Source organism: Bradyrhizobium sp. ERR14, assembly GCF_014198235.1.
Classification (GTDB): domain Bacteria; phylum Pseudomonadota; class Alphaproteobacteria; order Rhizobiales; family Xanthobacteraceae; genus Bradyrhizobium.
Genome location: NZ_JACIHD010000019.1, coordinates 54,723 through 108,652, shown reverse-complemented (window position 1 = coordinate 108,652; position 53,930 = coordinate 54,723). Strand labels below are relative to the sequence as shown.

The following is a 53,930-nucleotide window of genomic DNA, read 5'->3' as shown; positions in this document are numbered from 1 at the left end:
ATCGCAGCTTCATCTCCAATCTCGAGGCGACGCCGCAATCGGCCGAGATCGTCCGCGCGGTCCTGAGCCTCGCGCACGCGCTGCATATCCCGGTCATTGCCGAGGGGGTGGAGACGGAAGCGCAGCGTGCCTTCCTGGCGGGGGAGGCCTGCGAGGAGATGCAGGGCTATCTGGTCGGCCGACCCGCCCTGATCGAGCGCTATCTCGACCTGGTCGGCATGACCGTGGAGAGCCGGCTCTACGCCTAGCCTTCCGGTCCAAGGCGCGGTTCATTTGGAACTTTGGCCCGGACATATATTTCCTAACAACGAGCCGAGGTCAGGCGCGCGGTCGGCGCAGCAAATCTTTTGCACAATCGCCATCGGCCTGACGCAAATCGGGGCAATAAGCCTTGTGAGTGCGAGGGAGGGTCTCATGGAGAACGTACGTCGCTACCGGGCGCTGGCGTCCCTCTGTCGTCAGCAGGCGGCCTACCGGCCGCTTCAGAACTGGGAACTCCTCGGCCAGGCCGAACATTTCGAATATCTCGCTGAGGTCGAGCTCAAGGCGCATTTCGATGCGTGCAATGTGCAACACGACGAGGGCGCTGCCGCGCCCGCGACGTGGGAGACCCCGGTCGCGGCGTGACGGCGCCGGGCCGGCCCGGCTCAATGCGACATCAGCGTCGGGACCGTCATGGCCTGCAGCATGGCGCGGGTGACGCCGCCGAGAACGCGCTCCTGCAACCGCGAATGGCCGTAGCCGCCCATCACCAGGAGATCGAGCCCCTCATCGGCCGCCAGTGACAGGATGGTCGGCTGGATGTCGGCGCGCGTCGCTGACAGGCCGACCGTGCGGGTCGACAGTCCGCGCCGGCCGAGGTGTCTTGCCAGACCGTTCGCTGAAGCTTCGTCGGAGACCGCGGCGGCCTCGTTGATGGTGATGATCACGATCGCATCGGCGCGCGCCAGGAACGGCGCCGCGTCGTGCACGGCGCGGGCCGCGAGGCGGCTGCCGTCCCAGCAGATGCCGATCCGGTTCGCCTTGAAAGGTCCATGGAAGGTGTAGGGCAGGAACAGCACCGGGCTGCCCGCCTGGAACAGGATCTCGCCCGGCACGTCGTTGTCGAACGAGCTTTGCGCCGGATCTGGCTGCAGCACGACGCTGAGGTCGTGCAGTCGTGCCATCTCACCGAGCGAGCCGGCTGCATCCACCGGGATCGCGCCGAGCGCGCGGCAGCCGTAGGAGATGCCGGCGTTCGCCGCTTCGATGCCAAACACCGCGAGCGCGGCCTCGGCCCGCTCGACTGCGCGCTCGCGCTCCAGTTCGAACACGGCCGCCACCGCGGCGCCGCCTTCCATTACGTAAGCCGCACTGGTTGCCACATAGCCGATCGCAACTGCGTCGAGATGGGCGTTGAACTGCGCCGCGAGCGAAATCGAGCCGTCGATCGCGGAACGCATGGGACGTTCGGTGGGAATGTGAACGAGAATGTCTTTGTACATGGCGCGCCTCCGATGAACATCAGCCGGTGGCCGCAGTTTTTCACCGCCGGAAGGGCCCGCGTTGAGCTGCATCAAATGCGCAGGGGAGGGCTTGCGCTGGGGCGCGCGCATTGTTTGCCAAGATTTAATCGGATGGACGGGACGTCGTAAGGTGACGATGGCCATGTTGGAGGCAAGGCGACACCTTATCCAACATGGACATTTCGACATGAACGATCGCGTCAATTCCGACACCACGACGTCCCGCAGGATCTTGAGGCCGCGCCGGCTTGCGCTGCTCGGCACCGTGGCCGCGCTCGGCGTGGCCGTGCTGGCGGCTGCTCCCGGCTCTTCGCCGTTCGGTCCGAGCTCCTTCATTACCCCGGCCCAGGCCGCCGAATCCGCTGCGACGCCGCCGGGCTTTGGTGACCTGGTCAGCAAGGTCAAACCCGCCGTCATCTCGGTACGGGTCAAGATCGACCAGGACAACGACAAGAGCGCGATGCTGCAGCAGAACCGGATGGATCAGGACGAGGACACCCCGTTCGACCAGTTCTCGCGGCAGTTCGGCTTCCGCGGCCCGGGCGGCATGAACGGCATGCCGCGCCAGCGCCATCAGATGATCACGGGCGAAGGCTCCGGCTTCTTCATCTCCGCCGACGGCTATGCCGTGACCAACAACCACGTCGTCGACCATGCTGAGTCGGTGCAGGTGACCATGGATGACGGCACGAGCTACACCGCCAAGGTCGTCGGCACCGATCCGAAGACCGATCTCGCGCTGATCAAGGTCGACGGCAAGAAGGACTTCCCGTTCGTCAAATTCTCCGACCAGAAGCCGCGCATCGGCGACTGGGTGGTCGCGGTCGGCAATCCCTTCGGCCTCGGCGGCACCGTGACTGCCGGCATCGTCTCCGCCAGCGGCCGCGACATCGGCAACGGCCCCTATGACGACTTCATCCAGATCGATGCGCCCATCAACAAGGGCAATTCCGGCGGCCCGGCCTTCGACATGAGCGGCAACGTGATCGGCGTGAACACTGCGATCTTCTCGCCCTCCGGCGGCTCGGTCGGCATCGGCTTCGACATTCCGGCCTCGACCGCAAAGCTCGTCGTCGCGCAGCTGAAGGACAAGGGCGCGGTGACCCGTGGCTGGCTCGGCGTGCAAGTGCAGCCGGTTACCGCCGAGATTGCCGACAGCCTCGGCCTGAAGGAGGCGCGCGGTGCGATCGTCGACAATCCCCAGGATGGCAGCCCGGCGGCGAAGGCCGGCATCGAGGCGGGCGATGTCATCACCGCCGTCAACGGCACCGCGATCAAGGATTCCCGCGACCTCGCCCGCACGATCGCGACCCTTGCGCCTGGCAGCTCAGTGAAGCTCGACGTCTTCCACAAAGGCGACAGCAAGACGGTGACGCTCGCGCTCGGCGAACTGCCGAACGAAAGGCAGGCCAAGGCCGATGTTGGCAAGGACCAGCCGGGCCCCGGCACGCCGCGCCTCGGTCTTGCTTTGGCTCCGGCCGGTGACGTCCAGGGCGCTGGCCAGAAGGGCGTTGTCGTCACCGAAGTCGATCCGCAAGGGCCTGCGGCGCAGCGCGGCATCCAGACCGGCGACGTCATCCTCAATGTCGGCGGCAAGGCCGTCGCCAATGTCGGCGATGTCCGCTCCGAGCTGGCGCAGGCCAAATCGTCCGGCAAGCGCAGCGTGCTGTTGCAGGTCAAAGGCGCGCAGGCGACCCGCTTCGTCGCGGTCCCACTCGCCTGAGGCGAACCTCGATCGGCATAGATCAAGAAAGGCGGCCCTCGTGGCCGCCTTTTTCGTTCGCCTTCAGGACAGCCGGGATGCGATCGATAACATTCTCGTTAACGGCAGCGACGATGACGCGGTTCGTCCGAAAAAGCCGTGTTCGCTCATCAAAGTTCCGAACCGTGCAGGTCGCCGGCGGCAACGATGCCACCGGGACGCAAGCGTGGAACTTCGAACTTGCCGCCGGCTTCTGGAACTGGCCGCTGGTTCGCATTTGATCGGTGCCGACATGGATCGATTGAAGCTCTCGCTGAGGAGTGCGCTGCTCGTGGCGCCATTCGTGCTGTGGGGCGGAGACGCTCTCGGGCGGGACGACGGCCGCTACGCGGATTCACCCCTGAAGCCCTGGTTCGACAGTTTGCGCAGCCACCTTGGTCCGTGCTGCTCGGATGCGGATGGCTTTGCCGTCGCCGATCCCGACTGGGAGTCGCATAACGGGCATTATCGCGTGCGTCTCGACGGCGAGTGGATCGAGGTGCCGGACGAAGCCGTCATCACCGAGCCGAACCGGGCCGGCCGCACCATGGTGTGGCCGGTGAAGACCGCGTTCGGGGTTTCGATCCGCTGCTTCATGCCGGGCAGCATGATCTGACGCGGGTCAGGGTCAGCGCTTGCTGGATTTGCGCTTCGACGATTTCTTGCTTGTCTTCTTCGTCGTCCTCTTCTTGGACGTCTTCTTGGAAGTCTTCTTGGCAGCCTTCTTCGGGACCTTCTTGCCCTTCTTGCGTGCCTTCGACAGTCCGATCGCGATCGCCTGCTTGCGACTCTTCACGCGTCCGCCACGGCCTTTGCGACCGCTCTTTGCCGTGCCCTTCTTGTAGCGGCGCATCTCGCTCTCGACATCACTGCCGGAGCTGCGCGAGTAGCGGCGTTTCTTTGCCTTGCGTGCCATGCATGTTCTCCCTTGGCCGGGGAGAACCATTCGACACGGGCATGGTTCCCGAAGGACGCGGACAGCGTTCCAGGCGCAGCCTAGAAGGAATTCGCCAGCTCGATCTCGGCTTCCAGCACCTGGATGCGACGTGCGGCCTCGCTGAAGGACAGATCGCGCGCATATTGCGCGGGCTGATACGCTTCTTCACTCAGCCGTTTCAGCCTGAGCCCCTGCGACCGTGTCATCTGCTCGGCGAGGAAAACCCTGGCGTCGTATTTGCCTTGAACCTGCATGTCGCTTCTCCGCTCTGAAATCGTGACTTGACTATATGTTCTTATTTTGTTCTAACAAGCTATGGACAACAGAATTAATGAAATTCGACGTCAAATCAGCGCCTTGAGGGTTGAGATGGCCGGCGTCGAGGCCTCCGTGCGCGATCTCATCAACGGCGACCGCGATTGCGTCCAGCAGGCCTTGGCGCAGATGGATTTGCGCCGGAAGGTCAATTTGCTGATCGGCGAATGGAAGGCTGCCGGCGGTGGCGATGTCCTGCCTGACGTTCGCGACCGGGTGCGCCTTCGTCTCGTGAAGACAGTCATTAGTCCCGAGCGCGCGAGCACGCGGCGCTGAAACCTTTTGGGGGCGTCGTGGAGGAAGACCCGGACACTTACCGGATCTTGAGGTTGCGCGCCGAGATTCTCGAATTGGGTTCTGCCATCCGGCAATTGCAGCGTGCCGGTCTCGATGATGCTGCGGCCCAACTTCTGATCGGACGCAAGCGGGCGCAGCTCGAACAACTCGTGAAGACGAATGCTGCGAACCGCGCGCTCAACTCTGAAACGCGTCGCCCGTAATGAGCTGACGCGGGCGCTCGACGCTGTTGGCTCAAGAAACGAGAAAAAAGCCCCGCGTCGCGGCGGGGCTTTTGATGTCGTGTCGGCCTGAGCTCACTTGGTATTGCTTATGCCCTTGCTGCTCTGGTTCGTCATGGTGCCGCCCTGGTCCGAGCCGGGCCCGGAGCCGCCCTGGCCGGAAGGATCCGCGCCCTTCGAGGCCTTGGTGTTGGCGCCGGTGGTCTGCGAGGACGACATCGATGATCCGTGTTTCGCCTTGTGCGACTTGGCCTGTGCGGCGAGCGGCGCGGCGGCGAGGCCGGTGGCCAACATTGCGGTGAGAACGAGCTTGGCCGTTGTCATGCGGGGAACTCCCTGAGTTAAATTGACGCAGGCAGCCAACCTCCATTTGCCGAAGGAGTTCCCGACAAACGCATCTGCCGCGCGCACGCGCGCTTCAAGATTGCTTGTCCTCAGCGAGGATGAACACGACGCCGGTGAGTGTCGCGCCGATCGCGAACGTCGTCACCAATGTGAGGGCGAAGACGATTACGGCCTGGCTTCCGCCGTGATCGAGCAGCCTGGCGACGGCGGGATTGGACAGGATCAGCGCGAGGCTGAAGGCGAGGCCGAGGGCTGCGCCCATCATCGCATGCGTCATCAGCTTGATGAGGCCGGTGGGAGAGATCAGGTCCGACGACTTTTTTGCGCGCATGGGAACTGCATCCCGAACTGACATGCAAACGCGGACGATATTCACCGGTTCCAAACGCATGAAGGAATTGTCATCACCGGCTTCATCCGACGTTCATGCCGGGCCTGCGAGGATAAGCGTCGGCAAAACGGGAACATTCGATATGGGTAAGGTAGTCTTTCTTTACCGCTCGCTGGCCTATCGCAACGCGGCTGCGGACATGCTGCGCAAGGCCCGCAAACTGCCGCGCGGCGCGGAGCGAAGTGCGGCCCGCCGCTACGCGAGGGCGCTACGCGATCTCGCTCAGACGGAAGCCTGGCTCGAAGGCCGCCTTGCCGAGGAAGCGCGGCCGGCGCGGCAAACCAGGATGGCGGCGTCGGGCTAAAGCATGATCCGGAAAAGTGCGCAGCGGTTTTCCGAAAAGATCATGCTCGAATGACGACCTAAAGCGCGATGACGATTCATCCTGATCGCATCGCGCTTCAGCCCGAGGCGCGTTGCAATTCGGCGGAGCCGGGGGCGTCGAATTTTCCGGGTGCGGTCGTCGCCGTCTTGCGTGTCAGCGGCACCTCGAGGCGGCACAACAGTCCTTCGGCTCGCCAATCGAATTGCGCCTGTCCACCGAGCTGGGACTCGACGCTCGCAAGCAGGCTCCGCGTGCCGAAGCCGCGAGATTTCGGGGTCATGACGAGCGGACCGCCGGACTCTTCCCACCTCAGCGTCAGCAGCTGGTCCTCGACCTGCCAGCCGATCATGAGCCGTCCCGACCTGGTCGAGAGTGCGCCATACTTGGCCGAGTTGGTGAAGAGCTCGTGCAACGCGAGCGCCAGCGTCTGAGCCGTCGCCGGCACCAACTGGACCTCCGGACCCGCCAATACGATCTGGCCGCCGAGCGAATAGGGCGCAAGCTCCTCGTCGATCAGCTTGGATAGCTCCGCGCCCTGCCAGCTCGATAGCGACAGGATGGTGTGCACGCGCGCCAGCGCATTGATGCGCCCCTCGACGGCATTGACATAGGCCTTGACCTCGTCGGCACGGGTGAGGCGCACGATGGACTGCGCCAGCGCCAGCGCATTCTTGGCGCGATGATCGACTTCCCGCGCCAGCAGATTCTGCCGTTCCTCGGCTCGCTTGCGTTCGGTGATGTCCACGGTGACACCGCTCACGCGCACGACACGACCGCTGTCGTCGACCGTCGCGGCCGCCGTGCCGACGCACCAGCGCACCTCGCCGTCGGGCCGTACAATGCGAAACTCGGTCTCATAGGCCCGCGTGCCCTTGTTGAACTCGGCGATCGCCTTGCGCAACTGATCGACGTCGTCGGGATGCAACAGCGCCTGAACGTTGGCCGGATTGACCTCGAAGCTCTCCGGGCCGACGCCAAAGATGCGATATTGCCCCTCGTCCCACATCCAGTCGCCGCTGATCCAGTCCCAATCCCAGGAGCCCATCTTGCCGGCGGCGATGGCCATGCTGCGCCGCTGCTCGCTCTCGCGCAACTTCGCGGTGGAGTTCTCCAGTTCCGCGGTGCGCGCGCGGACGCGGTCCTCGAGCTCCTGGTTCAGCCGTTCCAGCTCGCGGGTCTTGCGGTACAGCTCGGCAAACACCTTGATCTTGGCGCGCAGCACCTCCGGCACGACCGGGACCGGCACGTAGTCGACCGCGCCCATCTCGTAGCCGCGCAACCGGTCGATGTCGCTGACCTGGATGGCGGAGATGAAGATCATCGCGGTCTTCTGGAAGCGCGGATGCTCGCGGATCATCGCGGCGAGCTCGAAGCCGTCGAGCTCGGGCATGCAGACGTCGACCAGGATCACCGCGATCTCGGTCTTGAGCAGCACCTCCAGCGCCTCGCGTCCGGACGAAGCGATCACGAGGTTCTCGCCGAGTTCCTTCAGGATCACCTCATAGGCGAGCAGCTTGGCCGGCTGGTCGTCGACGAGCAGGATGTTGACCTTTTCGTGGTCCATTCGCGGGCCCAACTCAGCGGTGCAGCCACATGCGGATCGCAAGCAGCAATTGATCGGTGTTGACGGGTTTGGCGAGGTAATCGGACGCGCCGGCTTCGAGGCACTTTTCCCGGTCACCCTTCATCGCCTTGGCGGTCAGCGCGATGATCGGAAGGCGGGCGAAGGCCGGGTTTTCGCGAATGACGCCGATGGTCTGGTAGCCATCCATCTGCGGCATCATGATGTCCATCAGAACGATGGCGATCTCCGGATTGGATTCGACCAGGGTGACGGCTTCACTGCCGGTCGTGGCGGTCAGCACCTTCATGCCGCGCCGTTCCAGCACGCTCGACAGCGCGAAGATGTTGCGGGCGTCGTCGTCGACGAGAAGCGCGGTCTTGCCGATCAAATCCTCGTCGGAACTGTTCAGCTTCTCCAGCATGCGCTGCTTCTCGACCGGAAGCTCCGTGATCACGCGGTGCAGGAACAGCGCGGTCTCGTCGAGCAGGCGTTCGGGCGATTCCACGCCCTTGACCACGATGCTGCGCGCCATGGTGTGGAGTTCCGCATCCTCCTCCGCCGAAAGCTCGCGGCCGGTGAAGACGACGACCGGAACGTTGGACAGCGCCTCGTCGTTGCGGATCTGGTCCAGCACCTCGAAGCCGCTCATGTCGGGCAGCCGGAGGTCGAGCACCACGCAGTCGCAGGGCGCCTCGCGCAGCGTCGACAGCGCGCCGGCGCCGGTGTCGGTGGTCACGATCTCGATGTCGTCGTGGTGCAGCAGCTCGCGGATCGAAAGCTGCTCGGCCTCGTTGTCCTCGACGATCAGGAGCCGCTTACGCCTGGGACGCGCATATTCCTTGATCTGCGTCAGCGCGGCCGAGACGCCTTCGGTCGTCGTCGGCTTGTTGACGAAGGAGAACGCGCCACGGGCCAGCGCATGCTGGCGGTCCTCGTCGAGCGTGATGATCTGCACGGGGATGTGGCGCGTCAGAGGATTGTGCTTGAGCTGGCTCAGCACGGTCCAGCCGAGCATGTCAGGCAGGAACACGTCGAGCGAGACTGCTCTCGGCTGGTACTGCTTGGCAAGCTCCAGCGCCTCGGCGCCGCGGCCGGCGACCAGGACCTTGAATCCCTTGTCGCGCGCGAGGTCGACCAGCACACGTGCATAATGCGGGTCGTCCTCGACGATCAGGAGGATGCTGTCGCCAGGCTCGAGGTTGAGCCGGTCGTCGGGAAGCTGCTCGATGACGCGCTGCTGCTCCGGCGCGGCCGGCTGCAGCGCCGGCGGCTGGTTGTATTGCTGCGGCGCGGGTGCGGCGCGCGGCGCGAGCGTCGGGCCGGAATATTTGAGCGGCAGATACAGCGTGAACGACGAGCCCTTGCCTGGCGAGCTGCGCAGATGAATCTCGCCGCCGAGCAGGCTTGCCAGTTCGCGACTGATCGCAAGCCCAAGGCCGGTGCCGCCATATTTCCGGCTGGTGCCGGCGTCGGCCTGCTGGAACGCCTCGAAGATCAGCTTCTGCTTCTCCAGGGGAATGCCGATGCCGGTGTCGGACACTTCGAACGCGATCACCGCCGGCGCGGAGTTCAGTACCGGATGATCCGTTCCCCAGCCGCCGACCGCGGCGGCGACATTGAGGCGCACCTCGCCTTCGGCGGTGAACTTGAAGGCGTTGGAGAGCAGGTTCTTCAGCACCTGTTGCAGGCGTTTGGAGTCGGTGACGATGCTGCGTGGGAGGGCCGGATCGACGTCGATCTTGAATGACAGATTGCGGTTGTCCGCCTCATGCCGGAACGGCCGTCCGACGGTCTCCAGCAGGTTCGCGGTCAGGATTTCCTCGGCGTCGACCGTCACCGTGCCGGATTCGATCTTGGACAGATCCAGAATGTCGCTGATCAGATTGAGCAGGTCGGTGCCGGCGCCGTGGATGGTGCGGGCGAATTCGACCTGCTTGGCCGAGAGGTTGCCGTCCGGATTGTCGGTGAGCTGCTGTCCCAGGATCAGGATCGAGTTCAGCGGCGTGCGCAGCTCGTGGCTCATATTGGCGAGGAATTCGGACTTGTACTTCGAGGTCAGCGCGAGCTCGGTCGCCTTTTCCTCGAGGGCGCGGCGGGCCTGCTCGATCTCCTGATTCTTGCGCTCGACCTCGACGTTGCGCTCGGCGAGCTGCTGTGCCTTCTGTTCGAGCTGGTCGTTGGTCTGCTGCAATTCGCGCTGCTGGGTCTGGAGTTCGCCGGCAAGCTGCTGTGACTGCTTGAGCAGGCCTTCGGTCTGCATGGTCGCTTCGATCGAATTGAGCACGATGCCGATGGAGTCGGTGAGCTGCTCCAGGAAAGTCATCTGCGAGGTCGTGAAGGAGACGAGCGAGGCGAGCTCGATCACGGCCTTGACCTGGCCCTCGAACAGCACCGGTAGCACGACGAGGTTCTTCGGCGCGACCCGGAACAGCGCCGAGTTGATCGGCACCGCGTCGGACGGAATGTCGGCGACCACGCGCGGCCGCTTGTCGAGCGCGCACTGGCCGATCAAGCCGTCGCCGAACTGCAGCACGCGCTGATACGGGTAGATGCCGTCACTGGCATAGGAGGCCAGCAGCAGGAGCTGCGGATTGTCCTCGCTCTCGACCTGGTAGATCACGCCGGTATGGGCGTTCACCAGCGGCGACAGCTCGGTGAGCAGCAGCCGGCCTACCGTGGTGAGGTCGCGCTGGCCTTGCAGCATGTTGGTGAATTTGGCGAGGTTGGTCTTCAGCCAGTCCTGCTCCGTGTTCACGTCCGTCGTGAGACGGAGGTTCGTGATCATCGTGTTGATGTTGTCTTTCAGCTCGGCGAGCTCGCCGCGGGCGTCGACCTGGATCGACCGCGTCAGATCGCCTTTGGTCACGGCGGTCGCGACTTCCGCGATCGCGCGCACCTGCGAGGTGAGGTTGGCCGCGAGCAGGTTGACGTTACCAGTGAGGTCCTTCCAGGTGCCGGCGGCGCGGGGCACGTCGGCCTGGCCGCCGAGCCGGCCTTCGACGCCGACCTCGCGTGCCACTGACGTCACCTGGTCGGCGAAGGTCGCGAGCGTCTCGGTCATGTTGTTGATGGTATCGGCGAGAGCGGCGACTTCGCCCTTGGATTTCACAGTGAGGTTCTGCTTGAGGTCGCCGTTGGCGACCGCGGTCACAACCTTGACGATGCCGCGGACCTGCTCGGTCAGGTTCGCCGCCATGAAGTTGACGGTGTCGGTGAGATCCTTCCAGGTGCCGGCGACGCCGGGCACCTGGGCCTGGCCGCCGAGCTCGCCCTCGGTGCCGACCTCGCGCGCCACGCGCGTGACTTCGCCGGCGAAGGCGTTGAGCTGGTCCACCATGGTGTTGATGGTGTTCTTCAGCTCGAGGATTTCGCCCTTCACGTCGACGGTGATCTTGCGGGACAAGTCACCGCGCGCGACCGCCGTGGTCACTTCGGCGATGTTGCGGACCTGGGTGGTGAGGTTCGCCGCCAGCAGGTTGACGTTGTCGGTGAGATCCTTCCAGGTGCCGCCGACGCCGGGCACGACGGCCTGACCGCCGAGCCGGCCTTCGGTGCCGACCTCGCGCGCCACGCGCGTCACTTCGGCGGCGAAGGAGCGCAGCTGCTCGACCATGGTGTTCAAGGTGTCCTTGAGCAGCAGGATCTCGCCGCGCACGTCCACCGTGATCTTCTTCGACAGGTCGCCGCCGGCGATCGCGGTCGCGACCTCCGCGATGTTGCGGACCTGGGCCGTGAGGTTCGAGGCCATGAAGTTGACGTTGTCGGTGAGGTCCTTCCAGGTGCCGGCGACGCCGGGCACTTCGGCCTGGCCGCCGAGCTTGCCTTCGGTGCCGACCTCGCGCGCCACGCGCGTGACTTCGCCGGCAAAGCCGTTGAGCTGGTCCACCATGGTGTTGATGGTGTTCTTCAGCTCGAGGATTTCGCCCTTCACGTCGACGGTGATCTTGCGCGACAGGTCGCCGCGCGCCACGGCGGTGGTCACTTCGGCGATGTTGCGGACCTGGGCGGTGAGGTTGCCGGCCATTGAGTTCACGGAGTCGGTCAAGTCCTTCCAGGTGCCGGCGACGCCCGGCACGTTGGCCTGGCCGCCGAGGCGGCCTTCGGTGCCGACCTCGCGCGCCACGCGCGTCACCTCGCCCGCGAAGCGGTTGAGCTGGTCGACCATCGTGTTCAGCGTGTCCTTGAGCTGCAGGATCTCGCCGCGCACGTCCACGGTGATCTTGCGCGACAGGTCGCCGCCGGCGATCGCGGTCGCGACCTCGGCGATGTTGCGGACCTGGGCGGTGAGGTTGCCCGCCATCGAGTTCACGGAGTCGGTCAAGTCCTTCCAGGTGCCGGCAACGCCGGGCACGCCGGCCTGGCCGCCGAGCTTGCCGTCGGTGCCGACCTCGCGGGCGACGCGCGTGACTTCGCCGGCGAAGGCGTTGAGCTGGTCGACCATGGTGTTGAGCGTTTCCTTCAGCTGAAGGATTTCGCCCGACACGTTCACCGTGATCTTCTTCGACAGATCGCCCTTGGCGACCGCGGTCGCGACCTCGGCGATGTTGCGGACCTGGCCGGTGAGGTTCGAGGCCATCGAGTTGACGCTGTCGGTGAGGTCCTTCCAGGTGCCGCCGACGCCGCGCACGACGGCCTGGCCGCCGAGCTTGCCTTCGGTGCCGACCTCGCGCGCGACGCGCGTGACCTCGCCGGCGAAGGCGTTGAGCTGGTCCACCATGGTGTTGATGGTGTCCTTCAGCTCCAGGATCTCACCGCGCACGTCCACCGTGATCTTCTTCGACAGGTCGCCGCCGGCGACCGCGGTGGTCACCTCGGCGATGTTGCGGACCTGGGCGGTCAGGTTCGACGCCATCGAGTTGACGCTTTCGGTGAGGTCCTTCCAGGTGCCGGCGACGCCGAGCACGTTGGCTTGGCCGCCGAGCCGGCCCTCGGTGCCGACCTCGCGTGCAACGCGCGTCACTTCGCCGGCAAAGGCGTTGAGCTGGTCGACCATGGTGTTGAGCGTCTCCTTCAGCTGAAGGATTTCGCCCGAGACGTTCACCGTGATCTTCTTCGAGAGGTCGCCGCTCGCGATGGCGGTGGCGACGTCGGCGATGTTGCGGACCTGCGCCGTCAGGTTCGAGGCCATGAAGTTGACGTTGTCGGTGAGGTCCTTCCAGGTGCCGGCGACGCCAGGCACCTGCGCCTGGCCGCCGAGCTTGCCTTCGGTGCCGACCTCGCGCGCCACGCGCGTCACTTCCGAGGCGAACGAGTTGAGCTGGTCCACCATGGTATTGATGGTGTCCTTCAGCTCCAGGATCTCGCCGCGCACGTCCACCGTGATCTTGCGCGACAGGTCGCCGCGCGCCACGGCGGTGGTGACGTTGGCGATGTTGCGGACCTGCGCGGTCAGGTTGCCGCACATCGCGTTGACGGAGTCGGTCAGGTCCTTCCAGGTGCCGGCGACGCCGGGCACGATCGCCTGGCCGCCGAGCTTGCCGTCGGTGCCGACCTCGCGCGCCACGCGCGTCACTTCGGAGGCGAAGGAGCGGAGCTGGTCCACCATCGTGTTGATGGCTTCCTTGAGCTGAAGGATCTCGCCGCGGACGTCGACCGTGATCTTCTTGGAGAGGTCGCCGTTGGCGACCGCGATCGTCACCTCGGCGATGTTGCGAACCTGGTTGGTCAGGTTGTTCGCCATCGAGTTGACGCTCTCGGTAAGGTCCTTCCAGACGCCGGTCACCTCAGGCACCTGGGCCTGGCCGCCGAGCTTGCCTTCGGTGCCGACCTCGCGCGCCACGCGCGTCACCTCGGAGGTGAACACGCCGAGCTGCTTGATCATGGTGTTTACGATGGTCGCCGACTGCAGGAATTCGCCCCGGAGCGGACGGCCATCGACGTCGAGCTTGACGGTCTGAAGCAGGTCGCCTTGCGCCACCGCGGCGACCGCACGCGTCACCTCGCGGGTCGGCCACAGCAGGTCGTCGATCAGCGTGTTGACGGAGCCTTCCATGTCGGCCCAGGAGCCGGAGGCGAGGCCGAATTTCACGCGCTGGCGCGTCTTGCCTTCGCGGCCGACCACCTGGCCGACCAGCTCGAGCTGCTGCGCCATGCGCTGGTTGGCGGCGATGATTTCATTAAAAGTGTCGGCGATCTTGCCGTCGATGCCGAGATAGTCGCCGCTCATCCGGACGGAGAAATCGCCGCTGCGCATGGCCTGCAGGGCGAGCAGCAATTCGGCCCGGGAATCCGGATCCGATACACCGTTGGGTTTTGGCTTTGGGACGCGACGACCGGACCGTGATGCAGATCCGGGATCGAGGTCGCTCATACTGATTCCCCCGCAGGTGTCGGCCGAATCCACGGCAAGACGCAATTGTCAAAATAGAGCGTCAGCCAAATTCGAAATCAAGCGCCAACGTGTGACGCGAGGTATGGAACCTGTCTTGCTCAGCCCGACGGCAATAACCGCAATCCGCTGAATTGGTTCCATTGGGGTTCAAAAAAGAAACGGCATCGGCGACCCGCCCCATTGTCGGTCCCCGGAAGGCCCCTTCGGAACGGAGCGCCGAGCCTCGCGGTTAGCCCCAAAACAGGGAGAAGGGATATGACAGCAGGACTTGCTGCGATCGTCGTCATGCTGTTTGCCGGGTCAGCCTTGGCGCAGGGCGGAGCGCCCAGCGGCCGCGGGGCGGTGACCGGCGATCCCGCCGCGAGCTCCGCCAGCCCGAAGGCGGATTCACCGACCACGGGGGCAGCGACCCGGTCGAACCCGAGCAGAAGCGGCACCTCATCTTCGGGCGGCAAGGATGACAATGGCGATGCGGGTCGGGACAAGATGCCGGAGAGCGATCGCACCGTGCGGCCGCAGAGCCAGCAACATCATCCGAACTCCAAGTAAGAACTCCAAGTAACGAGGCTACTTGTCCGCCATGGTGCGCTCGGCGTTCTTGACCTGCGCGCGCAGCATCGGGAGCTGCTCGCGCGCAAACGTTGCGAGCGCCGCATTGTCGGGCGCCTTCAGGTAGCTTTCGAGCAGCTTGATGGCCGATTCGTATTCCGGAATCTGCGAGGCATAGAAGCTTCGGACGTAAGTCGGTCCGTCCGAGGTTTCGGGCTCGATCAGGCTGGCGCCGACGGACGTCGTCTTGCCGACGCGCGGCTCCGCGCCGATCGCCTCCTGGATCTGCTTCAGCGCCTTGTCGCGCTTGGCAGCTTCCTCGGCACGCAAGGCGGCGAGGTTCTTGACCTCGGCGTTGCCCTTCAGATCGGTGCTCTCCAGGAGGCCCTGCTGGAAGCGGCTGAAATCATAGAGGCCGCTGATGACGTCGGTCGCGCTCGGAGGGCGGTCGCCAGACTTTCGTTCACCAGTGCTGTCGGCAAGCGCGGCGGTGCTGATGAATGCCAGGACGATCGCGACAGGAACTCGCATCGATATCAAACAGCGAATCGCGTGCGAAGTTCCCTGAACATTACGATCCGGAAAGCGGGTTGCGACGCGAGAGTTCCGTCCCCACGTCTTCAACATGAAACAGTCTGACATCTTCAGGGATAATGCCGACAACTGTCTTCAGCTCGCTGAGCGCGCCGAGGGACAACCCGCTCATAAGCGCTTTTCGCGCATGGCGGACGCCTGGACGGCGCTTGCTCACGAGCAGGATTGGCTTGATGGCGAAATTCCGCCCGTCGTGGTCCGTTTCCCTCAAAAGCAGGATGCGTGAGGGCCCTCTCTTCGTGAATCCGCGTGTGAGACCGCTCACGGAACACAAGTGACCAATCGAGGATGATCCGGGAATAGTCGATCGCGTTGGTTTTCGCTTCCAGAAGGAGGTTTTGTGATGGCTCCACGTCTTGCTCTTCTTTCACTCATTCTCGCCTTTGGTGTCTCGGTTGCGTTCGCGACGGTGACGACGGTGCGCCAGGTTCATCTGGAGAAGGCATCGGCTCCAATCCACGCGGCGCACAGCTAGCGCCGCGCCGGAACATTCGACGCCGTAGTGCGTAACCGCTTCGACACATCAGGAGAGGCGAAGCACATCATGGCCCATTCCGACCACGGCATCGTCAAGGACAAGCGGGCGGAGGAGCAGCCGCGCGACAAGCAGCGCGCGCAGTCCGTGCACAAGGCGGATCCGCAAAAGGCGGGTTCGAAAGGCTCACCGTCGCGAGAGGCGACGCGCGATCCCAAGCTGAACGACAACAGCAAGACCCCGGGCTCAGGCATGACGCCGGACGATTCCGGCGACGCGCCGAGCGGCTAAAGCATGATCCGGAGAAGCGCGCAGCGGTCTTCCGGAAAGGATTATGCCTAAACAACAATCTAAAGCGCGATGACGATTCATCCTCATCGCGTCGCGCTTTAGACGCAACGGATTAGCGTGAGGAACAAATCCTCGCGCGAGGCGTCGACAGGTTGCTTCCGGTTGTCATGCCCCCGGTGCGCCGGAAGCAATCTCCAAGGACGGCCCTGGCACCCACCGTGCCGGGGTCGTTCGCTTATGGACGGTTCTTGCGAGTCAGCCCCCGGTGCCGTTCTCGGGATCTTCCTGCGTATGTCCGTCGGGTCCGCGCCCGAACACGCCAAAGCTGCTCGACTTCACACCCGCACCTGCGTCGACGCCGACGGCGGCCAGTCCGAACTTGAGCAGTTCGCGGACCGCTGCCGCTCGGGTCGGCATGCGATGCTTGAACCGGAAATCGTCAACGGCGGCCAACTCGTCCGGCGAGAGCATGACCTGAAGGCGCTCGGCGCGAAGGTCGTTCATGGTCGATCACGCAATTGAGTAGGTTGAGTAGGTTACTCAACAAACTAACTTGGCGGGAGTTCCACAAGAGTCGAAAAAGACGCCAAATGAGTAGGAAAATATAGCAAAATCAATAGGTTATTATTGAAACGACTTTGGCGGTGGCGCATTCTCTTGGAAAGGGAGAGAAGCCATGACGGACGAAGTCAGGTTGCCCCGAAAGCTTTCCGAAGAGCCGGAAGCTCCCAAGCCGGTGCGTCCCAGCCACCAGAAGGTCATCGAACAAGTCGAGCGCTGGGCCAACAGCCCGGGGCTGCAGCCACCGAGGACGGAAGATGCGAAGACGATCTGAGCCACATACATTCGAGCAGCGTCTCGGGGCGCAGAAGCTGCGGCTGGAGCACGAACTGTCGGGCTTGGCGGACGGCCGCCAGCGTGACGTTATTCTGGCGCGCATCGATCAGCTTCAGACGGCCGCCGAAATGTATGGTTTTCTGAAGCTACGGGAAGAGGCCGCGGCCCCTCGCTGATGGCCCCATGGGTTCGGTCTGCGTGGTGCGCGAGGTGATGCGAAGCTTTCGTCGCAGCCACCACGCCGACACCGACACGGCCGCCCATACCAGGATGGCGGCCACGAATGCGCCGATCACGGTTGTCGAAACCACGACGTAAAAGACTGCAGCAAATGCCGCCAGGCCGATGCTTCCCAGGCCGGCACCGGCGGCATCGAGCGCCGCGGCCTGCTGCCCGCGTCTGTCTCCGCTGAGGCCGGCCTTTTCCTTGGCGCGGCGCTCATGGCTTTCGATCAGCGTTGCGCTGGCGCAGAAGATGGCGGGGAGCGCGAGGAAGAGGCCGCCGACGGAGACGCCGAAACCTGTGGTCACGGCCCCCGCGAGGACGGTCGCCAGTCCGCCGAGCAGAAAGCGGATACCATACTCGTACCACCGCGTCTGTTTGAGCGCCGATGTAGACAGTTTGACCAGCATCAGGCAGCACCTCCGAAACCCGCGAGCAGAGTGAAGGCGACGACGAGCCATGCGGCAAAAGCGAGGGTGGTGGCTGGCAGAGCGGAGAAGTGAAACCTCATCAGGAGATGGCAGACGACGAGGCTGTAGCAGCCGAGTGCGATGGCACCATAGATCATCGTCCAGCTTTCGGCGGCGACATATCGCGGGCCGTGCTGGACGACGGCTATGCTGAGGGTGGCCAGCGCGACCGACGGCGCCGCGCCGAGCAGGCCGGCAAAGCTCTTCGGTCGCAGCATGTCGCCCAGGATCGCGAAGGCAGAGACGATCAGGCCGCCGGCGATGAAGCGCAGGAGATATTCGGTCATGACCGGACCCGCGAGGCTTTAGGCCGCCGTTTCGCCAGCGTGAACGGCCTGAACAGTCGCTCGACGGCGACGCCAAGCGTAAAGCCCGCCACCACATCGCTGGCCCAATGCGCAAGCACCACGACGCGCGTCAACGATAGCACCACGGCAAGGGCGCGGACCGCCCGACGCCGGGCAGGCGGCAACAGGCCGGCCGCCGAGGCGAGCGCGCCCATATGCACGGCGTGACCGGAGGGAAATGCGTCGCGGGATCGCCCCGAGAAGGGGACGCCGCGCCAATGGCCGGTGACGGTCAGCCGGTCCGGCCTGGTCTGATCGAACACGGACTTCAGAACATGCGGCAGTATGGCCGTCGCCAGCGAGACCATCAGAACGTGATCTGCAACGGGACGCTGCTGCGGGTGCCGCAGCCGGGTGTAGAGCCATCCCGCAGCGGCCAGCGCGATGAGCACATGCTCGTCGGCCCCCCAGGTCAATATCTGGGTGGTATGCTCGAGCCCCGAGTTGGTGTTGTGTGCGATCTCGTTCGCGATCGCCGTATCGATCCGGGTGGGTTTGACTGTTACGAGCGCCATCGGTGAGCCGGCGATATTTCCTCCATGACAGATTTGTAAAAGCTTGGAGACAAAGATGGTTCCTGAGCTCCAGCGAGCGTCCCAGCTCTGCTAAGGCTGCCCCGATCCACCCGCCGCCCCGTAAATCTGGCCGGTCGCATAGCTGGCGTCGGCGGCGGCAAGCTGCACGTAGATCGAGGCGAGCTCGACCGGCTGGCCGGGGCGGCCGAGCGGCGTCATGCCGCCGAATTTTTCGAGCTTCTCCATCGTGGCGCCGCCGGAGACCTGAAGCGGCGTCCAGATCGGCCCGGGCGCCACGCCGTTGACGCGGATGCCCTTCGACGCCAGCTGCTTGGCCAGTGCCTTCACATAGTTCATCGTCGCTGCCTTGGTCTGCGCATAATCGTAGAGATCGGGCGAGGGATCGTAAGCCTGCTCGGAGGTCGTGCCGATGATGCAGGATCCGGGCTTGAGATGCGGCAGCGCCGCCTTGATGATCCAGAATGGCGCGTAGATGTTGGTCTTCATGGTTGCGTCGAAGTCCTCCGAGGAGACGTCGAGGATGGAGGCGCGCGCCTGCTGCCGGGCGGCATTGTTGACGATGATGTCGAGACCGCCAAGACCTTGCACGGTCTGCTCGACCAGCCTTTTGCAGAAGGCTTCCTCCTGGAGATCGCCGGGGATCGCCAGCCCGGTGCGACCTTCCTTCTTGATCAGCGCGATCACCTCCTGCGCATCCTGCTCTTCCGCCGCCAGGTAATTGATGGCGACGTCGGCTCCTTCACGCGCATAGGCAATGGCGGCGGCGCGGCCCATGCCGGAATCGCCGCCGGTGATCAGCGCCTTGCGGCCGGCGAGCCGACCGGAGCCCTTGTAGCTGGTCTCGCCATGGTCCGGCCGCGGCTCCATCTTGCCGGCGAGGCCCGGCCAGGGCTGCGACTGCTTTTTGAACGGCGGCTTCGGAAAGCGGCCGACGGGATCGATCAGCGGCTGCTCGGCCATGTGCGGATCTCCTTTCGCGGTCGAAGACGCCAGCGTGCCGCGGCGAGCGACATGCTCGCGGCGCGAACGACGTGCCGGCTGGATATTGGGGGCCTGTCCTGCTGGGCCACGATGCTCTCCGCGACGTCCGTGATCGCAACGCGCGGGAGACAGGCATCGTTGCCGGGACGCAGAGGACGCCGGCCAAGCCGGCGCCCGCGTTCGAGGTTTACTTCGTCTGGCCGACGCTTGGCGCCTTGCCGAGCTCCTTGGCCATGTCGAGATGGTGCTTGAGCGCCGGCAGAGTCTTGCCGGCCCAATCCTTCAGCGCGGAATTGTCGCCGCCCTTGGCGTAGCGCTCGAACAGCGACACGGCATCCTCATGGGCGCTCACCTGATAGGAGTTGTAGTCCGAGCTGAAGTCCTTGCCATTCGCACTCTTGAGCTTGTCGAGCTTGCTCTGGTGCGAGCTGTCGAGCGCCGTCGGCAGGGTCGCCTGCACCTTGCCGTCACCGACGAGGCCCTTGAGCTCGGTGCTGGTCTTGGTGTGGTCGGTCACCATCTGTTGCGCGAAGCTCTTCTCCTGCGCGTTGCCCTTTTGCGTGGCAAGCTTGCTCGACTCGATCTCGAACATGTCGCTGATGGCGACCTGCTTGACGAAGTCGGCAGTCGTTGGCGCGACGCCGAGCGCCGAATTGACGCCGGTCTTCTCGCCCAGCGACTGGGCGATCGCGGGCCCGGCGACAAGCACGCAGGCAAGGGCGATGATGGCACGCTTCATGGTTCGGTCCCTCCGAGTGGGGCGCGCGGCCTCTTGCCGCGCGGTGTTGCGCCGATCAACACGTCGCATGCGCCGAGGTTCCTAACGACTAATCCGTCGGATTCCGCCCGGTGCGCGGATTGATCGGATCGGTCGGTTTGCGTCGAAGCCGCTCGGGCAGAAACGGCTCGGCGGGGGCGGCCGTGGCGTCGGCACGCACATCGGCATGGTGCTGCGCGCGCTCGTGCGGAGTCTTGTTGTCGTTGAAATGGTATTTCACGTCGACGCCGTCGACGGGATCGTTGACGCCGTGCTGGATGTCGCGAAAGTCGCTCATGGTTGACCTCATTGCTTTCCGGGCAGGATCGTTTCGAGCACCTGCCGCGCTGCTCCCTTGATCATCCCGCTTTCGTTCGGATCACCCTTCAAGAGGGCGAGCGAGAAGTTCTTGGCCTGCTGAAGCGTGATATGCGGCGGCAGCGGCGGCACTTCGGGATCGGTCTTCACCTCCAGCACGACGGGCATCTCGCTTCCCAGCGCCTGCTCCCAGGCCGAGCCGAGCAGCTGTGGGCTGTCGACGAAGATGCCGCGCAGGCCGATGAGCTCGGCGAAGCGTGAATAGGAGACGTCGGGAATGCGCTGCGAGGCTTCGAATTTGGGATCGCCATTGATGATGCGCTGCTCCCAGGTCACCTGGTTGAGATCCTCGTTGTTGAAGACGCAGACGATGAAGCGCGGGTCGCGCCACGAGCGCCAGTATTTCGCGGCGGTGATCAATTCGGCCATGTTGTTCATCTGCATCGCGCCGTCGCCGACGAGGGCGATCACCGGACGGTCCGGATGGGCGTACTTCGCGGCGAGCGCATAGGGCACTGCGGCGCCCATCGAGGCGAGGCCGCCGGAGAGCGAGGCGATCATGCCACGCCGCATCTTCAGGTCGCGGGCGAACCAGTTGGCGCAGGAGCCGGAATCGCTGGTGATGATCGCGCGGTCGGGCAGGCGCGGAGACAATTCCCAGGCGACGAGCTGCGGATTGACCGGCGCTGCCGGCTGATGTGCCCGGCCATCCAGCGTTTTCCACCATGTCGTGACGTCGTCTTCGATACCCTGGCGCCAGGCGCCGTCGCTCTTGGGTTTCAGCCGCGGCAACAGAGCGCGCAGCGTCTCGGCGGCGTCGCCCACGAGGCCTACCTCCATGGGAAAGCGGATCGACATCATGCCGGCGTCGATGTCGATCTGCACGCCCCGCGCCGCGCCTTCCTTCGGCAGGAACTCGGCGTAGGGGAAGGCGGAGCCGACCATCAGCAGCGTGTCGCATTCCATCATCATGTTGTAGCTGGGCTCGGTGCCGAGCAGGCCGATCGAGCCGGTGACCCACGGCAGGTCGTCGGGCAGCGCTGCCTTGCCGAGCAGCGCCTTGGCGCAGCCGGCCGAGAGCCGGTCAGCGACGGCGATCACCTCGTCGGTGGCGCCAAGCGCGCCGGCGCCGACGAGCATCGCGACCTTCTTGCCGGCATTCAGAACTTCCGCGGCGCGATCGAGATCGGCCTCACGCGGCATGATGCTGGGCGCGCTGTAACCAATGCCGGAATGCAGCGTGCCGTGTGCACGTGGGGGGCTCTCGAAGGCTTCTTCCTGCAGGTCGTTGGGCAGGATGATCACGGTCGGGGTCCGCCGCGCCAGCGCGATCCGCACCGCTCGGTCGATCAGGTGTCGCACTTGCGCAGGCGAGGATGCCTGCATGACGTAGGCGCCGGCGACGTCCTTGAACATCGAGAGAAGGTCGAGCTCCTGCTGATAGTGTCCGCCGAGAGCGTTGCGGGCCTGCTGGCCGACAATCGCCAGCACCGGCTGGTGATCGAGCAGCGCATCGTAGAGCCCGGTGATGAGATGCGAGGCACCTGGGCCCGAGGTCGCGATGCAGACGCCGAGTTGCCCAGAGAATTTTGCGTAGGCGCTGGCCATGAATGCCGCCATCTCCTCGTGCCGCGCCTGCACGAAGCCGATCTCTTCTTCCTTGCCTTGGGCCCGGCTCATCGCGCCGAACACGCCGTTGATGCCGTCGCCGGGATAGCCGAAGATGTGTCGCACGCCCCATTGATGCAGACGCTGGACGATGAAGTCGGAGACGGTCTGGGACATCGCGCGTGGCTCTCGGTTGTGCGTGAAGTTCAGAGAACGGCTCCTTCCCTGCGATGTTCCTGGCCCGCTTCCGGGAACATCTGCGCCGGAACGATCGCTTGCTCATCCGGTTGATTCATATTGGCTGAGTGGAGGATTAAGATGCTGAATCAAGGCGAGCTGGGCCGCAGCGAGATGGGACGGCTGATCGGCAGCGACAAGGTCGAGGGAACGTCGGTCTACGGCGCCGACCGCAACCGGATCGGTTCGATCGAACGCGTGATGATCGACAAGGTCAGCGGCAGGGTGTCTTACGCCGTGCTCGGCTTCGGCGGATTCCTGGGCCTCGGCAACGACCACTATCCGTTGCCCTGGCAGTCGCTGAAATACGACACGGAGCTTGGCGGGTATGTCACCGGCATCACCACCAAGGAACTGGAAGGGGCCCCGAAATATGGCGAACGAAGCGATTGGAACTGGGGTGATGACGCAGCTGTGCGCGGCATCAACTCCTATTACGGTGTTCCCTTCGCTTGACGTTCCCGGAAAGGGAGATCGATGAGCAAGGAACGGCCCAACGACGATCCCCGGCAGCAGAACGACTGGGGTTCGCACCGGCAGACGGACAAGCCCTGGAAGGGCAATCCGGAGAAGGAGCAGGGATCCGACGAGGAGAAGCCCGATCTCGAGAAATGGCACGAGACGAAGACGCACTGAGACAGGCGGCTTCCCGTGAGACGTCAGAGACGAGCGCGGCACGCAACTGTGCCGCGCTTCCTTTTTGAGCAGGCATTCACGAATGGCGGCGGGCCTCTCGCGATGCGGAACCATGCTTCGGTGCTGCGGTTAGGCTCGCGGCGGGCGAGGCGGCTCGTTGCCACCTGCCGCCGGTTGAGTCCCGAGAAAGGTGTTGGCCGTGGATGCTCAAACCCGGGAGCGTGGGCCGTCCGCGGAGCAGCCGCAGAGGGCGAAGGAAGCTCCGAGAACGCCTCCCGATCATACGAGCGAGACCAGTCAGCCGGCGAAGGCGCCGTCGCTGCGAGACCGGCTTCGTCAGCATTGGCTGCTGGCAACCGCCGGCGCCTTCGTGCTGATCGCCGCGCTCATTAGCGGTCTGCTCTATTGGCTCGAGGCGCGCCACTATGAATCCACCGACGATGCCTTCGTCGCCGCGCGTAGCTTTTCGGTGGCCTCGAAGGTCGGCGGCTACGTGACCGACATCCCGGTGACGGACAACCAGCACGTCAGTGCGGGCGATCTCCTCGCCAGGATCGACGAGCGCGACTACCGTATCGCCATCGATCAGGCCAATGCGCAGGTTGCCAGCGCCAAGGCCAACGTCGCCAACGTCGAGGCGCAGATCGATTCGCAGCAGGAGCAGATCAAGCAGGCCCAGGCACAGGCGCAGGCTCAGTTGCAGTTCTCGCAAGAGGAGTTCAAGCGCGCCGAGGATCTCGTCGAGAAGGGGGCCGGCACCGTGCAGCGCCAGCAGCAGACCCGTTCCGACCTTCAGGCGCAGCAGGCCAACACCGAGCGCGCCAAGACCGCGGTGACGGCGGCGCAACTCGGCATCAAGACGCTGCAAGCCCAGCTCGAAGGCGCCAAGGCGCAGCTTGAGCAGTCGCAGGCGCAGCTCGATCAAGCCAAGCTGAACTTGCAGTACACCAACGTCGTCGCTGCGCAATCGGGCCGTGTCGTCAAGCTCTCGGGCGCCAAGGGCACCTTCGTCACGGCGGGGCAGAGCCTGATGATGTTCGTGCCCGACGAGGTCTGGATCGTCGCCAACTACAAGGAGACGCAGCTGAACGACATGCGTCCGGGCCAGCCGGTCGAGATCCGCATCGATGCCTATCCCGGCCGCAAGCTCACCGGCCACGTCGATTCCGTGCAGCCCGGCTCCGGCACCGCGTTCAGCCTGCTGCCGGCGGAGAACGCGACCGGCAACTACGTCAAGGTGGTGCAGCGCGTGCCGGTGAAGATCGCGGTCGACAACTGGCCGGCCGATCTGCCGGTCGGTCCCGGCATGTCGGTCGTGCCCTGGACCAGGGTGCGATGACGGACGCTGCACAAGGCGGCGCATCCGCAGGCGGCTGGTCGCCGGAGCGCTCCGCGGCCGGCGGGCACAATCCCTATTTGATCGCCTTCGTGGTCTCGATCGCGACCTTCATGGAGGTGCTCGACACCACCATCGCCAATGTCGCGCTGCGCCACATCGCCGGTGGGCTCGCGGTCGGCATCGACGAGAGCACCTACGTCATCACCAGCTATCTCGTCGCCAACGCGATTGTGCTGTCGATCTCGGGCTGGCTGTCGACGGTGATCGGCCGCAAGCGCTTCTACATGATATGCGTCGCGATCTTCTCGATCGCATCGCTGCTGTGCGGCTTCGCCTGGAATCTGCAATCGCTGGTGCTGTTCCGCATCCTGCAGGGGCTCGGCGGCGGCGGCATGGCCACCAGCGAGCAGGCGATCCTTGCCGACTCCTTCCCGCCGCACAAGCGCGGCCAGGCTTTCGCCATCTACGGCGTCGCCGTCGTGGTCGCGCCGGTGATCGGTCCGACGCTCGGCGGCTGGATCACCGATACCTACAGCTGGCACTGGGTGTTCCTGATCAACGTGCCGATGGGGCTGCTCTCGCTGTTCCTGGTCGGTACGCTGGTCAAGGAGCCGTCGGGCGCGGAGGAGGAGAGGGAGAAGCTGCTGAGCAAGGGCCTGCGCGTCGACTATGTCGGCTTCCTGCTGGTCGCGATCGGGCTCGGCTCGCTCGAATTCGTCCTCGACGAGGGTCAGCGCAACGACTGGTTCGGGTCGAACATGATCGTCGTCTTCGCGGTGCTGGCCGCGGTCTCGCTTGTCGCGCTGATCCCGTGGGAGCTGACGCGGGAAGATCCGATCGTCGATCTTCGCTTGCTCGGCCGGCGCCAGTTCGCCGCCTGCTTCCTGGTCATGCTCGGCACGGGCGCGGTGCTGATCTCGACCACCCAGCTGCTGCCGCAACTGCTCCAGACCGAGCTGAACTACACGGCGATGCTGGCCGGCCTCGCGCTGTCGCCCGGCGGCATCGCGACCCTGGTGCTGATGCCGGTGGTCGGCCGCCTCGTCAGCACGGTGCAGCCGAAATATCTGATCATGTTCGGCGCTGCCATCGTCGCGTTCTCGATGTGGCATCTCACCGGGCTCACCGGCGACATCACCTATGGCTATGCGGCGCTGTCGCGCATCTTCCTCGCGCTGGGCCTGCCCTTCCTGTTCCTGCCGGTGACGACAGCGTCATATGACGGCGTTCCGCCTGACAAGACCAACCAGGCCTCTGCGCTGATCAACGTCGCCCGCAACATCGGCGGATCCATGGGCGTCGCTCTGGCGCAGACGGTTCTGGCGCAGCGCCAGCAATTCCACCAGAGCCGACTGATCGAGCACGCCGCGCCATCAGACCTCGGCTATCAGCAGACCATCGACGCGATGACGCGCTACTTCCAGGCGCAAGGGTCGAATGCGAGCGATGCCGCGTCACAGGCGCTCGCCTGGGTCGGCCGCACCTTGCAGCAGCAGGTTGATCTGCTCGCCTATATCGACGTGTTCTGGACGCTGGCGATCATTGCGGTGCTGATGATCCCCACGGCGGCGGTGCTGCGGCCGATCAAGCTGGGCGCGCCGGCGCGGGGACATTGAGAGTATGCACTGTGGCTTGGTCTTACCGCGATTGACGCTGTCTCCCCGTCACCCTGAGGTGGCCGCTTCTTCAGCGGCCCTCGAAGGGCGAGGGCCCGGCTCGCAGCTGGGCCGTACATCCTTCGAGGCTCACCTAGCGGCGCGCCTGCGCCGCTAGGATCGCACCTCAGGATGACGGGACTTGCAACCAGACTTGGTGTCTCGACTCACCTCCTCGGCTCCTTTGGCCCACTCCCTCGGAGAGAAATGGTGACCGCGGCGCAAAAGTCCGGCTAGACTGAACCCAACCTGAGCAAATTCCGGGAGGCGAATTAAGTGAAGACCGCGATCACCGAGCTGTTCGGCATCGAGCACCCCATCATCCAGGGCGGCATGCATTTCGTCGGCTTTGCCGAACTGGCCGCTGCCGTCTCCAATGCCGGCGGGCTCGGCATCATCACCGGCCTGACGCAGAAGACACCGGAATTGCTCGCAAAGGAGATCGCGCGCTGCCGCGACATGACCGACAAGCCGTTCGGCGTGAACCTCACCTTCCTGCCGACCTTCGCGGCGCCGCCCTATCCGGAATACATCGCGGCCATCGTCGAGGGCGGCATCAAGGCGGTGGAGACGGCGGGCCGCAGCCCCGAACAATACATGCCGGCGCTGAAGGCGGCGGGCATCAAGGTCATCCACAAATGCACCTCGGTGCGTCACTCACTCAAGGCCGAGCGGATCGGCTGCGACGCTGTCAGCGTCGACGGCTTCGAGTGCGGCGGTCATCCCGGCGAGGATGACATTCCCAACATGATCCTGCTGCCGCGCGCGGCGGAGGAATTGAAGATCCCGTTCGTCGCCTCCGGCGGCATGGCCGACGGGCGCAGCCTCGTCGCGGCATTGTCGCTGGGTGCCGCCGGCATGAACATGGGCACGCGCTTCATCGCCACCAAGGAAGCGCCCGTGCATCAGAACGTGAAGAATGCGCTGGTCGCGGCGACCGAGCTCGACACCCGCCTGATCATGCGGAGCCTGCGCAACACCGAACGCGTGCTGAGGAACGCCAATGTCGATCGCCTCATCGAGATCGAGCGCGAGAAGGGCGACAAGCTGAAGATCGATGACATCCACGACCAGGTCGCGGGCGTCTATCCCAGGATCATGCTGGAAGGCCAGATGGACGCCGGCGCCTGGAGCTGCGGCATGGTCGCAGGGTTGATCCATGACATCCCCTCCTGCAAGGAACTCGTCGATCGCATCATGAGCGAGGCGGAACAGATCATCCGCAGCCGCCTGATGGGGTTCCTGGATGGGACGGGGGCGACGCGAAAGGTCGCCTGACACCGCCAAACTTCTTAACCACGGCGGCAAATGGACGCTGGAATCGCGCGCGAGGCCTCCTAAATAAGGATAAAATACCTTCAAAATCAATTTCAGGAGGCGTCCGTGGTCCTGAAAAGCGTTTCTTTTGCAGTTGCCGTTGCCCTCGTGATCGCATGGGGCGGCTTCGCGCGCGCTGACGACTACAAGCCAGACGAATATCTCGGCCTCGACCTTTCGAAGGCAGTTCTGTCGCCGAAGCGGCTCGGGCCCGAGACCCAATTCGCGCCGGTTGCACTCGAGGCGAAGGGTGGCAATGAGGCGCAGGCCCGCGCCGAGCCGGTCGACGTGCCGAAGAAGGTTGCCGCTGAGCGCGTCCGTGTAGCCGAGCCGAAGGTCGCGCATGGCAAGCCCGCGCAGCCGCGCGGTGTAGCCCGTGCCAAGCTCGCGCACCGCCGCGGCAATCCGCTGGATGCACAGGCGAGAGATACCCGCATCCAGACCTGGCCCTGCCGTTCCGGCGGCATCTGCAACTGGCAGCGCTAGAGGCTTCGTGTCTCTACGCCTCTCCCCGCCTGCGGGGCTATCTCGCCCCGTCATCCGCGCGTCGCAAAACCGTAGGAGCGGAGTCAAGAAACCGTAAGGGTAGGAGTCAAGGAGCGCAGGCACCTTCCGTCGCGATTCGACGAAGGTTTCCTGAATGGCAACGCTCCGCGCTTCGCGCGCATGGACCCGGCGGCAATTCCTGGTCCGCTCGACCTCCAGCCTCGCCGTCGCCTCGCTCGGCACGCTCGCAATGCCGCACCTCAGCCGCGCCGCCGACCGGCCGCAGATCGCGGGCGGTATTCAGTCCGGCGATGTCTCTGGCGACTCCGCCGTGATCTGGGCGCGCGCCGACCGGCCCGCGCGGATGCAGGTGGAATGCTCGACCGTCGAGAGCTTCAAGACCATCATTGCGTCAGCTTCGCGCGACGCTCTGCTTGATGCGGATTTCACCGCAAAGCTGCTGATGAACGATCTGCCGCCCGGCCAGGATATCTTCTACCGCGTGCGCTTCGACGACGTCGCGACCGGCATTGCCGGCGAAAGCCGCGTCGGCCATTTCCGCACCGCGCCGTCCGCTGCCCGCTCGATCTCGTTCCTGTGGTCCGGGGATGTCGCGGGACAGGGCTGGGGCATCGACATTTCGCGCGGCGGCTATCGCAGCTATCGCACCATGCTCGACAACCGCCCGGATTTCTTCATCCACTCCGGCGATCACATCTACGCCGACTGCACGGTTCCTTCCGAGCAGAAGCTGCCGAACGGCGAGATCTGGCGCAACCTCGTGACCGAGGAAAAGTCCGAGGTCGCGCACACGCTGGCGCAGTTTCGCGGCAATTACAAATACAACCATCTCGACGAGAACTTTCGCGCCTTCCACGCCGAGGTGCCGATGTTCGCGCAGTGGGACGACCACGAGGTCACCAACGACTGGTCGCCGACCGGCAGCCACGACGAGGCCGGTTATGAGGACGACGGCACCCCGCGCCTGATTGCGCGCGCGCGCCGCGCCTTCTTCGACTTCATGCCGATCCGCGATATCGGCGCGCACCAAGGCCGGGTCTATCGCAAGATCGCCTACGGCCCGCTGCTCGACGTCTTCATGATCGACATGCGCAGCTATCGCGACGACAGCTGGAACAAGGGCGGCGATCACCGCGGTTGGATCTTGGGTGCCGAGCAGCTCGCCTGGCTCAAGCGTGAGCTTGCGGCCTCGCGCGCAACCTGGAAGGTGATTGCGGCTGATCTTCCGATCGGCCTGATCAGTCTCGACGCCGTCGCGCTCGGCGATGGTCCGCCCGACCGGCGCGAGCACGAGATCGCCGACCTTCTGGCCTCCATCAAGCGCGCCGGCGTGCGCAATATCGTCTGGCTCACCGCCGATATGCACTACACCGCCGCGCATTATTACGATCCCGGCAAGGCGCAGTTTCAAGACTTCGAGCCGTTCTGGGAGTTCGTTTCCGGCCCGCTACACGCCGGCACCTGGGGCCCGGGTGAGCTGGACGACACCTTTGGTCCGGTCGCGATGTACCAGAACGGCTGCAGTGCGGCGCAGGGCGAGAATTTGGCGCCGTGTTTCGGACTGCAATTCTTTGGCCGCGTCGACATCGACGGCGCCAGCGGCGTGATGACCGTGACCTTGAAGGACGTCGACAATCGCGACCTCTGGTCGGTCGACATCGTGCCGCAACCGCAGATCCGCCCGGCCGTGGTGGCGCAGCATTCGTGAGGGGCGATACTCTGTGCGCGGATCCGGCCATGACGAAGGATAGGCATGGCGCGCCGCTAACCCGATCTTGATTGGCCGCGCTGCCCATGCCGGGCTATGCTGCTCGCTCCCGCCATCTCTTTTCCATCACCGAAGAGTCCGCCCACGCGGCAACGCCGCGTGCTTCCAGCGGGTTGAACGACGTCAGGAGCCTGTTCATGGACAATCTGAAGACCCAGGGCATCAGCGTGCCCAAGCTCGGCCTCGGCACCTTCCGCCTGCAGGGCGATGCCTGCCGCGCCGCGGTCGAGAGCGCGCTGTCGATCGGCTATCGCCACATCGACACCGCCGAGATGTACGCCAACGAAGAACCCATCGGCGCTGCCCTTGCCGCGGCTCGCCTTCCGCGCGGCGAGCTGCACGTCACGACCAAGGTCTGGCATGAGAACCTCAGCCCCGACGCGATCCGGCGGGCCTTCGATGCCAGCCTGAACAAGCTCAGGCTCGATCATGTCGATCTCTATCTCGTGCACTGGCCGTCGAAGGCTGCGAACTGGGGTGCGGTGTTCGAGACACTGATGAAGCTGAAGCAGGAGGGGCGCACGCGGGCGATTGGCGTTGCCAATTTTACCACGGCACTGCTCAAGACCGTGGTCGAGGACATCAGGGCGCCGATCGCCTGCAACCAGATCGAATATCACGCCATGCTCGATCAATCGAAGGTGCTGGCCTATCTCGCCGCGAAGTCGATCCCGCTGGTGGCCTATTGCCCGCTCGCGCAAGGCCGCATCGCTTCGGAGCCGGTGCTGGCGGAAATCGGCGCCAGGCACAACGCGACCGCCGCGCAGGTGGCGCTGAAATGGCTGCTCGATCAGGACGGCGTCGCCGCGATTCCGAAGGCCTCGCGCCGGGAGAGCCAGCAGGCCAATCTCGATGCGCTGAAGATCACGCTCGACGATGCCGACCGCAACAAGATCGCGGCGCTGCCGAAGGACCGCCGCTGCGTCAATCCGGGCTTTGCGCCGGCTTGGGATTAGCTTCGTTTCAAACGCGCATGGCAGGCTCGTAGGGTGGGCAAAGGCGCACTTGCGCCGTGCCCACCACCTCTCAATCACCATGGAAGCGGTGGGCACGCTTCGCTTTGCCCACCCTACAAGACTGACGACACGCAAAAGAAATGGCCCCGTGAGGGGCCATTTCCATATGCGCACTGCATTAGTCCCAGTGATGGTGACGATGGCTGCGCTTGATCACCACGACCTTGTCGCGATGGTGGCCGCGATGCCAGCCGTAGTCGCGATGGCCGCGGAATTCGGCGCGAGCGCCGTACGGCCCGTGATGATGGTGGTGGTAGCCGCCGCGCTTGATCACCACCGTCTCCGCGCTCGCCAGCGTCGGCGCCGCGATCACGAGCGCACCCAGGGCCGCAACCACATAACCAAGCTTCTTCATGATGTCCTCCTCCAATCGAATGCAAATCTAAACCGCGCATTCGCGCGAACGTTCCGGAGGAAACGCGGGAGAATTCTGAACAGCTGTTCAGGTGACTAATCGCAGCGTTGCTGCGCCGGCGTCGGCGCGCCTGTCGCGACGTACTTGCCGTCCCTGATCGTGTACTCGCCCCGCTCGCTGCGATTGTAGATCGCGCGCAGGCTGCCGTCCTTCGCCAGCAGCAGCCCGAACTCACGCGCCTGGTGCAGCGAGGGGAAGTAGACCATCACATTGAGCAGGCCCTCGGCGCCGACCGTGGCCGACACCACCTCGTTCTCGTCATTGGCCTCGCCGAAATTGCGCCGGTACATCACCCGGCCGTCCTTCCGGATTTCGTAAGTCAGGAGCGCGCCCTTGTCACGGTCGGGCCGGACGGCGCAATCGACCGCCCACGAGCCGAGCAGGCCCCATTGCTCGACCGTCGCGGTCAACGTCTCGGCACCTGCCGTGGAGGTGATTGCCGCCCACAGCATCGCAGCCGCGATCCAGCGGCTCAAACAACGCGTCATGTCCTGAAGAAACCCCCGCCTCGAAGAATTCCAAGTGTAGCATCCCGCCCGCTTCCGTCCATGGCTGCGGCCGATCGCTCGCGAATTTGATCCGCGTCAATGAGGCCGGTCTTTTCCGGAGTAGGATGGCGTTTCCCGAAGGCGAACCTGGATAGACCAATGCTGAATCAAGTCATGGATTTTGCGGGCGAAGTGCTGCCGGGGAGCTGTGCCGTGCCGCCCTATTCCGAGACCGCGTTTCTGACCGAGCTGGGCGATCGCTTGAGGTCCTCGCGCATGCGCTGCGACCTGTCGCGCCGCGAGCTGGCCCGCCGTTCCGGGATTTCCGAGCGCTATATCGCCCAGATCGAAGCCGGCAAGGGCAACGTCTCGATCGTCCTCTTGCTGCGGCTGGCCTCCGCGATCCACGGCAGCCAGCCACAGGCGGCCTGACGCTTCGAGGTGACCGCCATGGGGCAACTCGTACTCGCGGCCAAGGTCACCCACGTTCCATCGCTGATGCTGTCGGAGCTATCAGGCAGCCCGTTACGCGACGCGCGCAAAGCCGCCGTCGATTCGCTGCGCGAGCTCGGCCGGCGGGCGAAAGAGCGCGGCGTCACCTGCTTCGTGGTGTTCGACACCCACTGGCTCTCCAATTTCGGCTACCACATCAATGCCAATGCGCTGCATTGCGGCTCGTTCACGAGCCACGAGGCGCCGCATATGATCCAGGATCTGCGCTACGATTTGCCGGGTGACACGCGCCTGGCCGAAGCCATCGCCGATAGGGCCGGGGACGCCGGCCTGAACGTGATCGCCCATCAGGTGGCCAGCCTCGGGCTCGAATACGGCACCGTCGTGCCGATGCACTACCTGAACCGGGACGGCTTCGCGAAGGTCGTCTCGGTCGCCTCGCCGCTCTTCACCTCATTCGAGGAGAGCCGGATCCTCGGTGAAGCGACCCGCCGCGCGATCGACGAATCCGGTGAACGGGTCGCCATCCTCGCCAGCGGTTCGCTCTCGCACCGGCTCTGGCCGAACAAGAAGCTGGGCCCCGAAGCCTGGACCTCGGTCGCCAGCGAGTTCAACCGTCAGGTCGATTTGCGCGTGCTCGAGCTGTGGCAGAGCCGCCGCTACCGCGAATTCCTCGACATGCTTCCGGATTACGCCACCAAGTGCAACGGCGAAGGCGGCATGGCCGACACGATCATGCTGTTCGCCGCGCTCGGCTGGTACGACTATCGCGGCGCCGCCGAGCAGCTCTGCGACTATTTTCCGTCCTCCGGGAGCGGCCAGGTCAACGTGGAGTTTCACGTCGAGGCGTGAGGCCGCGGCTTCAAGCCCGCTTCTCCACATTGGCACTCCGGGCCGGCACGCCGAATTCCTTGCGGCAGACCTCGGCCAGCACGGCGACTCCCTCGCGGATCTGCTGATGCGTCGGGCTCGCAAAGCACAGCCTGAGCCGCGAGCTGGCATGGCTCTTGTTGGTCGACCATTCCGGCCCCGGATTGATCGAGACCCCGGCGGCGAGTGCGGCCTGATAGAGTTTCAGCGTATCGACCTGGTCGGGCAGCTTCACCCAGAGGAAGATGCCGCCCTTGGGCTCCTCGAACTCGGCGGCCGTCCCGAACTGTTCGTTCAGCGCCTCCATCAGCGTGTCGAGCTTGGTGCGCAGCGCCTTGGTCAGCGCCGGCACATGGCTTGCGAAATGCGGCTTGCAATAGGCGGCGAGCACCATCTGCTCCAGCGCGCCGGAGCCGGCATCCGTCTTCAGCGCCAGCATCCGCGACATCACCTCCCAGGGCGCCACGATGAAGCCGACGCGCAGCGCCGGCGCGATCGATTTGGAGAACGAGCCGATATGGATCACGCCGCCGTTTGGGCTCATCGCATGGATCGCCGGCGGCCGCTGCCCCGACCAGACGAGGTCGGCATAGCAATCGTCCTCGAAGATCGGCACGCCATACTCGGTCGCGAGCCGTACCAGCTCAGTGCGGCGGCTCTCGGGCATGATGCTGCCGGTCGGATTCTGCACCGTCGGAATGGTGTAGATGTATTTCGGCCGGATGCCGCGGCTCTTCAGGTCAGCCAGTGTCGCGGCCAGCACGTCCATGCGCATGCCGTCCTTGTCGAGGGGGACGCCGACCACATTGACGCCGAGCCGCGCCAGGCGGGTCAGCGAGCCCTGATAGCTGTCCTGCTCGAAGATCACGTTGTCGCCGCGGGTCAGCAGCGTCGCGTTGACGAGGTCGAGCGCTTGCAGCGAGCCCGAGACGATCAGGAGATCGTCGACGGTGCAGTTGATGCCGGCATCGCGCTTGAGCTTCGTCACCAGGAATTCGCGCAAGGGCAGGTAGCCCTGCGGGCCATGCGCCAGCCCGTAGGTCGCAAGCGACCGGCCTTCGCGCTGTAAAGCTGAGGTGGTCGCCTCGATCAGGCCCTCGAGCGGCAGTTGCTCGGAATCGTTGTTGCCGCCGACGAAACTGTACTTGGCAAGGCCCGTCCAGCGCGCAGAAGGGGCCGGCAGCCCTGCCGGAAACAGGGGTGCGAAATCGAAGCTGGACGTCATGGGGGTGTTCCTCGTTTTGTTCTTGTTGAGTCAGCCGGTGTTGCGCCGGCCAGCCTTACTTCTTGCCAGCCGTCCGGGTCGGACGGACTCACTTCTTTGTGGCCGTCCTGGTCGGACGGCCCTGGCTGATGAAAGCGTAATGCGCATTGGCGACGCCGCCAACCATCAGCGCCTCGACGACGGGCTCGGCGATCTCGCCCGTCGCAGCCCAGTCGACCAGGAAATTGGCCCCGGTCCCGCCACGCACGTCGTCGGTCGGAATGAAGATCGAGACGGTGGCAAGTGGCCTCAAGGCCACGGGCGCCTTCAGATAACTCTCGACCTGCTTGCCTGCGGTGTCGAAATAGGCGATGCGTTTGATCACCAGTGCTTGCGTCTCGGAGGCGTTGTGAACACTCAAGGTCACCGAGAAGTCGACGCGCAGCTTGCCCTGGCTCATTGCGACGCTGGAATAGGCAGGCACGTAGAATCCACCGGAGATTGCGAGTTCCTCCTTCGGCAGCGCGGCGAGGGAATCGGCAAAGTTCTGTTCAATATTGACCTTGGATTGTGCGGCGGCGGGCACGGCAAAGGCGAGGGGGCATAACAGCATTGCTGCGAACAGCCCTTTTCGCATGTGACGAATTGCTCGCTTGCCGCGCCGCAACCCGTCTCTAGGGTGCGGCAAAACGGACCAATTTGGCATGCACGAGCTCATTCGCGACATCACTCTCTGTATTCTGTTTGCCTGGATGCTGGGCCTTCTCGCCCATTTCTCCCGGCAGCCGCTCATTCTGGCCTATCTTATCGCCGGCTTTTGCATAGGTCCATTCGGCACCGGCTGGGTCCACTCGCAGGAATCGATCGGCGTCATCTCCGAGCTCGGCCTGATCTTCATGCTGTTCATGATCGGGCTCGAGATTGACCTGAAGAAGATCGTGCGGGCGGGAAGGGTGATCCTGTTCGCGGCGGGTGGCCAGCTGCTCGGCGGCTGCCTGCTCGGGGTCCTGTTCTTCGTCGGCATCGGCTTGTCGCTCGGCGGCGGGCACTTCGATGCGGTCTATCTCTGCGTCGCCTGCGCGCTGTCGAGCACCGTCATCATCGTCAAGGTGCTCTACGAGAAACGCGAGCTCGACACGCTGCCGGGGCGCATCACGCTCGGCGTGCTGGTGCTGCAGGACATCTTCGCCATCCTGTTCCTGGCGGTGCAGCCGAGCCTTGCCAATCTGCAGGCCAGCGTCATCCTGCTCTCGATCGGCCGTGTCGCGGTGCTGGTCGCCGCAGCTCTGCTGGTGAGCCGCTACGTGCTGCCGCGGCTGTTCCACCAGATCGCCCGGCGGCCCGAGCTGATCCTGCTCGGCGCGCTGGCCTGGTGCTTTCTCGTCGCCGAGACCGCCGAGCGGCTGTCGCTGTCGCGCGAGATGGGCGCCCTGATCGCCGGCGTCTCGCTCTCGACCTTTCCCTACGCGCTCGACGTCACCGCCAAGGTCACCACGCTGCGCGACTTCTTCATCACGCTGTTCTTCGTCGCCCTTGGCATGACCATTCCCGTCCCCGGCCTCTCCGTGATCGGGCTGGCGCTGATGATCGCGGCTTTCACCGTGGTGAGCCGCCTCGTCACCACCTTCACGCCGCTCTATCTGATGAAGCAGGGCTTGCGCGCCAGCCTGTTGCCGGCGCTGAACCTCGCGCAGATCTCCGAGTTCTCGCTGGTGGTGATCCAGACCGGCGTTGCCGATCACCATATCGCAGCGCAGACGGCGAATGCCGCCTCCTTCGCCTTCGTGGTGCTCGCGGTGCTCTCGACCTTCGCGATGAGCCGCAGCGACGAGATCACCCGCTGGGCCATCGGCCCCCTGAAGCGGATCGGCCTGCGCGATCTCGACCACGGCAACGGCCATGCCGAGGAGGGGCACGAGGGCGGCCATGGCGAGGCACGCCGTATCGTCATCCTCGGCTTTTTCCGTGCGGCGAGCGCGCTGCTGGCCGAGATCGAACGGCAGGCGCCGGTGCTGCTCGAGCAGATCACCGTGGTCGATTTCAACCCCAATGTGTACCAGACGTTGCTGTCGCGCGGCCTGCACGTGATCTATGGCGACATCAGCAGCGCGGATACGCTGCTCCATGCCGGCGTCGGCAAGTCCGAGATGATCATCCTCAGCGTGCCGGATTCGCTGCTGAAGGGCGCCAGCAACGAGAAGCTGGTCCGCCACGTCCGCGCGCTCAATCCGACCGCCCTGATCGTGGCCACGGCCGATCTCCTGTCGGACGTGGAGGAGCTCTATGCGGCCGGCGCCAGCTACGTCACCGTGACCCGGCTCAGCGACGCTCATGAGCTGTTTACCGTGATCGAGGCCGCGCAGGCCGGCCTTCTGACCGACAAGCGCGCTGAGCTCGACCAGCGGCTCGGCGAGCGCCGCGAAGTGCTGCCCTGACGGGGCCGACCGCCTTCCACCTTGGCATTCCGCGCCTATATCCCTGGTATCTTCGGTGCAAGCCTGCCCACCTTGGCAGGCCTGCCGTCAGGCATATGCGGTTGCGTCCAGGACACTAGCGCCCCGGCCCAAGTCCGGCTAAGCCTCCCGCCCACAACCGATAGAGATTGGGACATGCCCGATAGCGTCCAGGAAGTCTTGCAGGCCTTTGCCCGGGGTGAGCTCGTGGTCGTCACCGACGACGAGGACCGTGAGGGCGAGGGCGATCTGATCGTCGCCGCCTCGCTCTGCACCGCCGAGAAGATGGCGTTCATCATCCGCCATACGTCAGGCATCGTCTGCGCGCCGGTGACCACCGAGGACGCGCGCCGCCTGCGGCTCGATCCGATGGTGGCCCACAACGATTCCGCGCACACCACCGCCTTCACGGTGTCGATCGACTACAAGCCCGATGGCGGCACCGGCATCTCCGCCGAGGAGCGCGCCTCCTGCTGCCGCGCGCTGTCCAATCCCAATGTCGGCGCCAATGATTTCGCCCGGCCCGGCCACATCTTCCCGCTGATCGCCAAGGATGGCGGCGTGCTGCTGCGCTCGGGCCATACCGAGGCCGCCGTCGATCTGTGCAAGCTCTCCGGCCTGCCGCCGGTCGGCGTCATCAGCGAATTGATGAACGACGACGGCAGCGTGATGAAGGGCGAGCAGGTCGCGCAGTTCGCGGCCAGGCACAAGCTCAAGCACGTCACCATCGCCGACATGATCGCCTACCGCCAGGCGCGCGAGAAGCTGATCGAGCGGGTCTCGACCTTCGTCACCGAAAGCCCGATCGGACCCTTGCAGGGCTATGCCTATCGTTCGCCGTTCGATTCCATCGCCCACGTCGCGTTCGTCTACAATGGCGTCGGTGACGGCAAGAACGTGTTGACGCGCTTCCACAAGCCGAACATCGTCAAGGACACCTTCACCGGCCACAAGCGCATGGCGGCCGTGCTCGAGCATTTCAAGAAATCAGGCCGCGGCGTCCTGGTTTACTTGCGCGACGGCGCGGCCGGTGTCCCCGTGTCCCCGTTGCCCGACGAGAGCGCGACCGAGGCCGACCGCAACCGCCAGTGGCGCGAGGTCGGCGTCGGCGCGCAGATCCTGCGCGATCTCGGCGTCACCTCGATCCGGCATCTCACCTCCTCGGTGCACGACTACAAGGGCCTGTCCGGCTTCGGCATCGAGATCGTCGCCAACGAGCAGCTCGAAACCTGACAACGGCATTTCCGGTTCGTCGGTGTTGCGCCCCGGAACGACCGAAACCAGGATGCAATTGCACTTGTTGCCGCGGCGCTTTAGTTTGTCGGGCAAATTTTGACGGAACCAGACGAAAGGACGTTTCATGAGCGTGCGCCCTCAGGCCAAGGACAAGCCGGCTGCGGCTTCTTTCCAGTGGGACGATCCGTTCCTGCTCGACGAGCAGCTGACCGAAGACGAGCGCATGGTGCGCGACACCGCCCGCGCCTACGCCCAGGACAAGCTGCTGCCGCGCGTCTCCAAGGCCTATCTCGAAGAGAAGACCGATCGCGAGATCTTCAACGAGATGGGCGAGCTCGGCCTGATCGGCATCACGCTGCCGGAGGAATATGGCTGCGCCAATGCGAGCTACGTCGCCTATGGCCTCGTCGCGCGCGAGATCGAGCGGGTCGATTCCGGCTATCGCTCGATGAACTCGGTGCAGTCCTCGCTGGTGATGTACCCGATCTACGCCTATGGCGACGAGAACCAGCGCAAGAAGTACCTGCCGAAGCTCGCCAGCGGCGAGTGGGTCGGCTGCTTCGGCCTGACCGAGCCCGATGCCGGCTCCGATCCGGCCGGCATGAAGACCCGCGCCGAGAAGGTCGCGGACGGCTATCGCCTCACCGGCAGCAAGATGTGGATCTCGAACGCGCCGATCGCCGACGTGTTCGTGGTCTGGGCCAAGTCGGCCGCGCATGACAACCAGATCCGCGGCTTCGTGCTGGAAAAGGGCATGAAGGGCCTGTCCGCGCCGAAGATTGGCGGCAAGCTCTCGCTTCGCGCCTCCATCACCGGTGAGGTCGTGATGGACGGCGTTGTGGTTCCGGAAGATGCCCTGCTGCCCAACGTCTCCGGTCTCAAGGGTCCGTTCGGCTGCCTCAACCGCGCCCGCTACGGCATCTCCTGGGGCGCCCTCGGCGCCGCCGAGGACTGCATGCACCGCGCGCGCCAGTACACGCTCGACCGCAAGCAGTTCGGCAAGCCGCTTGCCGCGACCCAGCTCGTGCAGAAAAAGCTCGCCGACATGGAGACCGAGATCGCGCTCGGCCTTCAGGGCTCGCTTCGCGTCGGCCGCCTGATGGACGAGGGCAAGTTCGCGCCCGAGATGATCTCGATCATGAAGCGCAACAATTGCGGCAAGGCCCTCGACATCGCCCGCGTCGCGCGCGACATGCACGGCGGCAACGGCATCTCGATCGAGTACCACGTGATGCGCCACGTCCATAACCTCGAGACGGTCAACACCTATGAGGGGACGCACGACGTCCACGCGCTGATCCTGGGGCGCGCCATCACGGGCATTCAGGCGTTTTTCTGAGCGGCTACGCGGTGGACGCGTGAGGCACGAGAACTCTCCAACTGCGTCATGGCCGGGCTTGTCCCGGCCATCCACGTCTTAAGCCACGCGAAGAACGTGGATGCCCGGCACAAGGCCGGATATGACGAAGTCAGCAAGGAATGAGCAAGCCATGTCCGACAATGACGACGTCCCGTTCAACCGCAACTTTCCGCTGAAGCCGGGCGTCGTCGAGGAAGTCCGGCCCGGCGTGCGCCGCGTGCTCTGCAACAATCCGAGCCCGTTCACCTTCACCGGCACGGTCAGCTATATCGTTGGCAAGGGTAATGTTGCGATCATCGATCCCGGTCCGGACGATGCGGCGCATGCGGCTGCGCTGCTCGATGCCGTGCGCGGCGAGACGGTGAGCCATATCTTCGTCACCCACACCCATCGCGACCATTCGCCGAACACCGCGCGGATCAAGCAGGCGACCGGCGCGCCGGTTTATGCCGAGGGCCCGCACCGGGCCTCGCGCCCGCGTTTCGAGAGCGAGAAGCACAATCCGGAATCCGGCTCCGATCGCGACTTCGTACCCGACATCCGGATCGCGCATGGCGATGTCGTCGAGGGCGACGGCTGGCGGCTCGAGGCCGTTGCGACGCCCGGCCACACCGCCAATCATCTGGCATTCGCCTGGCCGGAGCGAAAGTTCAACTTCGTCGGCGATCACGTGATGGGCTGGTCCACCTCGATCGTGGCGCCGCCCGACGGCTCGATGATCGACTACATGGACTCGCTCGACCGGCTCGCCGCACGCGAGGAGGATCTCTATTTCTCCGGCCACGGCCCCGAGATCCCCGACGGCCAGCGCTTCGTGCGCTTCCTGATCCGGCACCGCAAGGCGCGCGAGGCCTCGATCCTGCACCGCCTCGCCAAGGGCGAGACCGACATCCCGACCATGGTCCGCGCGATCTATATCGGTATCGATCCCAGGCTGACGACGGCCGCCGGCTATTCCGTGCTGGCGCACCTGGAAGACTTGGTCGCCCGCGGGGTGGTGGCGACCGACGGCGATCCCGTGATCGGCGGGACGTATCGGATGGCGTAGGGGCGAATAGCGAGTGGGGAGTAGCGTTCCATTCGCAATTCGCTACTCGCCATTCGCCAGTTTCATTTCTTCACCGTCTTTGCCGGCGCCTTCGGCGGCGCCACCGGGGTCTTCTTCACCGGCTTGAGCGCGTCGGCATCGGCGGCGGTGTTGAGATCGTCGATGAATTTCTTGACGCGCGCGGCATTGCTGCCGAGATCGCTGTCGAAATTGCGCGAGGCCGAGCGGATGTCGACGCGGGAATCATCGCCGTCCGGCACGAACCTTATCGAAATGTCCTCGCGAAACCCCATGATCGGCGTGCGCGCCACCGCCTCGATGCGGCCGATGCGGCGCGGCGGCTGCGGTGCGCGCTCGTCGATGATGATCCATTTGCGCTTGTTGACGAGCTGGAGCGCGATCGCATAGGCGCGGTCGACGGAGATCTCGAGCTCGACGGGCTCGATATCAGGGTAGAAGTGGCGCTGCTGCTCCGCCGAATAGAGGCCGGCATAGACGGCGGTGTTGGTGCCCTCGCCGGTGCGCAGGCGCGCCAGCGCGTCGAAACGCGGCGGATCGATCGGGTCGGTGGTGATGTCGTAGATCGCCGGCAGCTTGCGATATTGCAGGGCCAGATAGGCGGGATAGGCGAGGATCGCCCCGTCGATCAGCAAAGCGAGCAGGATGCGCGCCATGCCACGCGAGCCGTTCTGCCAGATCGCGGCAAAGCCGGCGAGCCCGAACAGGATCGACAGGCCTGATATCGCGAGCCCGCCGAAGAAGGTCGCAAGGGCCGGCTTCGGCTCCAGGAAATCGAAGCGGACGATGATGATCGAGACCACCACCGCCACCACCGCGAACACGGCCAGATTGCGCGCCCAGCTCGCGAGGCTGGACACGGGCTCCGACTGATAGGGAGCGGAAAACCTGCGGGCCATCGAGTGAGCTCTGCCGGGGTTGGCGATGCCGGCCAGTTCGGCGCGACGATGGGCCGTTGAGACCACGGCGCGGGGGCAAATTCAAGGGTCGATCACCCTCCCCTGGAGGGGGAGGGTCGATCGCGCGAAGCGCGAGCGGGGCGGGGTGACAGTCTTTCCCTTGAGGCGGTGCCCGTGTGGAGAGATCACCCCACCCCCGTCTCACGTTCCGCTTCGCTCCATGTGAGCCGACCCCCGGGCGAGCTCCGCTTCTCCCGGACCCTCCAGGGGGGCGCACCGAGCCGCTACGCCGCCGCGTTCGGGAAGCGATAATCCCTAAACTGGTCGCGCAGCGCCGTCTTCAGGATCTTGCCGGTGGCCGTATGCGGAATGCCCTCGACGAAGGCGACGTCGTCGGGCATCCACCATTTGGCGATCTTGCCGTCCATGTATTTGAGGATGTCCTCGCGGGTGGCCTGCTGGCCCTGCTTGAGCTGCACGATCAGGAGCGGCCGCTCGTCCCATTTGGGGTGGAACACGCCGATCACGGCGGCTTCCGCCACGGCCGGATGGCCGACCGCGAGGTTTTCGAGGTCGATCGAGGAGATCCACTCGCCGCCGGACTTGATCACGTCCTTGGAGCGGTCGGTGATCCGCATGTAGCCGTCCTCGTCGATGGTCGAGACGTCGCCGGTGTCGAAGAAGCCGTCCTCGTCGAGGATGTCGGTGTCGACGCGGTAATAGGCCTTGGCGACGGCGGGGCCGGAGACCTTGAGGCGGCCGAAGGTCTTGCCGTCCCAGGGCAGCTCCTTGCCGGCATCGTCGGTGATCTTCATCTCGACCGCGAAGGGCGCGTAGCCCTGCATCTGCAGCACGTCGAGCCGCGCATCCCCGGTGGCGTTCTGGAACGGCGGCTTCAGTGCCGCGACGCTGCCGATCGGGCTCATTTCGGTCATGCCCCAGGCGTGACGCACGTTCGAGCCCATGTCGAGGAAGGCCTTGATCATCGAGCGCGGCATCGCCGAGCCGCCGCAGATCACCATCTTCAGGTCCGGCAGCTTGAGATTATTGGCGGTCATGTGCTGGAGCAGCATCAGCCACACCGTGGGCACGCCGGCGGTGTGCGTCACCTTCTCGGTCGAGAGCAGCTCGTAGACCGAGGCGCCGTCGAGCTTGGCGCCGGGCATGACCAGCTTGGTGCCCTGCGAGGGCGCGGAGAAGGCGATGCCCCAGCTGTTGGCATGGAACAGCGGAACCACCGGCAGCATCGTCTCGGACGCACTGGTGCCGAGCGCGTCGACATTGTTGGCCATTAGCGCGTGCAGCACGTTGGAGCGATGCGAATACAGCACACCCTTCGGGTCACCGGTCGTGCCCGACGTGTAGCACATCGCGGCTGCCGTGTTCTCGTCAAAGTCCTTCCATTTGAATTTGCCGTCGGCCTCCGCAATCCAGTCCTCGTAGGCGACCACATTCTTCAGCGTCGTCTGCGGCATGTGCGCCTTGTCGGTGAGCACGACGTAGCGTTCCACGCTGGTCAGCTTGTCGGCGATCTTCTCCAGGACCGGAACGAAGGTGATGTCGGTCATCACGATGCGGTCCTGCGCATGGTTGATGATCCAGGCAATCTGCTCGGGGAAAAGGCGGGGATTGACGGTATGGCAGATGGCGCCGATCCCCATGATGCCGTACCACACCTCGAGATGGCGCCAGGTGTTCCAGGCGATCGTCGCGACACGGTCGCCGAGCTTGATGCCGTCGCGCTCCAGCATCTGCGAGACCTTGAGCGCGCGCTTGTGGATCTCGGCGTAATTGGTGCGATGAATCGGTCCCTCGACCGAGCGGGTAACCACCTCCTGCTTGCCGTGAATTTTGGCGGCATGTTCGATGATCCGGTGGCAGAGCAGGGGCCAATCTTGCATCAAACCAAGCATTCCGACGTTCCTCCGAGAAGTCGCTGGGCGCGTTGTCGCTCTCAGCGTTGGGCCAAAGAATTGTCATGAGTTTTAGCCTGCCGGACTTTCGCCGCAAATGGTCTTGTCGCGGCTATATGTCCGCTGGCGTGGCAATGGTTACCGCTGCGCTCGGGCTGTCGCTCGTCCTCGCCGAGAGGGCAGAGGCGCGAAAATACACATCCCCGCTGGATATCTTCGGTATCGCCGCACCACGGCCGCGCCCCGCGGTTCATTCCGCCAGGATCCCGCTGCCGAGACCGCGCCCCGAGGAGGCGCCCAAGGCATCGGACAAGGCATCGGACGAGGCTCCGCCGGACGCGGACGGCAAGCCTTCGGCGGACAAGCCCGGCGCCGACAAGCCCGCCGAGGTTGCGGCACCAGCCCAGAAGCCGGTCTCGGCCTGTCGTCTTGCGCTGACCGAGGAAATCGCGATCGCGCCCTCGATTCCGGATATCCGCGGCCCCGGCGCCTGTGGCGGCGAGGATCTGGTGCGGCTGGAAGCCGTCGTGCTGCCGGACAAGCGCAAGGTTACGGTCAAGCCGGCGGCGATCCTTCGCTGCACCATGGCGTCGGCGATCGCCGATTGGCTGCGCAAGGACATGGCGCCGTTGGCCACCAGCCTCGGCTCGACCATTGGCGAACTCGACAATTTCGACAGCTTCGAGTGCCGCGGACGCAACCGCGTCGCCGGCGCGCTGCTGTCGGAGCACGGCAAGGCCAACGCCCTCGACGTCCGGGCCATCAAGCTGGCCAACGGGCAGTCGATCGGCCTCACCGATCGCAGCATGTCGCGCGAGGTGCGCGAGCGCGTGCTGCACTCGGTCTGCGCGCGGTTTTCCACCGTGCTCGGCCCGGGCTCGGACTGGTACCACGAGGACCATATCCATCTGGATTTGGCACAGCGGCGCAACGACTACCGGATCTGCCAGTGGAACGTCTGGGATCCCCTGCCGCAGGTCGCCCCGCTGCTGCCGGCGGAACGCCCCGAGGAGGCGCCACCGCGCGAGGTCGCGGCCAAGCCCGAGACCAAGCCCGAAGAAAAGGAAGGAGCTGACGACGAGGCGGTGGAGAAGTCTCCGGCGCCTGCGAAAAAGCCGGCGGCCGATGCCAGCAAGTCCCAGCCGCGCAAGCCGGCAACAAAAAAGCGCCGGTGAAACCGGCGCTTTTGGATCTCAGGGATCAGCAGGCGATCAGTAGCTGCCCGCCTGGCCGGTCTGGCTGCCACCGAGCGCAAGCCGCGAATTGTAGGGCGAATCGCCGTGCTTCGGCTCGAGCACCACGACGAGGGTGCCGAGCTTGACGCGATCATAGAGATCGATCGCATCCTCGTTGGTCAGGCGGATGCAGCCAGACGAGATCGAGGCGCCGATATATTCCGGCTGGTTGGTGCCGTGGATGCGGAACAACGTGTCTTTCCCGCCGGAATAGAGGTAAATCGCGCGAGAGCCCATCGGATTGTCCGGGCCGGGTGCGACATAGGTCGGCACGCCCAGGCGCGAAATTTCGCCGGGGGTGGGGTGCCAGGCCGGCCACTCGGTCTTGCTGCCCACCTTGGCGATGCCCGACCAAGCCATGGCCTCTTCGCCAACGGTGATGCCGTAACGGATCGCCTTGCCGCCATCCAGCACGTAATAGAGATAGTGATTGTCGGAATCGACCACGATCGAGCCCGGCGATTCCTTGCGGTGGTATTGGACGATGGCGCGGCGGAACGGCTCGGCAACCGGGGTGTTCTCGTACCGAACTTTGGCGAGCAGTTCCTTGTCCTTCGGCTTGAAGGCTTTGGTGTCGGTCGCCTCGAAATGCGTGGCCTGCATGCAGCCCGACAGCATCAGGCCGGCGGCCAGAATTCCCAACTTAACTTTCAGCGACGACATGATTTGGTTCCAATCAAAACAATACCGTGCGGAAGGCCTGAGCTTACTGCCCAAGTTCCTCGACTCCGTTAATCCCATTATCGTTGAAATCTGCCACAATTCCAGCACTGAAGGCCTTATCCCGCGCTGCGAGACCCAAGCTGTGGCTTTTCTGCCGCAAGTTTTGCGGCCCCGTGAAGATTTTTGGGCCAAAGGGAGCCGGACTGTCGATTCCGTGCCACAGTTGAGCCATGGCCGCGCCACAAATGCAAACGCTCCATTAATGTGGTTGTCATCGTGAACTTGTCAGAATCGCGCTAAGGGCTGTCATTCTGCCGCAGGTTCTCTGGAGTCGTGCATGTTTTCGGTGTTTGTTCCCTCCGAGTCTGTCCTGAAGAAGGTTGTCATCGAAGATCTTGCCGCGGTGCCCGAAAGCGCGGTCTGGATCGACCTCGTCAACCCCACCGCGGCCGAGGACAAGGCAGTGGAGCGGCTCGCCGGCATCGCCATCCCGACCCGGGAAGACATGCAGGAGATCGAGATCTCCAGCCGTCTCTATATCGAGAACGGCGCGCGCTACATGACCGCGACGCTGATGTGCCACTCCGATACCGACATGCCCCGGACCACGGCGGTGACCTTCATCCTCGGCGACCACCGCCTGGTGACGGTGCGCTACGACCTGCCGAAGCCGTTCGCCCTGGTCGAGGCCAAGCTTGCCCGCTCCTGCACGCCCTCCATTACCGGCGAGATGGTGCTGATGGAGCTGCTGGACGCCGTGATCGACCGCTGCGCCGACATCCTGGAGCGCTGCGGCGCCGAGATCGACCAAGTCAGCCACGACATCTTCGAGCCCGAGAGCGAGCGCCACGGTCACGCCAAGCAATATTCCCAGATCCTGATCTCGATCGGCCGCAAAGGCGATCTGACCTCGAAGGTTCGCGAGAGCCTGGTGTCGATCGGCCGTGTCGTCACCTTCCTTTCGGCGGTGGTGGAGGGCGTGAAATGGTCGAAGGACATGCGCGAGCAGCTCAAGACCATGCAGCGCGACGTTTCCTCGCTGACCGACCACGCCTCCTATCTCTCCAGCAAGATCACCTTCGTGCTCGACGCCATGCTCGGCGTCGTCAATCTCGAGCAGAACAACATCATCAAGCTGTTCTCGGTGATGGCCGTCGTGCTGATGCCGCCGACGCTGATCGCCTCGATTTACGGCATGAACTTCAAGATGATGCCGGAACTCGAATGGGCGCACGGCTATCCGATGGCGCTGGTGATGATGCTTGTCGCCGCGATTCTTCCGTACTGGCTCTTCAAGTGGAAGAAGTGGCTCTGATCCCCTCGCGCTCGGAAAATAGCTACCGAGACCTTACGCCGGTCGCACAGACACGGTGAATCGTGTCGCAGAATAGATCGGGATTGAGGCCGCGCCGTGATGTGTTCGCCGTGCCGCAATTCCTCCGGTAAAATTTGAGCGGTGGGCTGAACGTTTGCGCGAAACTTGTCTGCGATAAGCAGTGCGTAGCCGCGAGGAACAACCATGGTTGAAAAACACATAACGTCGCCCCGCAACGTCATCGACCTGGCGAACTATCGTCAGGTCCTGGCGAGCGGCAAGGCGTCGTCGATGTCGGCACGCATGTGCCGGCACTGTGGTGCTCCGCTGCTCGACGGTGAGAACGACGACGACTGCTCGACCGCATTCAGCACGGCCGCTCCACGGCCGCGCGACAGGTCACGTCGGATTCGAATCGATTGAGGAACGGAAGGCGAGGGCGATCCAGGTCTTGCGGCGGCGTTGTCTGGATCGCCTTGCTTCCCTTCTGTTCAGGACAATCGGCTGTGACGTCCGATTGGCGGGTGCGTTAGAGACCGGCTGAACCCCCATCCAGCCAAAACGGGGCCTGTGTCGCGCTCTGTCAATCCGCCTCGCTAAAAATATTCCACTTTACCGAAATTCGGTTTCGGCGTATGTGTCGCGCATCCCGGCTCACCAAGAGGGGCGACTATGTGGTCGTCACTGTCGCGAGCCGGGCTTGCGGTGGACGCGGCAGCGTCGGCACGAGAGGCGCGGGCAGGGCGGGTAGTCCCTGTGAGCCCGAGGCTTCGTGCGGACGAGCGGCGCTGTTCAGTTCGTCTCGCCACATTCTTTCGGCAACGTCGACAAGGCCGGGAGATAATGTGGTGACCAGCGAACGCGCGTACGGCAAAACCGTGTGGTCCTGGCCGTCGTTGCCACGGTCAAGTCCTTGCGAAGATGCGAGCGAGCCCAACCGGGCAGACTGCATCATCCAATTCGCGGGGCGAGGGAGGCCAGAAGGAATGGTCGGCTCCCGGGAGATCACGGCATAAGCCGTCCAGCCACTGCGCAGGGAAGGCCGAGTGATCGGCACCACCTGTATGCTGCTGTGCGGTTCTTCTGCGTGTGCCTATTGCGCAGCAGACCGCGGGTGCGAGCCAGCACCCGGCCTTCCCTGCGCCCTCTTGGATGAGAGGGTAGCGAGGCCAAGCAAAGCTCGGGCGAAATGCGCCGCGAGGACGCGAAGGCGTGTCCGCGACTTGAGCTGCGTGCCACAATCTCGATCTCGTAGGGTGGGCAAAGCGCAGCGTGCCCACCCCTTGTTGCATATGGAGGGAGATCGTGGGCACGGCGCTATGCGCCTTTGCCCACCCTACAACACTGCCGCTGGGATGTGCACTGGAGCATCGCAATGGCAAGTGGAGACAGCATGCGCCACAATCCGCTCTCGTGCCCCGGACGCAGTGCAGCGTCACTGCGTGCCGCAACGCGTCCGGGACACGAGAGAGCGAGGTTGTCGCCCTTGCTCCGTCACTGCAATGACGCGAACGGACTACACGTGCTGGCCGCCGTTGATGTGGATCTCGGCGCCGTTGACATAGGACGAGGTGTCCGTGCACAGCACGTAGATGATTTTTGCCACTTCGTCGGGCGTGCCGAGGCGGTGCATCGGGATCTGCTGTTCGACGATCTTCTCGGTGCCCGGCGACAGGATCGAGGTATCGATCTCGCCCGGAGCGATCGCGTTGACGCGCACGCCGACGCGGCCGAAATCGGAGGCCATCTCGCGCGTCAGCGCCGCGAGCGCGGCCTTCGACGTCGCGTAGGCGGCGCCCGCGAAGGGGTGCACGCGCGAGCCCGCGATCGAGGTGACGTTCACGACCGAGCCCTTGGCCGCCTTCAATTCCTCGATCAGCCCGCGCGCAATCATGATCGGCGCGAAGAAGTTGACGTGGAAGACATGCGTCCAGGTGTCGAGATCGGTGTCGACCGAGCCGAGCCTGGAGCCGCCCGCGCCCTTCGGCGAGATCGCGGCGTTGTTGACCAGCGCATGCAGCGTGCCGCCCTCCAGCCGGCTGCGGATCTCGCTGATCGCGCGCGCGGTGTCCTCGGGATTGCCGAGGTCGACCTGGATGTGGTCCTCGGGCCCCGCGTCCCACGGACAGTCCTCCGGAAACGGATGCCGCGAGCAGGTGATGACGCGCCAGCCCGCCGAGGAGAAGCGGATCACGGTGGCGTGGCCGATGCCGCGGCTGGCTCCGGTCAGGAGCAGTGTACGGCGCGGCGCATTGGACGAATGCGGCATGGACATCTTTCAGGTCGGCCTAAAGCTTAGGGATACATCCGCGTCTTGGACCACTTCTGGCCGGTCGCGTCACGGCGAAATTCGATGCGGTCGTGCAAGCGGAACGGGCGGTCGTGCCAGAACTCGATGCGTGAGGGCGTGATGCGCCAGCCGCTCCAGCCTGGCGGCCGCGGCACTTCGCCGATGACGTATCTGGCCGCGACTTTCGCGATGGCCTGTTCGAAAGCGAAGCGGCTCTCCAGCTCTTGCGACTGCTTGCTCGCCCAGGCGCCGATCTGGGCCTGCTTGGGTCGGGTGGCGAAATAGGCGTCGGCCTCGGCCTCGGTCACCGGCGTCACGTTGCCGCGGATGCGGACCTGACGGCGCAGCGACTTCCAGTGAAAAAGTAACGCTGCCTTAGGATTTGCGGCGAGTTCGCGGCCCTTCTGGCTGGCGATGTGGCTGTAGAAGACAAAACCCTCGGTATCGAAGCCTTTCATCAGCACCATGCGCACGTCAGGCAGCCCGTCGGGGTCGACGGTTGCGAGCGCCATGGCGTTCGGATCGTTCGGCTCGCTCTTGATCGCCTCGTTCAGCCAGGCCTCGAACAGCGCAAATGGCTCGTCGGCGGCGGTGAAATCACCGGATGTTAAGGGTGTCTGGTGTTTCATCGAGGTCGTGTCGGTCATGTCTGGAGTCCGAGTTGCGTCCCGCGGCCCAAAACGCGTTGTCGTCCGCTACCGCCCTATATAGGGCATGGGGACGCGTTGGCCTATCGGCGATCCGGCCGTCCGGCGTTGTCATGACGATCATTGTCATCGGGCTCGGTGCCGGAGGATGCAGCTTTTCCCGCAATGACAAGAGTGCCTACGCCAAGGCCGATGACAGCGACCTCACCGGTTCGATCGCGCGGCCGGCGAAGGACGCGCCGCCCACCGAGACCGATCTCGCCTTCGCCCGCAACGCCGCCTCCGACGTCCTCAGCAAGGGCGACAGGGATTCCAGCCAGCATTGGGAGAATCCGGAGACCGGCGCGCGCGGTTCGGTGACGCCGATCGCGCAGTCCTATGCCGCCGAGGACGGCCGCAGATGCCGCGATTTCCTGGCGAGCTACGTCAACGGGGCGACCGAAAGCTGGCTCCAGGGCGCCGGCTGCCAAAGCACCCGTGGCCGTTGGGAGATTCATACGCTAAAGCCGTGGCGGAGCTAGGATTCGGCGCGCGCCCCTAGTTGCAAAAATGCCACTCTCTTCCCACATGAATCCCTGGTGGGGCGGGGAGCCCTTTGAACAATTCGATTTCTTGAAGGAGACGTGACGGATGCGCGACCCCTATGAGGTCTTGGGGGTGCCGCGGAGCGCCAGCGCTGCCGCGATCAAGAGCGCCTATCGCAAGCTTGCCAAGAAGCATCATCCCGACAGCAACAAGGACGACCCGAAAGCCGCCGAGCGCTTCTCCGAGATCAACTCGGCGAACGAGATCATCGGCGACGAGGACAAGCGCAAGCAGTTCGACCGCGGCGAGATCGACGCCGACGGTAAGCCGCGCTTCCAGGGTTTTCCGGGCGGTGGCGGGCCGCGCGGCCGTGCCGGCCCCGGCGGCTTCGAAAGCTATACGTTCCGCTCCGGCGGCGGCCCCGGCCAGGGCGGTGGCGCGTTCGAGGATATCCTCAACAGCATGTTCGGCGGCGGGATGCGTGGCGCCCGGCCTGGGGCCGGCGGCGCCGGGCAGTTCGAATTCGACACCGGCGGCGTCGGGCTCGATCTCGACGTGAATGTCGCCATGTCCGTGTCGCTGGAAGAGGCGGTCAAGGGCGGCGAGAAGCGCGTCAGGCTGCCGACCGGCAAGGAGCTCGACGTCAAGATTCCGGCCGGCGTCACCGAGGGCCAGCAGATCCGGCTCCGGGGGCAGGGCGAGTCCGCGCAGGGCCATCCGCCCGGCGATCTCCTGATCACCATCAGCATCGCGCCGCACGCCCACTTCAAGGTCGAGGGCGCCGACTTGCGGATTGATCTGCCAGTGACGCTCTACGAGGCCGTGCTCGGGGCCAAGGTGCGCGTGCCCACCCTCGGCAATGCCGTGGAGCTTTCGGTTCCGAAGAACACCTCCAGCGGCCGGACCTTCCGCCTCAAAGGTAAGGGATTGCCGAAATCTGGCGGAACCGGGGATCTCTTCGTCACTATCAGGATTATGCTACCGGACGGGAACGACGCCGAGCTTGAAGCATTGATGGAGAAGTGGCGGGACCAACACCCCTACAATCCACGTAGCGGACTCGGCTAGGGCGCTAGCCGACGATCGGAGCATTCTCTTCCCGAAAGGATGATGCTCAACATACGCCTGAAGCGCGGCTCGCGCTTCGACGCTGACGTTCGAGACGTGTCGGTTGCCCGGCGGGGCAGCCGATAAAAAGGTGCGGCCTCGAGAGGGGGACCAGCGCGGTACCAAAAACCCCAATCGAGGCCGCCCGCGTCGATCGGCGGATCGAACGCTGCTCATTTTCGCGTGATCATCCGGTGCGATAATGAGACGCGCCGATGTCTTCATTCCAAATTTTCAATGACGGAATCTAGGCACCGCCCTCAAGCAGCTGTCTAGGTGCCGTTTTTCTCGGCCTGATCATAGACCGCCTGCGCCACCCTGGTCAGCCGGTCGCGATCACCGCCGCCGCTGACGACGTAGCCGACGCCGCGCTCGGCCCAGAACAACGCGCCGTCCTTGTCCGTTTTGGCGTAGCGCATTTGCGTCGCACCATTCTCGGTCTTGGCGGTGTAGATCGTGTAGCGTTCGCCCGAGGCGCCCTCATACATCAGGAACGAGGCCGGGCCGTTCGGACCCGGCAACAGCCGGCCGCCAACGAGCTTCAGCCCGCTCGCCTCCAGGTTCGGCGCGAACACGGTCCAGCCGCAACGCCGGGTCAGCCAGGCCTGCAGGTGGTCGCGCTCGTTGCCGCCGACCTCGACGGGGTGGCGGACCTCCACGACATAGAGGCGGTGGGCGTCGAGCGCGTCCGCCGTAAAGCTCTGGAAGGTGGAGGGGGCATTGGCGGCGCCATGCCCGACCCAGCCGGCGGCGCCGCCGGCGACGAAGGCGACCAGCACCGCCGCCGCGGCGCCGTAGAGCCACTGCCGCGGGCGGCGTTCCAGCCGCTCGAGCTCCAGCCGGGCCGGCACCGGCTCCTGGGCGACGGAATCGTAGCGGGCGTGCAGCATCTCAGCCATGGCGCGCCAGGACTGCACGCGCTCGGCCTCTTCAGGATGGGCGGCGAGCCAGGCCTCGACGTCGGCGCGGCGCTCGGCCGGCAGCTCGCCGTCGACATAGGCGTGCAGTTCGTCCTCGGTCACTGGGATATTGCGGTCGTTCATATCAATCGTCTCTGGCTCTGTGGCCTTAAATGTCGTTCAAAGCTCGACGTCGCGTAGCTCATCTTCATGCTGCGGGCGGACGACACGCGATGCATCAACCCTGCCATCATTTCACCCGCCTGAGCGTCGGGCGCTCGCCCTCCAGCGAAGCCTTGACGTGGGCGCGGGCGCGGGCCAGGCGCGACATCACGGTGCCGATCGGCACGCCCTGGATGTCGGCGACCTCGCGGTAGCTCATGCCTTCCAGCATCACGAGGAGCAACACCGAGCGTTGCTCCTCGACGAGCGTCGCCAGCGCCCTCTCGATGTCGCGCCCTTCGGCTTCGGTGCCGCTGGCATCCGGGTTGTTCTCCGTCAGCTGCGTGAACTGCGGCCGCCTTGCCAGCGAGCGCCGCCGGTTCTTGTTGAGGTTGGTCAGGATCGTGTAGAGCCAGCTCCTGACGTCGCCTCCGAGAAACAATCGCTCCGAACGCAGCGCCCGCACCAGCGTGTCCTGCACCAGATCGTCGGCCGCATCCGCGTCGCGCGTGAGCGCGCGGGCGTAGCGGCGCAACGCCGGGATCATGGCTTCCACACTCTGGCGAAACGCACTCATTGCGGTCTTGACGTCCTGGTATCAGGCGCGAGCGCCTATAGCGATCATAACACCCGAACGGAACGGCTATTCCGGCGCTCGAAACAGCGTTAACGCGGCGTATTAGGGCTGTACCGCAGGGGAGGGCTGGTGTACCTCCAGACCTCACCAAGAGTTCGACGGGACGTTCAAAAATGGCGCAGAATTCGGGTCTGATGCAAGGAAAGCGCGGAGTGGTCTTCGGCGTTGCCAACAACCGCTCGATCGCCTGGGGCATCGCCAAGGCGTGCCACGCCGCCGGCGCCGAGCTCGCCTTCACCTATCAGGGCGATGCGCTGAAGAAGCGCGTCGAGCCGCTCGCTGCCGAGATCGGTGGTCTCGTGCTCGGCCATTGCGATGTCACGGATGCCGCGACCATCGATGCTGCGTTCGGGGTGCTGAAGGAGAAATGGGACAAGATCGACTTCCTGGTGCACGCGATCGCCTATGGCGAGCAGCTCGACGGCCGCTACGTCGACACCACTCAGGAGAATTTCTCCAAGTCGATGCTGATCTCCTGCTACTCGTTCACGGCGGTGGCGCAGCGCGCCGAGAAGCTGATGACCGATGGCGGTTCGCTGATCACGCTCAGCTATTACGGCGCCGAGAAGTGGATGCCGCATTACAACGTGATGGGCGTCGCCAAGGCGGCGCTGGAGGCCAGCGTGCGCTATCTCGCCGCCGATCTCGGCGAGAAGAACATCCGCGTCAACGCGATCTCGGCAGGTCCGATCAAGACGCTCGCGGCGTCCGGCATCGGCGACTTTCGCTATATCCTGAAGTGGAACGAGGCCAACGCGCCGATGCGGCGCAACGTGTCGACCGAGGACGTCGGCGGCAGTGCGCTGTATTTCCTCTCCGACCTCTCGCGCGGTGTCACCGGCGAGGTGCATCACGTCGATTCCGGCTATCACGTGCTCGGCATGAAGCGCCCGGACGCGCCGGACATCTCGTTCGGCGGCAAGGACTAGCTTAAATCCGGAATTCCCGTGCCCACGATCTATTATCTTCGCCATGGTGAGACCGAGTGGAATGCGCTCGGGAGGCTTCAGGGCATTAAGGACGTTCCGCTGAACGCGCGTGGACGCGGTCAGGCCGTGCAGGCCGGCAGCATTCTCGCCGACCTATTCAAGCGCGAGGGTCGCGACAAGGCGGCGTTACCCTATGTGTCGAGCCCGCTCGGCCGCGCGCGCCAGACCATGGAACTTGCGCGCGGCAAGCTGGAGCTGCCAGTTGCCGGATATGCGCTCGATGATCGCCTGCGTGAGATCGGCTATGGAGTCTGGGAAGGTCTGACCCTGGCCGAGAGCGAGGCGAGGGATCCTGACGTGTATGCCCGGCGCCTCACCGACAAATGGTCGGTCGGCCCCGCCGGCGGGGAGACCTACGCCGATGTCCAGGTCCGCGTACGGGCCTGGTACGACCAGATGCGGACCGACACCGTTGCGGTCGCCCATGGCGGGACCTGCCGGGCCCTGATGGTTTCACTCGGCCTGGAGACCCCCCTCACTGCCGCCGAGCTCTATATCGAGCAGGGCGCCGTCTACGTGTTCCGCGACGGGCGGCTGGAGAAGTTTAGCTAGTCCCATCCGCCGTCATTCCGGAGCGGTGCGAAGCACGAACCCGGAATCTCGAGATTCTCAGGTGCGCAAGGGCGCACCGGAGTTCGCCCTTCGGGCGCCCCGAATGACCGAGTGTGTTTG

General features: G+C 64.7%; 60 protein-coding genes (1 of these 60 only partly in view). 33 read left to right on the top strand and 27 right to left on the bottom strand.

The window, feature by feature from the left end:
- Positions 1-248: the 3' portion of a bifunctional diguanylate cyclase/phosphodiesterase gene (locus tag GGD62_RS32980; RefSeq protein WP_210318008.1), read on the top strand. It extends 1,603 nt beyond the left edge of the window; only the last 248 of its 1,851 coding nucleotides appear in the window; its start codon lies off the left edge, out of view; the stop codon is at positions 246-248.
- Positions 249-414: 166 nt separating this feature from the next.
- Complete coding sequence (locus GGD62_RS32975) at positions 415-627, top strand: hypothetical protein (protein ID WP_063203548.1); 213 nt, start codon at positions 415-417, stop codon at positions 625-627.
- A 20-nt stretch (positions 628-647) separates the two neighbouring features.
- Here GGD62_RS32975 and GGD62_RS32970 read toward each other — a convergent pair whose 3' ends face one another.
- Positions 648-1,484: a universal stress protein gene (locus GGD62_RS32970; RefSeq protein WP_183260008.1), complete on the bottom strand. Its 837-nt coding sequence runs from the start codon at positions 1,482-1,484 to the stop codon at positions 648-650.
- A 208-nt stretch (positions 1,485-1,692) separates the two neighbouring features.
- Here GGD62_RS32970 and GGD62_RS32965 point away from each other — a divergent pair, with 208 nt between their 5' ends.
- Both GGD62_RS32965 and GGD62_RS32960 read left to right on the top strand, forming a co-directional pair.
- Positions 1,693-3,228, top strand: a complete 1,536-nt coding sequence (locus tag GGD62_RS32965) for a Do family serine endopeptidase (protein ID WP_183712335.1) — start codon at positions 1,693-1,695, stop codon at positions 3,226-3,228.
- 271 nt (positions 3,229-3,499) lie between these two features.
- On the top strand, positions 3,500-3,862 hold the full coding sequence (locus GGD62_RS32960) for a hypothetical protein (protein WP_026202613.1): 363 nt from the start codon (positions 3,500-3,502) through the stop codon (positions 3,860-3,862).
- 12 nt (positions 3,863-3,874) lie between these two features.
- On the opposite strand, the gene GGD62_RS32955 is transcribed toward GGD62_RS32960, so the two are convergent.
- Together GGD62_RS32955 and GGD62_RS32950 are read right to left on the bottom strand one after the other, a co-directional pair.
- Complete coding sequence (locus tag GGD62_RS32955; RefSeq protein WP_018321750.1) at positions 3,875-4,162, bottom strand: DUF6496 domain-containing protein; 288 nt, start codon at positions 4,160-4,162, stop codon at positions 3,875-3,877.
- An 80-nt stretch (positions 4,163-4,242) separates the two neighbouring features.
- Positions 4,243-4,437 carry a DUF3072 domain-containing protein gene (locus GGD62_RS32950; protein ID WP_183712333.1) on the bottom strand — a complete coding sequence of 65 codons (195 nt, stop codon included), beginning with the start codon at positions 4,435-4,437 and terminating at the stop codon, positions 4,243-4,245.
- A gap of 115 nt (positions 4,438-4,552) precedes the next feature.
- On the opposite strand from GGD62_RS32950, the gene GGD62_RS32945 reads away from it, so the two are divergent.
- Both GGD62_RS32945 and GGD62_RS32940 read left to right on the top strand, forming a co-directional pair.
- A complete protein-coding gene (locus tag GGD62_RS32945; RefSeq protein WP_183712331.1) occupies positions 4,553-4,774 on the top strand; it encodes a hypothetical protein in 222 nt (73 codons plus the stop codon).
- A 17-nt stretch (positions 4,775-4,791) separates the two neighbouring features.
- On the top strand, positions 4,792-4,998 hold the full coding sequence (locus GGD62_RS32940) for a hypothetical protein (protein ID WP_179735286.1): 207 nt from the start codon (positions 4,792-4,794) through the stop codon (positions 4,996-4,998).
- Between the two features lie 93 nt (positions 4,999-5,091).
- Here GGD62_RS32940 and GGD62_RS32935 read toward each other — a convergent pair whose 3' ends face one another.
- Together GGD62_RS32935 and GGD62_RS32930 are read right to left on the bottom strand one after the other, a co-directional pair.
- Positions 5,092-5,340, bottom strand: a complete 249-nt coding sequence (locus GGD62_RS32935; protein ID WP_183712329.1) for a hypothetical protein — start codon at positions 5,338-5,340, stop codon at positions 5,092-5,094.
- A 94-nt stretch (positions 5,341-5,434) separates the two neighbouring features.
- Positions 5,435-5,692, bottom strand: coding sequence for a hypothetical protein (locus GGD62_RS32930; protein WP_092262548.1), 258 nt, complete (start codon positions 5,690-5,692; stop codon positions 5,435-5,437).
- 142 nt (positions 5,693-5,834) lie between these two features.
- Between GGD62_RS32930 and GGD62_RS32925 the strand changes: the two genes are divergently transcribed.
- Positions 5,835-6,056 (top strand): hypothetical protein, encoded by a 222-nt coding sequence (locus GGD62_RS32925; protein WP_026202612.1) that lies wholly within the window; start codon positions 5,835-5,837, stop codon positions 6,054-6,056.
- Positions 6,057-6,153: 97 nt separating this feature from the next.
- Here GGD62_RS32925 and GGD62_RS32920 read toward each other — a convergent pair whose 3' ends face one another.
- Together GGD62_RS32920 and GGD62_RS32915 are read right to left on the bottom strand one after the other, a co-directional pair.
- The gene (locus tag GGD62_RS32920; protein WP_179735290.1) at positions 6,154-7,641 is read right to left on the bottom strand and encodes an HWE histidine kinase domain-containing protein; all 1,488 of its coding nucleotides are present in this window, start codon (positions 7,639-7,641) and stop codon (positions 6,154-6,156) included.
- Positions 7,642-7,654: 13 nt separating this feature from the next.
- A complete protein-coding gene (locus GGD62_RS32915) occupies positions 7,655-13,951 on the bottom strand; it encodes a HAMP domain-containing protein (RefSeq protein ID WP_018321742.1) in 6,297 nt (2,098 codons plus the stop codon).
- Positions 13,952-14,227: 276 nt separating this feature from the next.
- Here GGD62_RS32915 and GGD62_RS32910 point away from each other — a divergent pair, with 276 nt between their 5' ends.
- Positions 14,228-14,521 (top strand): hypothetical protein, encoded by a 294-nt coding sequence (locus GGD62_RS32910; RefSeq protein WP_183712327.1) that lies wholly within the window; start codon positions 14,228-14,230, stop codon positions 14,519-14,521.
- An 18-nt stretch (positions 14,522-14,539) separates the two neighbouring features.
- Here GGD62_RS32910 and GGD62_RS32905 read toward each other — a convergent pair whose 3' ends face one another.
- A complete protein-coding gene (locus tag GGD62_RS32905) occupies positions 14,540-15,052 on the bottom strand; it encodes a DUF4142 domain-containing protein (protein WP_018321740.1) in 513 nt (170 codons plus the stop codon).
- Between the two features lie 94 nt (positions 15,053-15,146).
- Here GGD62_RS32905 and GGD62_RS32900 point away from each other — a divergent pair, with 94 nt between their 5' ends.
- From GGD62_RS32900 to GGD62_RS32895, 3 genes are all read left to right on the top strand, one after another.
- Positions 15,147-15,341, top strand: coding sequence for a hypothetical protein (locus tag GGD62_RS32900; RefSeq protein ID WP_092262557.1), 195 nt, complete (start codon positions 15,147-15,149; stop codon positions 15,339-15,341).
- A 117-nt stretch (positions 15,342-15,458) separates the two neighbouring features.
- Positions 15,459-15,590, top strand: coding sequence for a hypothetical protein (locus GGD62_RS41585; protein WP_256375115.1), 132 nt, complete (start codon positions 15,459-15,461; stop codon positions 15,588-15,590).
- A gap of 69 nt (positions 15,591-15,659) precedes the next feature.
- Positions 15,660-15,881: a hypothetical protein gene (locus GGD62_RS32895; RefSeq protein WP_018321738.1), complete on the top strand. Its 222-nt coding sequence runs from the start codon at positions 15,660-15,662 to the stop codon at positions 15,879-15,881.
- A 255-nt stretch (positions 15,882-16,136) separates the two neighbouring features.
- Here the strand turns inward: GGD62_RS32895 and GGD62_RS32890 are convergent, their stop codons facing one another.
- Complete coding sequence (locus GGD62_RS32890) at positions 16,137-16,385, bottom strand: hypothetical protein (protein WP_183712325.1); 249 nt, start codon at positions 16,383-16,385, stop codon at positions 16,137-16,139.
- Between the two features lie 172 nt (positions 16,386-16,557).
- Between GGD62_RS32890 and GGD62_RS32885 the strand changes: the two genes are divergently transcribed.
- Complete coding sequence (locus GGD62_RS32885) at positions 16,558-16,716, top strand: hypothetical protein (RefSeq protein ID WP_018321736.1); 159 nt, start codon at positions 16,558-16,560, stop codon at positions 16,714-16,716.
- A gap of 148 nt (positions 16,717-16,864) precedes the next feature.
- On the opposite strand, the gene GGD62_RS32880 is transcribed toward GGD62_RS32885, so the two are convergent.
- The 7 genes from GGD62_RS32880 to GGD62_RS32850 form a co-directional block, all read right to left on the bottom strand.
- Entirely contained in the window at positions 16,865-17,350 is a 486-nt protein-coding gene (locus tag GGD62_RS32880) for a hypothetical protein (RefSeq protein WP_183712323.1), read from the bottom strand.
- The gene (locus GGD62_RS32875; protein WP_183712321.1) at positions 17,350-17,697 is read right to left on the bottom strand and encodes a DUF3147 family protein; all 348 of its coding nucleotides are present in this window, start codon (positions 17,695-17,697) and stop codon (positions 17,350-17,352) included. The genes GGD62_RS32880 and GGD62_RS32875 overlap by 1 nt, the downstream gene beginning before the upstream one ends.
- On the bottom strand, positions 17,694-18,272 hold the full coding sequence (locus tag GGD62_RS32870) for a phosphatase PAP2 family protein (protein ID WP_092262575.1): 579 nt from the start codon (positions 18,270-18,272) through the stop codon (positions 17,694-17,696). Before GGD62_RS32870 ends, GGD62_RS32875 begins: the two co-directional genes overlap by 4 nt.
- A 90-nt stretch (positions 18,273-18,362) precedes the next feature.
- Complete coding sequence (locus tag GGD62_RS32865) at positions 18,363-19,253, bottom strand: SDR family oxidoreductase (RefSeq protein WP_183712319.1); 891 nt, start codon at positions 19,251-19,253, stop codon at positions 18,363-18,365.
- A 208-nt stretch (positions 19,254-19,461) separates the two neighbouring features.
- Positions 19,462-20,013: a DUF4142 domain-containing protein gene (locus GGD62_RS32860; protein ID WP_179735305.1), complete on the bottom strand. Its 552-nt coding sequence runs from the start codon at positions 20,011-20,013 to the stop codon at positions 19,462-19,464.
- A gap of 88 nt (positions 20,014-20,101) precedes the next feature.
- Complete coding sequence (locus GGD62_RS32855) at positions 20,102-20,329, bottom strand: hypothetical protein (protein WP_018321730.1); 228 nt, start codon at positions 20,327-20,329, stop codon at positions 20,102-20,104.
- Positions 20,330-20,337: 8 nt separating this feature from the next.
- Positions 20,338-22,134 (bottom strand): thiamine pyrophosphate-requiring protein, encoded by a 1,797-nt coding sequence (locus tag GGD62_RS32850; RefSeq protein WP_018321729.1) that lies wholly within the window; start codon positions 22,132-22,134, stop codon positions 20,338-20,340.
- 141 nt (positions 22,135-22,275) lie between these two features.
- On the opposite strand from GGD62_RS32850, the gene GGD62_RS32845 reads away from it, so the two are divergent.
- The 8 genes from GGD62_RS32845 to GGD62_RS32810 all read left to right on the top strand — a co-directional run bounded on the left by GGD62_RS32845 (position 22,276) and on the right by GGD62_RS32810 (position 30,372).
- Entirely contained in the window at positions 22,276-22,650 is a 375-nt protein-coding gene (locus GGD62_RS32845) for a PRC-barrel domain-containing protein (RefSeq protein WP_028144036.1), read from the top strand.
- Positions 22,651-22,671: 21 nt separating this feature from the next.
- Positions 22,672-22,830 carry a hypothetical protein gene (locus GGD62_RS32840; protein ID WP_018321727.1) on the top strand — a complete coding sequence of 53 codons (159 nt, stop codon included), beginning with the start codon at positions 22,672-22,674 and terminating at the stop codon, positions 22,828-22,830.
- 199 nt (positions 22,831-23,029) lie between these two features.
- Positions 23,030-24,169, top strand: coding sequence for an HlyD family secretion protein (locus GGD62_RS32835; RefSeq protein WP_183712317.1), 1,140 nt, complete (start codon positions 23,030-23,032; stop codon positions 24,167-24,169).
- A complete protein-coding gene (locus GGD62_RS32830) occupies positions 24,166-25,785 on the top strand; it encodes a DHA2 family efflux MFS transporter permease subunit (RefSeq protein ID WP_183712315.1) in 1,620 nt (539 codons plus the stop codon). The genes GGD62_RS32835 and GGD62_RS32830 overlap by 4 nt, the downstream gene beginning before the upstream one ends.
- 315 nt (positions 25,786-26,100) lie before the next feature.
- Positions 26,101-27,102 carry a nitronate monooxygenase family protein gene (locus GGD62_RS32825; RefSeq protein ID WP_018321724.1) on the top strand — a complete coding sequence of 334 codons (1,002 nt, stop codon included), beginning with the start codon at positions 26,101-26,103 and terminating at the stop codon, positions 27,100-27,102.
- Positions 27,103-27,207: 105 nt separating this feature from the next.
- Positions 27,208-27,627: a hypothetical protein gene (locus GGD62_RS32820; protein WP_183238067.1), complete on the top strand. Its 420-nt coding sequence runs from the start codon at positions 27,208-27,210 to the stop codon at positions 27,625-27,627.
- Positions 27,628-27,781: 154 nt separating this feature from the next.
- On the top strand, positions 27,782-29,356 hold the full coding sequence (locus GGD62_RS32815) for an alkaline phosphatase (RefSeq protein ID WP_183712313.1): 1,575 nt from the start codon (positions 27,782-27,784) through the stop codon (positions 29,354-29,356).
- Between the two features lie 197 nt (positions 29,357-29,553).
- On the top strand, positions 29,554-30,372 hold the full coding sequence (locus GGD62_RS32810; RefSeq protein ID WP_179735314.1) for an aldo/keto reductase: 819 nt from the start codon (positions 29,554-29,556) through the stop codon (positions 30,370-30,372).
- A 178-nt stretch (positions 30,373-30,550) separates the two neighbouring features.
- On the opposite strand, the gene GGD62_RS32805 is transcribed toward GGD62_RS32810, so the two are convergent.
- Both GGD62_RS32805 and GGD62_RS32800 read right to left on the bottom strand, forming a co-directional pair.
- A complete protein-coding gene (locus GGD62_RS32805; protein WP_026202608.1) occupies positions 30,551-30,787 on the bottom strand; it encodes a hypothetical protein in 237 nt (78 codons plus the stop codon).
- Positions 30,788-30,882: 95 nt separating this feature from the next.
- Complete coding sequence (locus tag GGD62_RS32800; RefSeq protein ID WP_177237516.1) at positions 30,883-31,335, bottom strand: hypothetical protein; 453 nt, start codon at positions 31,333-31,335, stop codon at positions 30,883-30,885.
- Between the two features lie 159 nt (positions 31,336-31,494).
- On the opposite strand from GGD62_RS32800, the gene GGD62_RS32795 reads away from it, so the two are divergent.
- Positions 31,495-31,767, top strand: coding sequence for a helix-turn-helix domain-containing protein (locus GGD62_RS32795; protein WP_026202606.1), 273 nt, complete (start codon positions 31,495-31,497; stop codon positions 31,765-31,767).
- An 18-nt stretch (positions 31,768-31,785) separates the two neighbouring features.
- Positions 31,786-32,640 (top strand): 3,4-dihydroxyphenylacetate 2,3-dioxygenase, encoded by an 855-nt coding sequence (hpaD, locus tag GGD62_RS32790; protein WP_179735319.1) that lies wholly within the window; start codon positions 31,786-31,788, stop codon positions 32,638-32,640.
- A 10-nt stretch (positions 32,641-32,650) separates the two neighbouring features.
- Here the strand turns inward: hpaD and GGD62_RS32785 are convergent, their stop codons facing one another.
- Together GGD62_RS32785 and GGD62_RS32780 are read right to left on the bottom strand one after the other, a co-directional pair.
- Positions 32,651-33,883, bottom strand: coding sequence for a PLP-dependent aminotransferase family protein (locus GGD62_RS32785; RefSeq protein ID WP_183712311.1), 1,233 nt, complete (start codon positions 33,881-33,883; stop codon positions 32,651-32,653).
- Between the two features lie 88 nt (positions 33,884-33,971).
- Positions 33,972-34,499: a DUF3124 domain-containing protein gene (locus GGD62_RS32780; RefSeq protein WP_026202604.1), complete on the bottom strand. Its 528-nt coding sequence runs from the start codon at positions 34,497-34,499 to the stop codon at positions 33,972-33,974.
- 67 nt (positions 34,500-34,566) lie between these two features.
- On the opposite strand from GGD62_RS32780, the gene GGD62_RS32775 reads away from it, so the two are divergent.
- The 4 genes from GGD62_RS32775 to GGD62_RS32760 all read left to right on the top strand — a co-directional run bounded on the left by GGD62_RS32775 (position 34,567) and on the right by GGD62_RS32760 (position 39,959).
- Positions 34,567-36,297 carry a cation:proton antiporter gene (locus GGD62_RS32775; protein WP_183712309.1) on the top strand — a complete coding sequence of 577 codons (1,731 nt, stop codon included), beginning with the start codon at positions 34,567-34,569 and terminating at the stop codon, positions 36,295-36,297.
- Positions 36,298-36,471: 174 nt separating this feature from the next.
- Entirely contained in the window at positions 36,472-37,548 is a 1,077-nt protein-coding gene (ribB, locus tag GGD62_RS32770; protein ID WP_018321713.1) for a 3,4-dihydroxy-2-butanone-4-phosphate synthase, read from the top strand.
- A 127-nt stretch (positions 37,549-37,675) separates the two neighbouring features.
- Complete coding sequence (locus GGD62_RS32765) at positions 37,676-38,890, top strand: acyl-CoA dehydrogenase (RefSeq protein WP_018321712.1); 1,215 nt, start codon at positions 37,676-37,678, stop codon at positions 38,888-38,890.
- 151 nt (positions 38,891-39,041) lie between these two features.
- Positions 39,042-39,959, top strand: coding sequence for an MBL fold metallo-hydrolase (locus tag GGD62_RS32760; RefSeq protein WP_092263357.1), 918 nt, complete (start codon positions 39,042-39,044; stop codon positions 39,957-39,959).
- A gap of 62 nt (positions 39,960-40,021) precedes the next feature.
- Here GGD62_RS32760 and GGD62_RS32755 read toward each other — a convergent pair whose 3' ends face one another.
- Together GGD62_RS32755 and GGD62_RS32750 are read right to left on the bottom strand one after the other, a co-directional pair.
- Positions 40,022-40,876, bottom strand: a complete 855-nt coding sequence (locus GGD62_RS32755; RefSeq protein ID WP_018321710.1) for a DUF1499 domain-containing protein — start codon at positions 40,874-40,876, stop codon at positions 40,022-40,024.
- Positions 40,877-41,160: 284 nt separating this feature from the next.
- A complete protein-coding gene (locus tag GGD62_RS32750; RefSeq protein ID WP_018321709.1) occupies positions 41,161-42,789 on the bottom strand; it encodes a fatty-acid--CoA ligase in 1,629 nt (542 codons plus the stop codon).
- Positions 42,790-42,854: 65 nt separating this feature from the next.
- Here GGD62_RS32750 and GGD62_RS32745 point away from each other — a divergent pair, with 65 nt between their 5' ends.
- Positions 42,855-43,964 carry an extensin family protein gene (locus GGD62_RS32745; protein WP_183712307.1) on the top strand — a complete coding sequence of 370 codons (1,110 nt, stop codon included), beginning with the start codon at positions 42,855-42,857 and terminating at the stop codon, positions 43,962-43,964.
- 36 nt (positions 43,965-44,000) lie between these two features.
- Here GGD62_RS32745 and GGD62_RS32740 read toward each other — a convergent pair whose 3' ends face one another.
- The gene (locus tag GGD62_RS32740) at positions 44,001-44,687 is read right to left on the bottom strand and encodes a L,D-transpeptidase (RefSeq protein WP_018321707.1); all 687 of its coding nucleotides are present in this window, start codon (positions 44,685-44,687) and stop codon (positions 44,001-44,003) included.
- Between the two features lie 337 nt (positions 44,688-45,024).
- Here GGD62_RS32740 and GGD62_RS32735 point away from each other — a divergent pair, with 337 nt between their 5' ends.
- Together GGD62_RS32735 and GGD62_RS32730 are read left to right on the top strand one after the other, a co-directional pair.
- A complete protein-coding gene (locus GGD62_RS32735) occupies positions 45,025-46,002 on the top strand; it encodes a magnesium transporter CorA family protein (RefSeq protein ID WP_092263344.1) in 978 nt (325 codons plus the stop codon).
- Between the two features lie 204 nt (positions 46,003-46,206).
- A complete protein-coding gene (locus GGD62_RS32730) occupies positions 46,207-46,425 on the top strand; it encodes a hypothetical protein (RefSeq protein ID WP_038972668.1) in 219 nt (72 codons plus the stop codon).
- A 1,093-nt stretch (positions 46,426-47,518) separates the two neighbouring features.
- Here GGD62_RS32730 and GGD62_RS32725 read toward each other — a convergent pair.
- Together GGD62_RS32725 and pdxH are read right to left on the bottom strand one after the other, a co-directional pair.
- Positions 47,519-48,271 carry an SDR family NAD(P)-dependent oxidoreductase gene (locus tag GGD62_RS32725; RefSeq protein ID WP_026202769.1) on the bottom strand — a complete coding sequence of 251 codons (753 nt, stop codon included), beginning with the start codon at positions 48,269-48,271 and terminating at the stop codon, positions 47,519-47,521.
- Positions 48,272-48,297: 26 nt separating this feature from the next.
- On the bottom strand, positions 48,298-48,939 hold the full coding sequence (gene pdxH / locus GGD62_RS32720) for a pyridoxamine 5'-phosphate oxidase (protein WP_183712305.1): 642 nt from the start codon (positions 48,937-48,939) through the stop codon (positions 48,298-48,300).
- Between the two features lie 113 nt (positions 48,940-49,052).
- On the opposite strand from pdxH, the gene GGD62_RS32715 reads away from it, so the two are divergent.
- Positions 49,053-49,460, top strand: a complete 408-nt coding sequence (locus GGD62_RS32715) for an RT0821/Lpp0805 family surface protein (RefSeq protein WP_018322568.1) — start codon at positions 49,053-49,055, stop codon at positions 49,458-49,460.
- A gap of 109 nt (positions 49,461-49,569) precedes the next feature.
- Positions 49,570-50,532, top strand: a complete 963-nt coding sequence (locus GGD62_RS32710; protein ID WP_183712303.1) for a DnaJ C-terminal domain-containing protein — start codon at positions 49,570-49,572, stop codon at positions 50,530-50,532.
- A 311-nt stretch (positions 50,533-50,843) separates the two neighbouring features.
- On the opposite strand, the gene GGD62_RS32705 is transcribed toward GGD62_RS32710, so the two are convergent.
- Positions 50,844-51,614 carry an anti-sigma factor gene (locus GGD62_RS32705; protein ID WP_183712301.1) on the bottom strand — a complete coding sequence of 257 codons (771 nt, stop codon included), beginning with the start codon at positions 51,612-51,614 and terminating at the stop codon, positions 50,844-50,846.
- A 106-nt stretch (positions 51,615-51,720) separates the two neighbouring features.
- Positions 51,721-52,209 (bottom strand): RNA polymerase sigma factor, encoded by a 489-nt coding sequence (locus tag GGD62_RS32700; protein WP_018322571.1) that lies wholly within the window; start codon positions 52,207-52,209, stop codon positions 51,721-51,723.
- Positions 52,210-52,382: 173 nt separating this feature from the next.
- On the opposite strand from GGD62_RS32700, the gene fabI reads away from it, so the two are divergent.
- Together fabI and GGD62_RS32690 are read left to right on the top strand one after the other, a co-directional pair.
- A complete protein-coding gene (fabI, locus tag GGD62_RS32695; protein ID WP_183712299.1) occupies positions 52,383-53,198 on the top strand; it encodes an enoyl-ACP reductase FabI in 816 nt (271 codons plus the stop codon).
- 12 nt (positions 53,199-53,210) lie between these two features.
- Positions 53,211-53,810 carry a histidine phosphatase family protein gene (locus GGD62_RS32690; RefSeq protein ID WP_183712361.1) on the top strand — a complete coding sequence of 200 codons (600 nt, stop codon included), beginning with the start codon at positions 53,211-53,213 and terminating at the stop codon, positions 53,808-53,810.
- Positions 53,811-53,930: the final 120 nt, after the last annotated feature.

Coding starts and splice junctions, on each gene's coding strand:
- GGD62_RS32715 (WP_018322568.1), top strand. CDS start 49,053: ATGACGATCATTGTCATCGGGCTCGGTGCCGGAGGATGCAGCTTTTCC.
- GGD62_RS32850 (WP_018321729.1), bottom strand. CDS start 22,134: ATGTCCCAGACCGTCTCCGACTTCATCGTCCAGCGTCTGCATCAATGG.
- GGD62_RS32925 (WP_026202612.1), top strand. CDS start 5,835: ATGGGTAAGGTAGTCTTTCTTTACCGCTCGCTGGCCTATCGCAACGCG.
- GGD62_RS32700 (WP_018322571.1), bottom strand. CDS start 52,209: ATGAGTGCGTTTCGCCAGAGTGTGGAAGCCATGATCCCGGCGTTGCGC.
- GGD62_RS32875 (WP_183712321.1), bottom strand. CDS start 17,697: ATGACCGAATATCTCCTGCGCTTCATCGCCGGCGGCCTGATCGTCTCT.
- GGD62_RS32745 (WP_183712307.1), top strand. CDS start 42,855: ATGAGTTTTAGCCTGCCGGACTTTCGCCGCAAATGGTCTTGTCGCGGC.
- GGD62_RS32885 (WP_018321736.1), top strand. CDS start 16,558: ATGACGGACGAAGTCAGGTTGCCCCGAAAGCTTTCCGAAGAGCCGGAA.
- GGD62_RS32930 (WP_092262548.1), bottom strand. CDS start 5,692: ATGCGCGCAAAAAAGTCGTCGGACCTGATCTCTCCCACCGGCCTCATC.
- GGD62_RS32975 (WP_063203548.1), top strand. CDS start 415: ATGGAGAACGTACGTCGCTACCGGGCGCTGGCGTCCCTCTGTCGTCAG.
- GGD62_RS32725 (WP_026202769.1), bottom strand. CDS start 48,271: ATGCCGCATTCGTCCAATGCGCCGCGCCGTACACTGCTCCTGACCGGA.
- GGD62_RS32955 (WP_018321750.1), bottom strand. CDS start 4,162: ATGGCACGCAAGGCAAAGAAACGCCGCTACTCGCGCAGCTCCGGCAGT.
- GGD62_RS32905 (WP_018321740.1), bottom strand. CDS start 15,052: ATGCGAGTTCCTGTCGCGATCGTCCTGGCATTCATCAGCACCGCCGCG.
- GGD62_RS32840 (WP_018321727.1), top strand. CDS start 22,672: ATGAGCAAGGAACGGCCCAACGACGATCCCCGGCAGCAGAACGACTGG.
- GGD62_RS32740 (WP_018321707.1), bottom strand. CDS start 44,687: ATGTCGTCGCTGAAAGTTAAGTTGGGAATTCTGGCCGCCGGCCTGATG.
- GGD62_RS32945 (WP_183712331.1), top strand. CDS start 4,553: ATGGCCGGCGTCGAGGCCTCCGTGCGCGATCTCATCAACGGCGACCGC.
- hpaD (WP_179735319.1), top strand. CDS start 31,786: ATGGGGCAACTCGTACTCGCGGCCAAGGTCACCCACGTTCCATCGCTG.
- GGD62_RS41585 (WP_256375115.1), top strand. CDS start 15,459: ATGGCTCCACGTCTTGCTCTTCTTTCACTCATTCTCGCCTTTGGTGTC.
- GGD62_RS32970 (WP_183260008.1), bottom strand. CDS start 1,484: ATGTACAAAGACATTCTCGTTCACATTCCCACCGAACGTCCCATGCGT.
- GGD62_RS32785 (WP_183712311.1), bottom strand. CDS start 33,883: ATGACGTCCAGCTTCGATTTCGCACCCCTGTTTCCGGCAGGGCTGCCG.
- GGD62_RS32855 (WP_018321730.1), bottom strand. CDS start 20,329: ATGAGCGACTTTCGCGACATCCAGCACGGCGTCAACGATCCCGTCGAC.
- GGD62_RS32890 (WP_183712325.1), bottom strand. CDS start 16,385: ATGAACGACCTTCGCGCCGAGCGCCTTCAGGTCATGCTCTCGCCGGAC.
- GGD62_RS32860 (WP_179735305.1), bottom strand. CDS start 20,013: ATGAAGCGTGCCATCATCGCCCTTGCCTGCGTGCTTGTCGCCGGGCCC.
- GGD62_RS32730 (WP_038972668.1), top strand. CDS start 46,207: ATGGTTGAAAAACACATAACGTCGCCCCGCAACGTCATCGACCTGGCG.
- GGD62_RS32705 (WP_183712301.1), bottom strand. CDS start 51,614: ATGAACGACCGCAATATCCCAGTGACCGAGGACGAACTGCACGCCTAT.
- GGD62_RS32915 (WP_018321742.1), bottom strand. CDS start 13,951: ATGAGCGACCTCGATCCCGGATCTGCATCACGGTCCGGTCGTCGCGTC.
- pdxH (WP_183712305.1), bottom strand. CDS start 48,939: ATGACCGACACGACCTCGATGAAACACCAGACACCCTTAACATCCGGT.
- fabI (WP_183712299.1), top strand. CDS start 52,383: ATGGCGCAGAATTCGGGTCTGATGCAAGGAAAGCGCGGAGTGGTCTTC.
- GGD62_RS32780 (WP_026202604.1), bottom strand. CDS start 34,499: ATGCGAAAAGGGCTGTTCGCAGCAATGCTGTTATGCCCCCTCGCCTTT.
- GGD62_RS32895 (WP_018321738.1), top strand. CDS start 15,660: ATGGCCCATTCCGACCACGGCATCGTCAAGGACAAGCGGGCGGAGGAG.
- GGD62_RS32910 (WP_183712327.1), top strand. CDS start 14,228: ATGACAGCAGGACTTGCTGCGATCGTCGTCATGCTGTTTGCCGGGTCA.
- GGD62_RS32845 (WP_028144036.1), top strand. CDS start 22,276: ATGCTGAATCAAGGCGAGCTGGGCCGCAGCGAGATGGGACGGCTGATC.
- GGD62_RS32800 (WP_177237516.1), bottom strand. CDS start 31,335: ATGACGCGTTGTTTGAGCCGCTGGATCGCGGCTGCGATGCTGTGGGCG.
- GGD62_RS32810 (WP_179735314.1), top strand. CDS start 29,554: ATGGACAATCTGAAGACCCAGGGCATCAGCGTGCCCAAGCTCGGCCTC.
- GGD62_RS32735 (WP_092263344.1), top strand. CDS start 45,025: ATGTTTTCGGTGTTTGTTCCCTCCGAGTCTGTCCTGAAGAAGGTTGTC.
- GGD62_RS32805 (WP_026202608.1), bottom strand. CDS start 30,787: ATGAAGAAGCTTGGTTATGTGGTTGCGGCCCTGGGTGCGCTCGTGATC.
- GGD62_RS32960 (WP_026202613.1), top strand. CDS start 3,500: ATGGATCGATTGAAGCTCTCGCTGAGGAGTGCGCTGCTCGTGGCGCCA.
- GGD62_RS32755 (WP_018321710.1), bottom strand. CDS start 40,876: ATGGCCCGCAGGTTTTCCGCTCCCTATCAGTCGGAGCCCGTGTCCAGC.
- GGD62_RS32795 (WP_026202606.1), top strand. CDS start 31,495: ATGCTGAATCAAGTCATGGATTTTGCGGGCGAAGTGCTGCCGGGGAGC.
- ribB (WP_018321713.1), top strand. CDS start 36,472: ATGCCCGATAGCGTCCAGGAAGTCTTGCAGGCCTTTGCCCGGGGTGAG.
- GGD62_RS32870 (WP_092262575.1), bottom strand. CDS start 18,272: ATGGCGCTCGTAACAGTCAAACCCACCCGGATCGATACGGCGATCGCG.
- GGD62_RS32865 (WP_183712319.1), bottom strand. CDS start 19,253: ATGGCCGAGCAGCCGCTGATCGATCCCGTCGGCCGCTTTCCGAAGCCG.
- GGD62_RS32750 (WP_018321709.1), bottom strand. CDS start 42,789: ATGCTTGGTTTGATGCAAGATTGGCCCCTGCTCTGCCACCGGATCATC.
- GGD62_RS32830 (WP_183712315.1), top strand. CDS start 24,166: ATGACGGACGCTGCACAAGGCGGCGCATCCGCAGGCGGCTGGTCGCCG.
- GGD62_RS32815 (WP_183712313.1), top strand. CDS start 27,782: ATGGCAACGCTCCGCGCTTCGCGCGCATGGACCCGGCGGCAATTCCTG.
- GGD62_RS32900 (WP_092262557.1), top strand. CDS start 15,147: ATGAAACAGTCTGACATCTTCAGGGATAATGCCGACAACTGTCTTCAG.
- GGD62_RS32765 (WP_018321712.1), top strand. CDS start 37,676: ATGAGCGTGCGCCCTCAGGCCAAGGACAAGCCGGCTGCGGCTTCTTTC.
- GGD62_RS32965 (WP_183712335.1), top strand. CDS start 1,693: ATGAACGATCGCGTCAATTCCGACACCACGACGTCCCGCAGGATCTTG.
- GGD62_RS32920 (WP_179735290.1), bottom strand. CDS start 7,641: ATGGACCACGAAAAGGTCAACATCCTGCTCGTCGACGACCAGCCGGCC.
- GGD62_RS32760 (WP_092263357.1), top strand. CDS start 39,042: ATGTCCGACAATGACGACGTCCCGTTCAACCGCAACTTTCCGCTGAAG.
- GGD62_RS32710 (WP_183712303.1), top strand. CDS start 49,570: ATGCGCGACCCCTATGAGGTCTTGGGGGTGCCGCGGAGCGCCAGCGCT.
- GGD62_RS32775 (WP_183712309.1), top strand. CDS start 34,567: ATGCACGAGCTCATTCGCGACATCACTCTCTGTATTCTGTTTGCCTGG.
- GGD62_RS32950 (WP_183712333.1), bottom strand. CDS start 4,437: ATGCAGGTTCAAGGCAAATACGACGCCAGGGTTTTCCTCGCCGAGCAG.
- GGD62_RS32935 (WP_183712329.1), bottom strand. CDS start 5,340: ATGACAACGGCCAAGCTCGTTCTCACCGCAATGTTGGCCACCGGCCTC.
- GGD62_RS32880 (WP_183712323.1), bottom strand. CDS start 17,350: ATGCTGGTCAAACTGTCTACATCGGCGCTCAAACAGACGCGGTGGTAC.